Annotated in this window: 47 protein-coding genes (1 of these 47 running past the window's edge); 31 read left to right on the plus strand and 16 right to left on the minus strand. The window is 57.3% G+C overall.

Going from position 1 to position 57,671, the window contains the following annotated elements; genetic code table 11:
• The 10 genes from ACH6CX_RS14310 to ACH6CX_RS14355 all read left to right on the plus strand — a co-directional run.
• Positions 1–280, plus strand: a 280-nt coding sequence (locus tag ACH6CX_RS14310) for a hypothetical protein (protein ID WP_396675614.1), incomplete at its 5' end; no start/stop codon positions are given.
• A gap of 619 nt (positions 281–899) precedes the next feature.
• Positions 900–1,289, plus strand: a complete 390-nt coding sequence (locus ACH6CX_RS14315; RefSeq protein ID WP_232941423.1) for a hypothetical protein — start codon at positions 900–902, stop codon at positions 1,287–1,289.
• A 146-nt stretch (positions 1,290–1,435) separates the two neighbouring features.
• Positions 1,436–1,951, plus strand: a complete 516-nt coding sequence (locus tag ACH6CX_RS14320; protein WP_396675616.1) for a YcxB family protein — start codon at positions 1,436–1,438, stop codon at positions 1,949–1,951.
• 170 nt (positions 1,952–2,121) lie between these two features.
• Entirely contained in the window at positions 2,122–2,925 is an 804-nt protein-coding gene (locus ACH6CX_RS14325; RefSeq protein ID WP_396675618.1) for an NYN domain-containing protein, read from the plus strand.
• Between the two features lie 139 nt (positions 2,926–3,064).
• Positions 3,065–3,682 carry an RDD family protein gene (locus ACH6CX_RS14330; RefSeq protein WP_237063152.1) on the plus strand — a complete coding sequence of 206 codons (618 nt, stop codon included), beginning with the start codon at positions 3,065–3,067 and terminating at the stop codon, positions 3,680–3,682.
• Between the two features lie 217 nt (positions 3,683–3,899).
• Positions 3,900–4,352: a hypothetical protein gene (locus ACH6CX_RS14335; protein ID WP_237063154.1), complete on the plus strand. Its 453-nt coding sequence runs from the start codon at positions 3,900–3,902 to the stop codon at positions 4,350–4,352.
• Positions 4,353–4,432: 80 nt separating this feature from the next.
• Positions 4,433–4,912: a hypothetical protein gene (locus tag ACH6CX_RS14340; RefSeq protein ID WP_237063156.1), complete on the plus strand. Its 480-nt coding sequence runs from the start codon at positions 4,433–4,435 to the stop codon at positions 4,910–4,912.
• A gap of 326 nt (positions 4,913–5,238) precedes the next feature.
• A complete protein-coding gene (locus ACH6CX_RS14345) occupies positions 5,239–6,696 on the plus strand; it encodes an amidohydrolase family protein (RefSeq protein WP_396675621.1) in 1,458 nt (485 codons plus the stop codon).
• A gap of 323 nt (positions 6,697–7,019) precedes the next feature.
• On the plus strand, positions 7,020–7,535 hold the full coding sequence (locus ACH6CX_RS14350) for an ArsI/CadI family heavy metal resistance metalloenzyme (RefSeq protein WP_232941416.1): 516 nt from the start codon (positions 7,020–7,022) through the stop codon (positions 7,533–7,535).
• Positions 7,536–7,549: 14 nt separating this feature from the next.
• A complete protein-coding gene (locus ACH6CX_RS14355; RefSeq protein WP_396675623.1) occupies positions 7,550–8,170 on the plus strand; it encodes a sigma-70 family RNA polymerase sigma factor in 621 nt (206 codons plus the stop codon).
• Between the two features lie 87 nt (positions 8,171–8,257).
• Here the strand turns inward: ACH6CX_RS14355 and ACH6CX_RS14360 are convergent, their stop codons facing one another.
• The 3 genes from ACH6CX_RS14360 to ACH6CX_RS14370 form a co-directional block, all read right to left on the minus strand.
• Positions 8,258–8,824, minus strand: a complete 567-nt coding sequence (locus ACH6CX_RS14360; protein WP_396675625.1) for a hypothetical protein — start codon at positions 8,822–8,824, stop codon at positions 8,258–8,260.
• Between the two features lie 534 nt (positions 8,825–9,358).
• Positions 9,359–13,258 (minus strand): X2-like carbohydrate binding domain-containing protein, encoded by a 3,900-nt coding sequence (locus tag ACH6CX_RS14365; protein ID WP_396675627.1) that lies wholly within the window; start codon positions 13,256–13,258, stop codon positions 9,359–9,361.
• A 540-nt stretch (positions 13,259–13,798) separates the two neighbouring features.
• Positions 13,799–16,702 (minus strand): TonB-dependent receptor, encoded by a 2,904-nt coding sequence (locus ACH6CX_RS14370; RefSeq protein ID WP_396675629.1) that lies wholly within the window; start codon positions 16,700–16,702, stop codon positions 13,799–13,801.
• Positions 16,703–17,039: 337 nt separating this feature from the next.
• Between ACH6CX_RS14370 and pgi the strand changes: the two genes are divergently transcribed.
• Positions 17,040–18,719, plus strand: a complete 1,680-nt coding sequence (gene pgi / locus ACH6CX_RS14375) for a glucose-6-phosphate isomerase (RefSeq protein WP_396675631.1) — start codon at positions 17,040–17,042, stop codon at positions 18,717–18,719.
• 16 nt (positions 18,720–18,735) lie between these two features.
• Positions 18,736–20,058: a cellulase family glycosylhydrolase gene (locus ACH6CX_RS14380; RefSeq protein WP_237063182.1), complete on the plus strand. Its 1,323-nt coding sequence runs from the start codon at positions 18,736–18,738 to the stop codon at positions 20,056–20,058.
• A 181-nt stretch (positions 20,059–20,239) separates the two neighbouring features.
• Here ACH6CX_RS14380 and ACH6CX_RS14385 read toward each other — a convergent pair whose 3' ends face one another.
• From ACH6CX_RS14385 to ACH6CX_RS14400, 4 genes are all read right to left on the minus strand, one after another.
• Complete coding sequence (locus ACH6CX_RS14385; protein ID WP_396675633.1) at positions 20,240–21,883, minus strand: beta-mannanase man5E; 1,644 nt, start codon at positions 21,881–21,883, stop codon at positions 20,240–20,242.
• Positions 21,867–23,207 carry an AGE family epimerase/isomerase gene (locus ACH6CX_RS14390; protein ID WP_396675635.1) on the minus strand — a complete coding sequence of 447 codons (1,341 nt, stop codon included), beginning with the start codon at positions 23,205–23,207 and terminating at the stop codon, positions 21,867–21,869. The genes ACH6CX_RS14385 and ACH6CX_RS14390 overlap by 17 nt, the downstream gene beginning before the upstream one ends.
• Before the next feature lie 3 nt (positions 23,208–23,210).
• Positions 23,211–24,386, minus strand: a complete 1,176-nt coding sequence (locus ACH6CX_RS14395; protein ID WP_237063188.1) for a glycosidase — start codon at positions 24,384–24,386, stop codon at positions 23,211–23,213.
• A gap of 98 nt (positions 24,387–24,484) precedes the next feature.
• The gene (locus tag ACH6CX_RS14400; RefSeq protein WP_396675638.1) at positions 24,485–26,365 is read right to left on the minus strand and encodes a sodium:solute symporter family protein; all 1,881 of its coding nucleotides are present in this window, start codon (positions 26,363–26,365) and stop codon (positions 24,485–24,487) included.
• 249 nt (positions 26,366–26,614) lie between these two features.
• Between ACH6CX_RS14400 and ACH6CX_RS14405 the strand changes: the two genes are divergently transcribed.
• Both ACH6CX_RS14405 and ACH6CX_RS14410 read left to right on the plus strand, forming a co-directional pair.
• Positions 26,615–27,610, plus strand: coding sequence for a LacI family DNA-binding transcriptional regulator (locus ACH6CX_RS14405; protein ID WP_396675640.1), 996 nt, complete (start codon positions 26,615–26,617; stop codon positions 27,608–27,610).
• A 217-nt stretch (positions 27,611–27,827) separates the two neighbouring features.
• A complete protein-coding gene (locus ACH6CX_RS14410; protein WP_396675642.1) occupies positions 27,828–29,015 on the plus strand; it encodes an AGE family epimerase/isomerase in 1,188 nt (395 codons plus the stop codon).
• 502 nt (positions 29,016–29,517) lie between these two features.
• Here the strand turns inward: ACH6CX_RS14410 and ACH6CX_RS14415 are convergent.
• A complete protein-coding gene (locus tag ACH6CX_RS14415) occupies positions 29,518–30,102 on the minus strand; it encodes an NUDIX domain-containing protein (protein WP_237063202.1) in 585 nt (194 codons plus the stop codon).
• A gap of 51 nt (positions 30,103–30,153) precedes the next feature.
• Positions 30,154–30,837: a hypothetical protein gene (locus ACH6CX_RS14420; protein WP_396675644.1), complete on the minus strand. Its 684-nt coding sequence runs from the start codon at positions 30,835–30,837 to the stop codon at positions 30,154–30,156.
• Positions 30,838–30,970: 133 nt separating this feature from the next.
• On the opposite strand from ACH6CX_RS14420, the gene ACH6CX_RS14425 reads away from it, so the two are divergent.
• The 5 genes from ACH6CX_RS14425 to ACH6CX_RS14445 all read left to right on the plus strand — a co-directional run bounded on the left by ACH6CX_RS14425 (position 30,971) and on the right by ACH6CX_RS14445 (position 35,882).
• Entirely contained in the window at positions 30,971–32,122 is a 1,152-nt protein-coding gene (locus tag ACH6CX_RS14425; RefSeq protein WP_396675646.1) for an alpha/beta fold hydrolase, read from the plus strand.
• 11 nt (positions 32,123–32,133) lie between these two features.
• Positions 32,134–32,568 carry a hypothetical protein gene (locus tag ACH6CX_RS14430; RefSeq protein WP_396675648.1) on the plus strand — a complete coding sequence of 145 codons (435 nt, stop codon included), beginning with the start codon at positions 32,134–32,136 and terminating at the stop codon, positions 32,566–32,568.
• A gap of 535 nt (positions 32,569–33,103) precedes the next feature.
• Positions 33,104–33,688 (plus strand): class I SAM-dependent methyltransferase, encoded by a 585-nt coding sequence (locus tag ACH6CX_RS14435; protein WP_334078727.1) that lies wholly within the window; start codon positions 33,104–33,106, stop codon positions 33,686–33,688.
• Positions 33,689–33,917: 229 nt separating this feature from the next.
• A complete protein-coding gene (locus tag ACH6CX_RS14440) occupies positions 33,918–34,874 on the plus strand; it encodes a hypothetical protein (RefSeq protein ID WP_396675650.1) in 957 nt (318 codons plus the stop codon).
• A gap of 108 nt (positions 34,875–34,982) precedes the next feature.
• Positions 34,983–35,882, plus strand: coding sequence for a DMT family transporter (locus ACH6CX_RS14445; protein ID WP_334078728.1), 900 nt, complete (start codon positions 34,983–34,985; stop codon positions 35,880–35,882).
• Between the two features lie 34 nt (positions 35,883–35,916).
• On the opposite strand, the gene ACH6CX_RS14450 is transcribed toward ACH6CX_RS14445, so the two are convergent.
• Entirely contained in the window at positions 35,917–37,785 is a 1,869-nt protein-coding gene (locus ACH6CX_RS14450; RefSeq protein WP_232941408.1) for a sodium:proton antiporter, read from the minus strand.
• A gap of 410 nt (positions 37,786–38,195) precedes the next feature.
• Here ACH6CX_RS14450 and ACH6CX_RS14455 point away from each other — a divergent pair, with 410 nt between their 5' ends.
• The 5 genes from ACH6CX_RS14455 to ACH6CX_RS14475 all read left to right on the plus strand — a co-directional run bounded on the left by ACH6CX_RS14455 (position 38,196) and on the right by ACH6CX_RS14475 (position 43,171).
• Positions 38,196–39,584 carry a glutamine synthetase family protein gene (locus ACH6CX_RS14455; RefSeq protein ID WP_396675653.1) on the plus strand — a complete coding sequence of 463 codons (1,389 nt, stop codon included), beginning with the start codon at positions 38,196–38,198 and terminating at the stop codon, positions 39,582–39,584.
• Positions 39,585–39,791: 207 nt separating this feature from the next.
• Positions 39,792–40,517: a hypothetical protein gene (locus tag ACH6CX_RS14460; protein WP_396675655.1), complete on the plus strand. Its 726-nt coding sequence runs from the start codon at positions 39,792–39,794 to the stop codon at positions 40,515–40,517.
• Positions 40,518–40,619: 102 nt separating this feature from the next.
• A complete protein-coding gene (locus tag ACH6CX_RS14465) occupies positions 40,620–41,030 on the plus strand; it encodes an SRPBCC domain-containing protein (RefSeq protein WP_237063237.1) in 411 nt (136 codons plus the stop codon).
• Positions 41,031–41,156: 126 nt separating this feature from the next.
• On the plus strand, positions 41,157–41,888 hold the full coding sequence (locus ACH6CX_RS14470) for a lysostaphin resistance A-like protein (RefSeq protein WP_396675657.1): 732 nt from the start codon (positions 41,157–41,159) through the stop codon (positions 41,886–41,888).
• A gap of 86 nt (positions 41,889–41,974) precedes the next feature.
• Positions 41,975–43,171 (plus strand): hypothetical protein, encoded by a 1,197-nt coding sequence (locus tag ACH6CX_RS14475; protein ID WP_334078730.1) that lies wholly within the window; start codon positions 41,975–41,977, stop codon positions 43,169–43,171.
• A gap of 38 nt (positions 43,172–43,209) precedes the next feature.
• On the opposite strand, the gene ACH6CX_RS14480 is transcribed toward ACH6CX_RS14475, so the two are convergent.
• Positions 43,210–43,953, minus strand: a complete 744-nt coding sequence (locus ACH6CX_RS14480) for a type 1 glutamine amidotransferase domain-containing protein (protein WP_237063259.1) — start codon at positions 43,951–43,953, stop codon at positions 43,210–43,212.
• A gap of 32 nt (positions 43,954–43,985) precedes the next feature.
• On the minus strand, positions 43,986–44,492 hold the full coding sequence (locus ACH6CX_RS14485; protein ID WP_232941401.1) for a lactoylglutathione lyase family protein: 507 nt from the start codon (positions 44,490–44,492) through the stop codon (positions 43,986–43,988).
• Positions 44,493–44,610: 118 nt separating this feature from the next.
• Between ACH6CX_RS14485 and ACH6CX_RS14490 the strand changes: the two genes are divergently transcribed.
• The 3 genes from ACH6CX_RS14490 (at position 44,611) to ACH6CX_RS14500 (ending at position 47,175) form a co-directional block, all read left to right on the plus strand.
• Positions 44,611–45,510, plus strand: a complete 900-nt coding sequence (locus ACH6CX_RS14490) for a LysR family transcriptional regulator (RefSeq protein ID WP_396675660.1) — start codon at positions 44,611–44,613, stop codon at positions 45,508–45,510.
• Between the two features lie 168 nt (positions 45,511–45,678).
• Positions 45,679–46,341, plus strand: coding sequence for a hypothetical protein (locus ACH6CX_RS14495; protein ID WP_232941399.1), 663 nt, complete (start codon positions 45,679–45,681; stop codon positions 46,339–46,341).
• Positions 46,342–46,662: 321 nt separating this feature from the next.
• The gene (locus ACH6CX_RS14500; RefSeq protein WP_237063261.1) at positions 46,663–47,175 is read left to right on the plus strand and encodes an NlpC/P60 family protein; all 513 of its coding nucleotides are present in this window, start codon (positions 46,663–46,665) and stop codon (positions 47,173–47,175) included.
• 56 nt (positions 47,176–47,231) lie between these two features.
• Here ACH6CX_RS14500 and ACH6CX_RS14505 read toward each other — a convergent pair whose 3' ends face one another.
• Genes ACH6CX_RS14505 through ACH6CX_RS14515 form a run of 3 tightly spaced genes read right to left on the minus strand, consistent with a single transcriptional unit; the run spans position 47,232 to position 50,946 of the window.
• On the minus strand, positions 47,232–49,439 hold the full coding sequence (locus ACH6CX_RS14505) for a xanthine dehydrogenase family protein molybdopterin-binding subunit (protein WP_396675662.1): 2,208 nt from the start codon (positions 49,437–49,439) through the stop codon (positions 47,232–47,234).
• Positions 49,436–50,431 (minus strand): FAD binding domain-containing protein, encoded by a 996-nt coding sequence (locus ACH6CX_RS14510; protein ID WP_396675664.1) that lies wholly within the window; start codon positions 50,429–50,431, stop codon positions 49,436–49,438. The genes ACH6CX_RS14505 and ACH6CX_RS14510 overlap by 4 nt, the downstream gene beginning before the upstream one ends.
• Positions 50,428–50,946 carry a 2Fe-2S iron-sulfur cluster-binding protein gene (locus ACH6CX_RS14515; RefSeq protein WP_396675666.1) on the minus strand — a complete coding sequence of 173 codons (519 nt, stop codon included), beginning with the start codon at positions 50,944–50,946 and terminating at the stop codon, positions 50,428–50,430. Before ACH6CX_RS14515 ends, ACH6CX_RS14510 begins: the two co-directional genes overlap by 4 nt.
• 343 nt (positions 50,947–51,289) lie before the next feature.
• Here ACH6CX_RS14515 and ACH6CX_RS14520 point away from each other — a divergent pair, with 343 nt between their 5' ends.
• The 3 genes from ACH6CX_RS14520 (at position 51,290) to ACH6CX_RS14530 (ending at position 54,706) form a co-directional block, all read left to right on the plus strand.
• Positions 51,290–51,676, plus strand: a complete 387-nt coding sequence (locus tag ACH6CX_RS14520; RefSeq protein WP_232941394.1) for a DUF2750 domain-containing protein — start codon at positions 51,290–51,292, stop codon at positions 51,674–51,676.
• 966 nt (positions 51,677–52,642) lie between these two features.
• Positions 52,643–53,509 (plus strand): hypothetical protein, encoded by an 867-nt coding sequence (locus tag ACH6CX_RS14525; protein WP_232941393.1) that lies wholly within the window; start codon positions 52,643–52,645, stop codon positions 53,507–53,509.
• 9 nt (positions 53,510–53,518) lie between these two features.
• Positions 53,519–54,706, plus strand: a complete 1,188-nt coding sequence (locus tag ACH6CX_RS14530) for a DUF4785 domain-containing protein (protein ID WP_396675669.1) — start codon at positions 53,519–53,521, stop codon at positions 54,704–54,706.
• A 106-nt stretch (positions 54,707–54,812) separates the two neighbouring features.
• Here the strand turns inward: ACH6CX_RS14530 and ACH6CX_RS14535 are convergent, their stop codons facing one another.
• Entirely contained in the window at positions 54,813–57,272 is a 2,460-nt protein-coding gene (locus tag ACH6CX_RS14535) for a DUF305 domain-containing protein (RefSeq protein ID WP_396675671.1), read from the minus strand.
• A gap of 276 nt (positions 57,273–57,548) precedes the next feature.
• Between ACH6CX_RS14535 and ACH6CX_RS14540 the strand changes: the two genes are divergently transcribed.
• On the plus strand, positions 57,549–57,671 hold the 5' end (the start) of the coding sequence (locus tag ACH6CX_RS14540) for an alpha/beta hydrolase (protein ID WP_237063270.1). Its footprint extends 795 nt past the window's final position; 123 of the gene's 918 nt are visible here — the first part of the coding sequence; the start codon lies at positions 57,549–57,551; its stop codon lies off the right edge, out of view.

The raw sequence follows: 57,671 nt of genomic DNA on the forward strand, positions 1-57,671 counted from the left end.
AACTATTACACTTGGGTTACTTTTATCCTTATCCGTAGCTTTGAATATCATACAAGCTCGATCTCAGATGAAAGCGTATGACATTAGCTATGGTGATTTAGCCAAATCGCAAACTCTGAATAACAGGATTCTTTCTCTGTTGGAAAGCGGGGAGATTGAAATGGCAAAAATTGCGCTGGAGAGAAAAATTGGGATGAACGAGAAAATACTCTCCATTTGTATGTCAGAAAACTGTTCATCCAGAGCGAGAGAAATATTGAGTGCCAACCCATCACAATAACAAGCGCAGGAACAATCGGCCACTTCGTGGCCTGGACCTCCAAACCGCTACGCGGTTTTCCGGCCTGTGCTGCGAGCGTTAGGCAAAAGTAGCCATGAATTTATCATCAATAAATCAGAAAAATGAAATACGCCTAGAACTTAAAATGTGTGGTTATGCGGACGACGAGGACTGGTTCAAAGAAGTCCGAGTGTCAGTAGACATGAAAGGCCAACACAATAGCGTGCAATCAGATTTTCTTGCATATTTGCGTGATGGAAAAGACGATGAAGTTACTGATTTTATCAAAGGGCTCCATGAGCTATTTGGGTCTAGGCAGGGAAAAGTTGAATTTCACTTAGAATAATTGGGGTCAGAGTAAAATTTTGACACCCAATCTAACCCGCCAGATTAAAGCCAATAATAATTGGGGTCAGATCAACATTTTGGCACTGGATTACTCAGAATAAGAGCGTGCCTTAAGCCTGATCTGGCCACACTTATGTGACTAGCCCTGGGGCTCTTAAATACATACAAAAGAATCACAGGCAACCAGAATCCGATCCTGAGCCCACCGGTACTGGGCACTGCTCCGTACCGCCGGCCCACCAAGACGTTAGGCAAGAAAAAAGGAACTTCCATGATAATTTTCATCTATACCCTACTGATAGTTGCACTGGGGATTGGCAATAAACTTATCTTAGGACTGTCGGGGGCCTATCAACCAGTTGATTTTATAAAAGATCTTCCTTTAATTGTTCTGACATACTTTGGTCTATATGCGATCTGGGGCCGAGCAAGAGGAAAAAGGTACATATCACAGAGGTTCTGGCAGATCTATTTTGTGTTGCTTGTCATTAGTGTGCTGGCTATGCCGCTTTTAGACAAAGATATTGCATCTGCAGCGCAAGAGGTAAGCGTAGTGCAAGCCCTGGTCGGATATTTGGTGGTATCTGCTCTGATGATTCCCTATTTCTGGGGCTTATATAAGTATGCTTATTCTGCCAGTAGCATCTGGAGATCTTCCTGACGAGGCCAAGCAAGGGCACACCAGCGAGCTGGTGTTGGCGGCGTACTGGGAATGTCGTCCCTCGCGGCTGTGTTCCTCGCCCACCAGGGTTGGAGAAGTCCCAAAACACCTTTCTACAATCCCTGGGGCAAGGTATAACTTCAGACATGACAGGCAACCAAATACAACCCGTGGCTCCCGTGCAACCGTTTAATACCCAATTTACGCTATCCCGCGAATACCTTGCCGAGTGTTTCGACCAGTCTTTGCCCCACGGTAAAGGTGCCAAGCCCAACTACCTGTTCCCGCTATTACTGTTTACTGCCGGTGCAGGCTTACTAACGTTCACTGAGCAGCCCAAGGTCGCCGGTTACATGTTGATCGCTTTAGCGATTCTGGAGCTGCTGCATATTCGATTCCGGCGCGCCTGGTGGTTGACACGGCAGATGTGGGGCAAGGGTGCCGGCGGCGAAGTGAAATTAACTGTAGATGATGACGGTATCCAGACCCAGGCAGCCCATACGCAAACAGCGCTATTGTGGTCTGATATAGAGCGCGTCATAGAAACCGATTTGGGACTGATTCTGGTGGCCAAATCCGGCGGCCGGCAGTACTTGTCCAAATCGCTGTTTCCTGCTGATTTGGTGCCCGAGATCATTGCCAGGGCCAATGGAGAAGCTTGAACCAACTCCAGGCACGGCCAGGAGAATTCGTGCACAGCTCCGCCAAACTCGATACACCCATGGATTCAAAGTAGAAAAATAATTGGGGTCAGAGTTGGATTTTGGCAGGTAAGGAATCATTAACCAACCCTACTGATTGAGCGCCCGGAATAACAGGAGCAAGGAAGGCAATGAAAGACCTCGATGACCACAAGAAAATCGCTGTTTTGATCGATGCGGACAATGCCCAGTATTCCAAGGTCAAGGCGATCCTGGACGAGATTTCCGCACACGGCCATATCGTCATCAAGCGTGCCTATGGCGACTGGTCCAGCGACAACCTGAAGAACTGGAAGAAATCCCTCAACGAGCTGGCCATCCAGCCGGTGCAGCAATTCGCCTACACCACCGGCAAGAACTCCACGGATGCCTCGATGATCATCGATGCCATGGACCTGCTCTACTCCAAGCGCTTTGATGCCTTCGCCCTGGTCTCCAGTGACAGCGACTTCACCAAACTGGCCGCCCGCCTGCGCGAGGACGAGATGTTCGTGTTCGGCGTCGGCGAACGCAAGACGCCTATTTCCTTCCGCAACTCCTGTGATGACTTTATCTTCACCGAAAACCTGGGCGGCGATGACGAGCCCGCAGAGTCGAAGGCAGCGGACAAGCAGAAAGCACCGGCAGCCAGGAAGGGCCAGAGTGATCCGGAAGAGCTGATCCCGCTACTCACCAAGGCCTGGGAGCAGTTCCAGGACGATAGCGGCTGGGCCAACGCCTCTGCGGCAGGGAGCTTCCTGAAGCGCTCGATGCCGGATTTCGACCCGCGCTCCTACGGAGCCGCCAAGTTCTCGCAGCTATTGGAGAATTTGAAAGGAAAGCTGGAAATCACGAAAAAGGACGGCAATGGCAACCAGATCGCCTATCGAGTGAAGCGCACCAAACCCAAAGCCAAGCGCCGAACGAGCACATCCAAGGTAGAAGAACATGCGTGACTTTACAATAGAGTTTGCCGATCCAGGCCAGCATTCTGGCTCTGGGCGATAAGACTATTTATCGGACATGTTTATATACAGCCGATATCAAAACTGTTGTACGATAATGAATAATTAAGAATAAAAAGCTAAACAGGCAATGGAAATGGATAGCTGTCCTGATTTCAAAAAATATAACTTCCAGCAGCTACAGGAAGCCTACTCCGGTGTGAACAAGGATATCTACCCGGAACGGGCCCGGGAGATACTGCACAGGATCGAACAGAGAAAGCGCTCCCACCCGGAAGAAGTGCCGGTCCCGAAAGTAGGCACTGCCGGCCGGACCGAGCGTTTGCTGGCTGCCTTTCTTGACGGACTTGTCATTATGGTCGCCTTCATACCGGTGGCCATCCTTGTTGGCACGAAATACGCGGAGAATAACCCGGTGATGTATCCGCTGTTCCTGCTCACATATGGCTACCTCGCCTTTCTATTGATCAATAGTTCACTGCTGCTAGAAAGGGGACAAACAGTAGGCAAGAAAATACTCGGCATCTCCATTCGAGATATGGAGGGCAAGATCCCCGATTTTGATACGCTCATTTTCTACCGGCCTTTGCTCAAGACGGCTTTTGCGGTCTTCTCCCCTTTAGACGTTATCAACAAATTGTTCATTTTTCGGGCGGACAAGCGCTGCATTCATGACCACATTGTGCAAACCAGAGTAGAGTACTTCCAGGACGGTATGAATGGGCATTACAAAGGTATCCGGAGGTGATAGTCCTCGGCAAAAGATGGTCCATGCACTATAAAATCGTATGCCCAAAACCCCGCATGGCCGAAACGGAAGACATGGCTTAAACATGACTGAAGCAATAATCAGCATGGGAAAAGACGACACAAAATCTTTAGCGTATCGCACCTCTTCTTAAATTTTACCTGACAGGATCTTTAGCGCAGCCGTTATAGACGGCCTGCTCGACCACTGCACCACAATGGACATCAAAGAGAAGTTAAGATCACTTAACCGTGGCGATTACGCGTTTTTAACAATAATCATTGTCCTGATGGTAGCACCTGCATCCTTTGCACTATATGTTTTTTATATAGAACTACTCCAGGCCTCATCACCTTTGGAAATCATTTTAATTAGCCTTGCAGTGAGTATTCCATTCATTTTCTTTAATGGCATCATCGCTCTTACCATCAGACTTACACACAACAAAGAAATTAATGAATTGGCGATTAATTCATCACTAATATACGGTATGACTGTCTCGCTCCTGGTTTTATGCCTTGGCGCAGTATTCGCAGAGATTCTAGAGGGAGAATTAACTTCTGGGATTCAAACCGCTGTGGTTATCAATGTAGTATTTTCACTGTTAACAATACCGTTTTACTATGGCTACTCAAGCGAGCCTGATAACGTAGCAACCAACCCCCCCTGATTAAAAGTGGGGCACCACGCTATCCAATAGTGTTCCCCGTATCATCAGAGTAGAAGCTCCGTCATTAAGGACGAAATGAAATGAATATAAAGGATTTGCTTCAACCGAAAAACGCACGGCTACTTATCCTCTGTGTAGCCCTGATAATACTGGGACGATCGGTCTATTATCTAGTGTTCGACACCCCGCTCGCCTTATTTGATGAAAGTCAAAGCCAGGTGCCAATTGATCGATTATTCGATATACAAGTACCCATGGCGCTGATGACGATATTTTGGCCCGTAGTTTTCGCAATCTGCAACTCCTTGCATAAAAACCTGAGGATAAATAGGGAAGCATTTTTCTTTGTCCTCATCGTCCATGCTACTTCCTGCACTCTAGCGGCATTCATCATACTAGCTCAGCCCCACACGTCGATTCCAGGCGGCCTTTATCCTCAGGGTGAGATACCCAAAATAGGGGTTGTAATTTCTGTCCTGGCATTAACGCTTGTATCGACACTGATTTCTAGCATCTTGTATTTGAGAGGAAGATCACTTTTCGAAGCCGAGGCTAACTAGAGGAAGGCGATATAAAGAACTGTTGAGGCCAGGTTAAGATATTGTCCACCAGTCCCGGTTAGTAGAGTCCTGGGAGCAATAATACCAGGGAGGTCAGTGAAGGATCTGGAGGATCCATAAGTAAATCGTCGAGTCAATGTTACGCCCGGAACCGGATGCCCGGGCTGGGCTTCGCAGTTTTTATGGCCAAGCGCCCAGGTTATCCAGGATAACGGCCTACTTACTGAAGTTAGTAGCACCCACACGCAGCAGCCCAGCACAATCTGATCGTGCCAGATTTCTTCCTGCCACAGGCAGGATGTGAAACACCGAAACGGAGAACCAGTGTGAGAGCCAATTTCTATAGCTTGCTCAGCACTTTCCTGCTGTTCGCGCCCCCGGGGTGTGCGGTTGCAATGCCCGCACCGGTAGTCATCCGCGATGTTACCGTGGTCAATGTTGAAAGAGGTATCGTGGAGCCGGGTAAGGATGTAGTTATTCAGGGTGACAAGATCGCGTCGGTGGAGAAATCCAGCCAAGCCACTCCCCGCGGGGCGCAGATAATAGATGGGAGCGGAAAGTACCTGATCCCCGGGCTGTGGGACATGCACACCCATACAGCCTCGGATACCATCAGCAGAGAGTCGATCCTGCCCGTATTTATCGCCCACGGTGTCACCGGGATTCGCATCATGCTCGGTGACTGCCCCGAACCCTGTGCCCGATACGATGCCCCTATCTCGACCATTCGGCAGTGGCAGGCGGATATTCTGGCCAACCGCCAGGTGGGCCCGCGGCTGTCGGCGGCAAGCTTTACCGTCGGTGCCTCGGCGCCTGACCAGGAAGAGCACGATCCATGGAGGCCCGCCACGGCCGAGGAAGCCCGGTCATTCGTGGCAATGGAGGCCGGGCGCGGTGTGGATATGATCAAGGTCCACAACCTTGTCCCGCGGCCGGTATACTTCGCCCTGGCGGAGGCCGCCCGCGAGCACCAACTGGACCTGGTCGGCCACGTGCCCCGCTCGATCACGGCGTCCGAAGCGGCCCGGGCCGGCCAGAAGTCGATCGAGCACCTCTTTGGCATACTGGAGGAGTGCGCCGGCCAATCGCCGGCAATCCGCGATCGCCTGCGGCAACAGCTGAATGGAGATACCGCTTACAGCGCATTGAAGGAGATGGCCCGGCGCTATGATTCCTCACAGTGCCGTAAGCTCTTCAAAACCTTTGTCGAGCAAGGGACCTGGCATGTGCCGACCCTGGTGCTGTACAGGCATGAGCGGGTCCACTCCTGGCCCGCCAACCCTGATAACCGCTATATCGCCGCTCCCCTCCTGGAGGAATGGAAAGACTGGCAGGCGTGGGAACTGGCTTTCTTCGGTGAATCGCCGGACTCCGCATGGCTCCAGGCGGCACTGGCAAGAGTTACTGACGAGATGCAGGCGGCAGGTGTGGGCATACTGGCCGGGACCGATGCCAACTGGTGGGGGATATACCCCGGGTCCAGCTTGCACGAAGAGCTGGCACTGTTGGCAGATGCGGGACTGTCGCCGGCGGAAGCACTGCGCGCGGCCACCCTCAACCCGGCCGCCTACTTCGGCCGTTCCAGTGAATTGGGTACTGTAGAGGCAGGCAAATACGCAGACCTGGTGCTGCTCGAGGCAAACCCGCTGGAGAGCATTACCAACACCCGCCACATCCATACCGTCCTGTTCAACGGCGAAATTTACGGGTCCTCGGCAATAGGGCAACTGCTCAGCGAGGCGGAGCGCTTCGCCTCCCGTACAAAACAACAACCGGAAATCTGAGCGCGGGGTAAATCACGCTTGCGTTACGCGACTCAATTTGTTCAGCGGCTTGCCGCGCCATCACATGATTGCAGCCAGGGTCGATAACGGTCTGGCTCACACCGCCATGGGGCCAAACGACCGGTGAAATTGCCCGACCCTGCTGGCTGGAGGGCGGGGGCCGGCGTCACCCACGCCATGCAGGAAATTCCGGGATAGGCAGTCCCGCCGGCGCAAATATAGACCCCTCAGCCTGGAATTTTGCGACCTTTTCCAGATCTCCCGTCTATAAGGCTGCATCGAAGAGGATGCATTGCTATCTTCAATTTTGACAGGATCAGGAAATGAAGCGTTTTCACGTGCACATCGCGGTCAATAATCTCGCCGGAAATATTACTTTCTACAGCAAGTTATTTGGACAGGCCCCGGACAAAGAGAAACCGGATTACGCCAAGTGGATGCTGGAGGACCCGCCACTTAGCTTCGCTTTGTCTTCCCGAGGCCATGCCATTGGTATCAACCACTTCGGTATACAGGCCGACTCCACCGAGGAACTGTCGGAACTCAGGGCCCTCGCCGATTCCGCTTCTGGCTTTTCGGCTGTCGATCAGGGCGACACGGCCTGCTGCTATGCACGGAGCGAGAAACATTGGACGTTTGACCCCCAGGGGATTGCCTGGGAGCACTTCTACACCATGGCTGATCTCGAGACTTTTACTGAAAGCACCGCCCCCCAGAAGGAAGCCTGCTGTATCCCGTTAAGCGCCACGGGAGATAGTGCAGACGGCCACGTTGACTGCTGCCTTCCCAATGAGGCGGGCACAGGCGAGGCAGAGTGCTGTAGGCGAGGTTTACCTTGATGCCGCAACAGCCCATGGAAACTGCAGACGTGGCCTCTTCAGGGCTGCGTCACAGCCTGAGTCGCTATCTTCGCCGGCGCCTGCCCGATCATGCGCCGGTGGAGGACCTGCTTCAAGACCTGCTTGTCAAGGCCCTGGCCGCAGACCGGGATGGCAGGGAGATAAACAACCTGGTGGGCTGGCTCTACGCCGCTGCCCGCTCTGCGGTGGCGGATTACTATCGCAGTCGGGGCGAGAACATGCAGGAGCTCAAGGAGGGTTACCCCGACCTGGAACAGGAGGATATCAGCCTGCACGCAGAGCTGTCAGAGTGCCTGATGTCATTCGTTGCCCAGCTCCCCCCCTTATACCGGGAGACTATTCTGGCAAGCGATATAGAAGGTGAGACGATGCCTGCGATCGCCGCAAGAATGCAGGTCTCAGTCTCCGCAATCAAAAGTCGGGCCAGCCGTGCGCGTGGCATGCTCAAGAGAAGACTGTCGGCCTGCTGCCATATAGAAACGACTGGCGGCCTGGTCAGTGACTACCACGCCAAATCAGAAAGTTGCTGCGGGAGTGAGAAGCCTGTATCGAGGATCAATCCAGGGATGGCGACATTACGGAACCCGCATCAACCAACGAAGAATACTGGGTGACCCTGCTATTGGTAGATAAAAGTCCTGACGTTGAAGCAACCAGGCAATCCCACACGAGTATTCTTCAGTTCCATCGCCTCTTGCGTATTACGCGGTCGTTTTCTTTGCCAGAAAAATGGTATGCCGCGCCCCCTTTCCGGGGCGCTCACGCACGGTCTTGACCTCGACCCTGAAGCCGGCCTTCTTCAACCGGTTGACATACATGCTGTCGGGCCCTGCCGAACATACTGCCAGCATGCCGCCCGCAGTCAGGCTCTCGTAGATACAGCTGGTGCCCTCAAGGGAGTACAGCCAGTTGTTGTCGCTCTGGGTCAGCCCCTCGGGGCCGTTGTCCACATCCAGCAACACCGCATCGTATTCACTGTCACCCCTCTCCAGCAGCTCCCGCACATCGCCGATATGCACCCTGGTGCGGCTGTCATCCACGGGCCGGCCGGCACAGTCGCCCAGGGGGCCGCGGTTCCACTCCACCACCTCGGGGATCAGGTCGGCGACGATCACCTCGGCGCTGGGCGGCAGTACCTCCAGGGCGGCGGCCAGGGTGTAGCCCATGCCCATGCCGCCCACCACCACCCGGGCATTCTCGCTGGTCTTCAGGTGGGCGCAGCCCAGCAGCGAAAGCTCCCGCTCACTGTTGAAGCGACGACTGTTCATTAATTCGCCACGGGGACCGGACGGAGAACTCCTGGTCGTCAAAGAGCCAAACCGCAGAGTGCTGTAACAAGTACGACTAACGCCAACAGCACGCCGAAATGGACGAATAGGTATCCGCATGCCAGGATGCTCCGGTCGAGAGCGGCAATGGCTATGAATGGGATACAGTTGCCTCACTGCACGCAGCCTGAGGAGGGCTCCCGGACCAGTAGGGGCGTAACCTGCACCAGCGAAAGAAGTCAGCTACAGAACCATTGGCAACACCCGGCGCCAAAACGAGCTTCAGGTGGTTTCGTGCGGATTAAGTGACCGCGACTGTCTCCATCTGTTTATAGCCCCATTGTTGGTTGCCAACATGTCTATCTCCCAATTTTGACAACCGTATCCGAAGGATACGACCCGGCAGAGGCTATATAGCCTGAAAAGAGCTCCCCCCGTGAAGTACCTGCACCCGCACTGGAAGCCCATAAAAAAAGCCGCAGCGAATCCATCCGCTGCGGCCCCATTTTTGACCGGTTATTCGACCGGGTGTCGTTACTGATTCAGCGACTCGTAGTAAGCAGAGCGATCAATCAGCAAGTCACACACGGGCTTATGCAGGTCAATATGGATAATATTACCCTCCTTGTTCGCACCCGGGGCACCAGTTTCAGTGAGCAGCTGCTCTTCCGGTGTCATTGCACAGTACATCTGGAAGCCGTCGTTATTGGCCGTCCAGCCGCCGGTTGGCTCACCATAGGGACCAGCGCACCACTGACACGCATCCAGCGGCGTCTCGCCATTGCCCCACTCCAGGCCGGAGAGCTGCCAGGCGTGCATACCGCCAATGGAATCCTTGTTTTCCTCGGCCCTCGCATACCAGTCAACAAACTTCTGGTAACGGGTCTGCAAGTCTTCCGCAACGCTCGCCTCAGATGCGACAGGCCAGCTGAACTCGCCGATGTAGGTCGGCTTGTTAAGTACGCGCCCTACTTCCGCAAGCTGGTCGATATTGGCCAGGGTTTCTGCATCTGACATATTCCACCAGGTCGGGTACAGGTGCGCGCTGATCGCATCGATGGTGGGCAAGTCATTGACGTACTGGATAAATTTGAAGTCATCCCCGGTACCATTGTGGCCGAACGAAGACTCCGCGCCGATGGACACCAGGTGATTAGGTGCTAGCGTCTTCAGCAGGCTGGAAACATCACTCGCCCATGCCTTGAAGATCTCGGCATCACAGCCACTGGAACAGCGCGGCTCATTCGCCAGCTCCCACATCATGATCGCAGGATCTTCAGCGTATGTGTAACCAGTGAGCGGGTTGTGATGCTGCAACAGCTCAGTAATAAAGGCCTTGAACTTCTCCACCGATGACGGCGTGGAGTAATGCGGGGCACCATAGGAGTCCAGGTTGCCGAAGTAGTCCCAGTGATCCGCCAGAGAGAGCACCAGCTTGATGTCGTATTGATGCGCCAGAGCGACATAGTTGTCGAACAGCTCAAAACTGCGATCGACGATAGCCTGCTCTTCTGCGGTACGGTTCGCTTTGGTCAGCAGGAACTCACCACCGGATTCCATGTTGATACAAACACCATCATGGGTTTTGGTGTCGTTGCAGAACATCCAGGTCCGCACCGAGGTCATACCCAGGAAGTTGGCGCGCTTGAAAAAGTCCTCCGCCATGGGTTCCGGCTTGTACATCAGGTAGTACTGGTTGGAGCCATTGAAATAGAACGGCTTGTTGCCCAGCACAAACTGTGAACCCAGGGTATCGACATAGAATGGACCGGGCGCTTCACCCACCTGTACTCGCATAGTTTCCGTGAGACTGGTTCCGGCGACACCGAACTTCAGGTCATAAATGCCATCACCCGTGGTGGGAATTACCAGCGGGCTTGCGCCGCTATAGGCTTGGGTGCTGCCACCATTAACTGAATAGGTCAGGTCCCCACTGGCATCCTTGCTAAAGTCCACAACGATATCAGAACCACTGGTCAAGCTATCAAACGACTGCGGGCTTGTAATGTCGAGGCTGCCACGGAAGTTAACACACAGGTTGTGCAGGCTCGCCCAACCCCAGTCGCCGTCGCGGGTGATCATGCCGATACGATGCACGCCAGCGTCCAGGTTGTGGATGAACTCCATATCCTGAGGACTAGTTGGCGAGACATCCGGCCACACCATGTTCGACCTGCCATCATCATTCAACATATAGGAGACGATCTTGTCACCGCCTTCTGTGCTGTACGTGAGCAGAACCTGGTATTCCCCTGCTTTATCCAAGCTGACGGTCCAGTAACCTGCACTACCGACGTTACCGACAATTTTAGCTCGTCCTTGTTCGATCTTGGCGCCACCCTCAAGGGTAATGGTACTGAGATCGAAGCAATCACCGGTGAGCGCGTCCATCGCGGTTACCGAGAATTGGGCACTGGTATCGCCGTGTACACTGCTGGTGAACAGTGCCGAATAGCTAACGGTCTGGCCGCCAGTCAGAGTGGCAACGTAGGGTTCATTCAGGGTAAGTACATCCGCGCTATAGCTGTAGTCGCCGGTTTGCAGCGCGACACCATCTGCTTCAACACCCGCGAACTCAAAAGATCCCGCAGTCAGGTCAAAACTCAATGCGGTGGGCGCAGAAACATTCACAGTCTGGCTGTCAGGAGAAATAGACGGCATCACCATTGGTGGAGTGTCTACCCGCAGCTCGAAGGGTACAGACTCACTGCCCAGATCTGCGTCATTAAAGCCGGCTGTCAACGCATAAGTGCCTACCGCAAGGGTGCTGATGTATCCAGCCTCCAGCGTCAGGGTTGTACCACTCAGGGTGTAATCCGACCCCTGAACCAGAACCGTGCCGCCATTATTCACACTGGAGAAGCTGTAAGAGCCACTATCAATGCTATAGCTGGCGCTGGCACCAGAGCCCGCTTCCACACTGACGCTGGAAGGAGAAACCGATGGCATAACAACCGGAACACTGTCTATGCGCAACTGGACAGACAGGGACTCACTACCCAGCTCGGCATCGTCAAATGCGGCGGTTAGGGTATAGCTGCCCACTGCCAGGGTGCTGACATAGGCCGCGTCAAGAACCAGGCTTGTGGCGGTGACGGAATAATCCGTACCCTGCTGCAATACGGTTCCGCCATTATTCAAGCTGGAGAAACTGTAAGAGCCGGCGTCCATGCTGTAGCTAACACTGTTACCAGAGTCGACCTGAACACTAATGCTCGAGGGAGAAAGCGAAGGCATGACCACCGGCTCGCTTTCTACCAGCAGCTCAGCGGATACCGCGCTAGTGCCAAGCTCGGCGTCTTCAAAGTTGGCTGTGACCGTATAGCTGCCAGCGGCAAGCATACTGACATAGGCTGCTTCCAGAGTCACGTTCGCCGCGCCTACTGTGTAGTCGGTGCCCTGCTGCAGGGTGGCACCATCAACGCTCAGACTCGAGAAACTGTAGGACCCTGAATCCAGGCTATAGCTCACGCTGCTGCCGGAACCCGCCTGTACCGTCTGGCTGGCCGGGCTGATCGTGGGGTCAACCGGGGGGTCGGTTGGATCATCCGGTGTAATTTCTGACGAGTACACCCGGACATTATCGAGAAAGATATACCCCCAGTTACCTTCACTACCGTCTACACCAATCACCTGATCACCGGCGCTCATATTGGCCGTGATGGAAACGGTTTGAATGGTGTCGGTTTGCGGCGTCATCACCGACTGGGTATTGCCACCGACGTAGAAGGTATTGGTTTTTTCACCATAGGGAGCGGTGTAGTCAAACTCGACCACATATTCCCCAGAGACAGGCGCATAATAGAGCCACTGGGCCTCGCCCTTTTTGAGCTCGATCTGGCCATTGGTAAGCACGGAATCATACGTGAGCACCGCATCTTCCGGAGTCAACGTGGTCACTTGATGCGTTACATCCACCACGTCGATGTCGACCATCAACGGCGCAGCAGCGGCGAAATTGAGCTGGAAACTATAGTTGCCTACGCCCAGTGCACTCAGGTAAGTCGCCGCAAAGGTGAGATCGTAGCCATTGAGACTATACGCACTTTGATCAAGCGTGTTCGCCTGTGTGATGTTGTCTACTGACAGGAGTGTGTCGCCATCCGTGTTCAGTGTGAATACAACGTCACTACCACCATTGATATTGAAAGAACGCGATAGCGGCGAAGCTACCGGTATAGGATCAGAGGGCTCCCCGTTGTCACATTCCTCGAGGAACTCCCAAGGTCCCCATTGATCCGTCCGGTCCGGGGGCGTTCCCTTTACCCACCACTTAGACTTGAAGTGGGCACTCTCATAGGTCACAGATTCATGTCCCGTGTACTGGAGTTCCGGATCCCAATCCGGCTCTGTACACGCTGCGGCATGAGCACCAACAGGTGTGGCCAACATCGTCGCAATCAGCAACGAAAGGCCATTTCTTACTTTTATCATTTCACTCACCATCATTTTTATTGGCATTTCAAGAGAGTGAGTTGACTGTTAACTGCGACCACTGTCGATTGAACGCACAACGGCGGCACAAGCGAAAACTGACTGCCCAGCAACTCTGCGACTCGCACAATGCAAATCGCGGATCGCGACGGTGCTACCGTCGCGCAATGTGACGGGGGAACGGTTATTGCCCCACCCGACCATTGTTTTCAGGCATCGGCCACCCGCCCTCTGCACAGGAATGCGCACAAGAAAAGAAATCGGTGACACGAAAATTTATTTGATACGAAATTAAACGCTGCTGTATTACAGGCCCTATTTCTTATTCATAGAACAGAGCGTCAAAGAGGTCCGGCTTCCTAAACCTGAAAACCTATAGCCCTGAAATTATTATTAGAATAATTCTTCAAAAATGCCTCCGGATAACCGGAGGCCAATAACGAGAGTCCAACGACTTCGAAAGGGAGAGACAGGGCCACACCAGGTGTGGCCCTGAGGACTGCCCACGCCGCTCAAACGCAGACAGCCCTAGCACATCGATCAGAACTTGGCGCGAACACCCAGTGTATACCGCGGCTCATAGGCATTTTGCCAAGCCTTCTGATCTTCCCACTGGAGGTAGTATTCCTCCGTTTCTCCTGTGAGATTGGAGCCATTTAGATAAACAGTAACATCGTCATTGATATCGTAACTGACGGAGGCATCCACATAGGCAGTGGGCGCTTGCATCAGTGTCAGGCCTTCAGTACCCCACACCTGATTGAATGCCACCACTCGCTCGCTGCGATAGTTGTATGCCAAGCGAGCTTGCAGACGTTCCCCCTCGTACCAGCCCACGAAGTTAGCCAGTCGCTCGGAATTGTCGGCGAATGGAAGATCTTCACCGTCAATATCCTTATTGCCTGAATCACTCGGCGAGTAGGTGTAGTTCGCATCCACACCAAAGTTACTCCAGACACCGGGCAGGAAGTCGAATGCCTGCTTGAAGGAAAGCTCAAGACCCGAGAGTTCACCACCATCACCCTGCACATTGGTCTGAACATCGGTACTGCGGCGCACTACGCCATCCTGATCGGGAAGGTCCATGGACACAGAGCCACGCTCGATGAAACTCTCAATGTCGACAAGGAATAAACCGGCACTAACCATTCCAGAGCCGATGTAGTACTCGAGCGAAAGGTCGAAGTTATCCGCACGCCACGGATCCAGATCCGGGTTGCCGTTAGAGCTGGCAGAAATAACCTCAAATACACCAGTATCCGAATTGATGGCGTAGGTCGGGGAAAGACCACCGCCCCACTGCTCCAGATTCAACGGGGACATGGTTTTGGCGTAGGCGGCGCGCAGTTTGACATCTTCACGCAGATCGAACGCAAGATTTAGAGAGGGCAATACATCCGTGTAGGAACGACTGGTAACAAACTCACCATCATCCACTTCCGGGGCACCGTAGCCCCGCGAATTGCCCACAATACGCTGACCAACTTCCAAGTCGGTTTCTACTACACGCAGACCAAAGTTACCGGTTACCGGCACGCCTACTTCTGCGGCAAAATTTGCCTGAACATATGCGGAGGTTTCCTGCAGGTTCACAGCGTAGGACTGTCCCGGGATGATGCCACGCTCATTGTTCGGATATAGCGAGTTATGGAAAGCCACTACATTGTCCATGGCTTCCGGACTCAGCGCGTAGACCCCCGGGATACCGGTAGCACCGCCAAAATCGGTCACCCACTGAACATCTCCACCAAAGGAGGAGAGCGGAATCGGCACACCTGCCGTATAGAAAGTACCGTTGTCATCACCGAAGGAGCAGGAACTGTCACTCATTACTACGTCGGTTGCCTTCCAGCGCACCAGGCAGCCATTATCGCCAATCGGCGCCAACAGGTGATATTGCTCGTTTTCGGCATCCCGATCGGAGTAGCGCACACCACCGTCCACTGACTGGAGGAAACCGGCATCATCAAAGTTGAAGGAACCATCAAACCGCGCAACGGTCATTTCCCCATCGCGCTCGTAGTTATTTTCTGAAGACAGGGCGCCTACCGCGTAGCTATCCAGGTTTCTCACCAGATCTGGCACACCGCTCCAGCGCGGTGCGTCGCCGCGGTAATCCACCACAATGCTCTGGAATGGGTCGGAGTAACCGCCTGGGTTACTGGCCTGAGCCCCACCCGGGTAATTCGGGAACTGCACACCCCACTGACTGCCATCCGCCATGTCAATGTCCATGTAGCTATTGAGGTTGCTCTGCTCTGCTCGCCCATGGACCAGTCGGGCGCCGCCGGTAAAGGCACCACCGTTGTCGTAATTGAGTTCAATGTTGATATTGCTAGACTCGGAAACCGTTCCTTTTACCTCGGAGTAGGACTTAAGGCGGCGCCCATCTGCCTGATAAACCTGTGTGGCCTGGATGCCATCGGCACCTTCTCTGGACTCAAGTGGTGCGGCCCAACCCCACTGCTGCCACTTGTCAGAAATGGCAATACCTGCGCGGCGGTCTTTTTCATCCATATCGGTGAAGAAGAAGTCGGCAGCCAGACCAAAACCATTCCCGAGGTCAGCCTGGAAGGAACCGTTAAGACCAAAACGCTCACGCTCGGCAAACTGGTTGTAGGCGGTGTGCCCCTGATAAGCGACAAAGCGATCATCGATGTCGCCGTCGCCATTCACATCAGTACCTTTATAATTCCAGTTGTCCGTTTCACTGCCCGCTTCGGGAGGCATACCGGACCAGCCCGCATCGGAACCGCCACCGGCCATACCGTTGTAGTAGTTCGCCAGGTTTACATTGGCGACGGATGCGGACAACAGCACCCCAACCTGATCGTTATTCCACGCAAACAGCCCTGACATCGAGCTGTCAGTTTCGCTGGAGTCACGGCCAGTCTGCCCTTCGGCAGAAAAAGATGTGGTGGTTCCACTGTCAAAATCCATCGGGCGATGGGTACGCAGATTCACCATACCGGTGATACCACCGGAGAGTTTTGAGGCGGTCGGCGATTTGTACACATCCGCACCGGCAAATAGCGGCGCTGGGACATCATTGAAATTCGGCTGTACCGTGGTTACCGAGCCGGCTCCGAGGTAGGACTCGCCATTCAGCGTGGTCATTACCTGAGGCATGCCACGCACGTTGATCGCCCCACCCTCACCGGCCGAGCGGCGAACCTGAACACCAGTGATACGCTGCAGCGAGTCGGAGATGGTGACATCCGGCAGCTTGCCGATGTCCTCCGCCACGATTGAATCCATGATGGAAGTGGCGTTGCGCTTGGTATTAATCGCAGTTTCCTGAGACAGTCGAATCCCCTCCACCACCACTTCTTCAATTAAACCGGACCCTTCCTGTGCGAACACAAACTGAGCACCCAACAGCCCATAGGCCGCAACGCTTGTAGCCAGAATCGCTTGAGCAAACGGCAGTTCTTTTGCCAGCATTTTGTTTTCCCTCAATTATTATCGTGTAGTGACTGCGCGCCACGGGGGCGCGGCCAGGGCGAACGACCACTTCGCCTCGCCGTCATTGCGACAGGGACAAGCTCGCAATGTAACCGGTTACACAAAAAACGTGACAATTTGATCATCCAGCTCAAGTTGATGTAACCGGTTCCACTTCAAGATATTACAAGCACCACCCGAGTGCAAACTTTTTCCTCCCTTGCGCCAATAAAAGGCAAAAATTGACGCCAAAAGATGTAACCGGTTACACACTGTGGTTGAATAGCATGCTGCCCCCCCTCTGAAGGCATCAGAAGTGCCGGGGAATAAGTTCCAGATGATACAGACCGAGGTAATCGTGAGCATTCCAGAAACAGCCACTCTAATGCAACAGCTGAGTGCAGAAAAAAAGCGACTCTCAGACACAGCGATGACAACCCTGTTCGAGCTCGACCCTGATCGCGGGCGGGCACTGCAAATACAGGCTGCGGGGCTGTATTTGGACTTCTCAAAAAATAGGATCGATCAGGGCGCAATGGCGGCTCTCTTTGCACTTGCCCGAGCCCACGAGCTGGAAGCGCGTAGAGACGCGCTGTTTCGTGGAGACCCGATCAACACCACCGAGCAGCGCCAGGTGCTGCACCCGCTCCTGCGCGGGGCGATACCGGGGCAGGAATCCCTGCGCGCTCAGGTCGACGAGACCCTCGCGCGCATGCAACAGTTTGTCGATGGCGTGCATAGAGGTAGCATTACCGGCGTCACGGAAAAGCCCTTCCGTACCGTGATAAATATCGGCATTGGTGGTTCACACCTGGGCCCTGCCATGGCCTGTCGCTCACTGAAACCCTATGCGAAGCGAGATCTGGAGGTTCAGTTTGTCTCCAATGTGGACGCCAGCGATATTTCGGAAAAACTGCGCAACGCTGACCCTGAAACTACCCTGTTTATCGTCGCCTCCAAAACCTTCACCACCCAAGAGACTCTTGCCAACGCGTACACAGCGCGCGACTGGCTGATGGAGAAGACCGGGCGTCTCGATGCCATCGGACACCACTTTGCCGCCATTAGCACCGCCACCGACAGGATTGCGCAATTTGGCATCCTTTCCACACACACTTTCCCGATGTGGGACTGGGTTGGCGGCCGTTATTCTATCTGGTCAGCCATCGGCCTGCCCCTCGCGCTGGCGGTCGGTTACGAGCAGTTCACCGAGTTTCACCGGGGAGCAGCGGCAATGGACCAGCATTTTCAACAGGCTCCGCTGGAAGAGAACATGCCGGTTATTCTGGCGTTGTTAAGCTTCTGGTATCAGCGTTTCTGGGGCGCGGATACCCAGGCACTACTGCCCTACGATCACTATCTGGGGGACTTTCCCGGTTACGTGCAACAGCTGGATATGGAGAGCAATGGAAAATCTACTTCACTGCAGGGTGAGTTTCTACACCAGCCCACGTCTCCCATCATATGGGGAGCCGAAGGCACCAACGGTCAACATTCATTTCACCAACTTCTACACCAGGGCAATCTGCTGATTCCGGTGGATTTCATACTGCCGTTGTGCTCCCACAACCTCCTCGGCAACCACCAGGATCTGCTGGTGGCCAACTGCCTGGGGCAAAGCCGTGCGCTAATGGTGGGCAAATCACTTGAGCAGGCGATCGCCGAACTACTCGAGGCGGGGATGGAAGAGACCGCCGCGTCAGCACTGGCACCGCACAAAACCATGCCCGGTAACCGCCCCAGCAATACCCTCACCATGGATGCGCTGACACCGGCATCCCTGGGTGCACTGATCGCACTGTATGAGCACAAAGTATTTGTACAGAGCGTTCTCCAGAACATCAACGCATTCGACCAGTGGGGAGTAGAGCTGGGGAAGCAGATATGCGCCGCCCTGGTCCCCCACCTTTCCAACGAGAACGCCTGCGACGCTTTTGATAGCAGTACCAACCGCCTTTTGAACCGCTATCGTAGTACGAGAAACATGTCGGCTGACAACAACCCAAAAAACCGATGAGAGAGTTCCATCCGTAGTGAAAACAATAACGACCATTGCACTAGCCGTGGCGACAGCAGTTACCGGCTGCGACCAGCAACAAGCAAAGGCGACCACAGATACTGCTCATGTGCCAACCAATGCGTTTGTACACGTGCAAGACGGACAATTCCAACTGGACGACCGCCCCTACCGTTTTACCGGTGCGAACTACTGGCATGGCGCCTACTTGGCTGCGACGGATCCCGAACGCCTAACCCGCGAACTGGACCTGATGGCGACCCACGGCATTGACAACCTGCGAGTACTGGCACTTTCCGAGCAAAGCAGTCTGTCGCGCAGCGTTAAGCCCGCAGTTGTTACCGCGCCGGAGCAAATGAATGAAACACTGCTTCAGGGGCTAGACCGCCTGCTGGCGGAAATGGAAGCGCGAGATATGAGAGCGGTCCTGTACCTGACCAACTTCTGGCAGTGGTCCGGTGGTATGTCGCAGTATCTGGTATGGCACCAGGAAGCCACTCTGTACGACCCGGATGTAAGCGGCAAGTGGGATAAATATATCGAGAACACCACTGACTTTTATCGCTGCGCTCCATGCCAGAGACAGTATCTGGATAGCGCCGCCGCTCTGAGTCAAAGAATAAATAGCATAACCGGGACCTTGTACCGGGAAGACCCCACGATCATGGCCTGGCAACTGGCCAATGAGCCGCGCTCAGGGGGGGCATCGTTCGATGCATCCCGGGCCAGGGACTATGTACGTTGGGTCCAACAGAGCGCAGCAATCCTGGACCAGCTCGCGCCGTATCAGCTCGTGAGTAGCGGCAGCGAAGGACTCGCCGGCACCCAACAGCAGGCCCAGGTCTACCTGGAAGCCCACGATACCGATGCCATCGACTATCTCACCGTGCATCTGTGGATCAAGAACTGGGGCTGGTTTGACGCCAGTAATCCGGAAGACACCTACCCGGTTGCTGTCAACAAGGCGACAGACTATTTGAGCCGTCACATCGAGTTTGCACAGCAACAGGAAAAACCCCTGGTACTGGAAGAGTTTGGCGTTGAGCGGGACGGTGGCAGCTTTTCACCAAATGCCGACACCAATTACCGGGATCGCTTCCTGGAATTTATTTATCAGAGAATCGAGAAGAGCAGCAGTACCGGTGGCCCATTGGTAGGATCGAACTTCTGGACGTTCAGCGGCTATGGCCGCACCGACAACCCGGAATATCGGTGGCAGCCAGGCAGTGATTTTCTGGGGGACCCTCCCCAGGAACCCCAGGGCCTGAACTCGGTATTCGATACGGACACCAGCACGCTGGCTATCATCCGCCGCCACTCGGACAACCTAAAGCAGTAAGCTATAACTTGGTCTATAGTGCCGGGCCACACTTCATCATCGGTCACCACTTCCCCTAATCCCTATTCCGAAAATAAAAAAGCCGCTGCGAGTTTCCTCAACAGCGGCAACCAATGAGGTTGACGAGGCAATTTACTATAATGCAATGAGACTTTGCGTAATTTAGTGCAGATACAGTTCATTAGTCGGGCGTACAATAGGACTGTGAATTGGATGGCTCCGATTCGCCGGCCCCATTGACCGCTGTCAGCCGATAGAGTTTGCAGCGCACTTTCGCAGCGGAATCCGCCTTAAGCTCTGAGCTTTCCAGGCTCGCCGTTATGGTGTAAAGATCCATGGTTTCCGGATCCCAGCCATTTTCTGCATCGACCAGCTTGTCTGCGAGTAACGTCCAGTCTTCACCATCGTCTTCCGATACATAAAGCCGATAATAGCGACCGGTGGGAGCACCCATCCAATTGACTTCACCAGTTTCGGAGATAGGGTGTAGCAGTGGTGCCTGGGGTACTGGCCAGGAAGTGGAAAATTTTTTCGCCCGTTCACTGAAAGAGAGCTTCGCCTGTGCCTCACGGATCATTTCGATAACGGCGAGCTCGTTATTGCCATCGTTCACTGTAAATCCTGGCAGGTGATAACTCATATGCCCATCGGACTCGTAGTGCCAGTAAAAACCTCCCGCCTCACGATGTCCGCGATACCCCCACACAAGGGCACCGGCCACAGCGGGCTCATTGACCCAGGCATCCGTAACCGCGCGGATGGTTTCAATAGGCTGTAATCCGTATTCGCCGATAAATAAAGGCTTGTTGAACTTTCGCGCCAGTGCGGCCTGTTTGCGCACCACCTCCGGCGACATATAACCGCCGTAAAAATGGTTGGACTGCAGATCCACGTTAGGGTCGAGTAAGCCGAGAAATTCTCCGCTTTCGATATCCGCAGATCCCGGTGGATGGGTGTAGTCCGCCTGCTGATCGCCATCAACCACCAACTGATTCGGTGCGAGACGCTTGAACAAGGCGGCGGTCTGCGCGAGAAATTCCTTATTGGTGCCGCGTAGTTCATTACCGGTTTCCCAGGCCATAATGGCTTTTTCTTCGCGGTATTCACGCCCGGTGCAGCTATTCTGACGGGTCAGTAGCTCTTCAATAATGGAGGCGTAGGCCGCAAAGGTTTTGCTGTTTACGTCATACAGCGGGCCGTCTTCCTTGGTATCACCATCACCCTCACCAACCATATTGGCCAGTTCATGCTTACCACCCCACCAGCTCCAGTGGTCGATGACGGGCACAATCAGACGCAAGCCGTACTTATCTGCCAAATACACCATGCGGTCATAAACCTGCATTGCGGATTCATCCAGTTCGATAGACCCGGTCTGTGGGTTTTTGACGATATGTGCCGGCATATTTGCACGCACATCCCGTGGCAGTTCGATATCGTCCACCGAGAGGGTGTAGATCCGCGTAATACTGTGGCCGCTGTACACCAGTGCCTTGATCCAGTTGACCTGCTCGCGCGCCGTAGGCCAGCGGAAGTGATCGGACTTGCCGATGGTACTGCCCTTTGAGGCTACATCGTCTTCAATGCGATGCAGTTCGGTGGCGTGCAGGCCGATAAAACGCACCGGCTTGTCGCCATCCAGCAACTGGATTCCATCGCGACGGATAAAATGTTCGAAGCCGGTAAACGCTTCGACCTGTTCGGAACCGCCAGGCAATTCAGGAACCTGACAGTGCTCGGGCAACGGATCGCTGACGGATTTTTCACAGCCACTCACCGTCAAAGCGGTCAGAAGCGTAGCTATGAGACTATGCAACGGTTTCACGAACAGCCTCCTCCTGTATTTTTTCATCGGATTCCTGCTGAACCAAACGTGCGAGGCGCTGACTCACTTCCATCATGGCGCGCCCGTTGTGATAGGGACCTTTCCAGAATCCAAGCTTGTAGCGTTGATCGCCCTTGCTCGCGCGGTACAGCGAGGCGTGGTACAGCCATTCACCATCGTCGTGATCAATCTGGAAGGACTTCACGTACTTCCACACAGCATTAAACGCTCGGGCGTAGTCATCGCTACCGGTAACTTCCCACATGTTCAGGAATCCCACCAGAGCTTCTGCCTGCACCCACCATTCGGAGTCCAACTGGCGTGCGTGGGTTTTGAAATCAAAGTGATCCAGCACCTGGCCTCGCTCGCCAATGCCCTCACGCAAACAGGATTCGCCCAGTGCGCGTACCAGCGGCATGTAACGGGCCTCTAACCCGTGATCACCGAGCACTTCCAGTGCTTCCTCCAGCAGCCAGCTGCCTTCGATATCGTGTCCGTAGGAATAACCACCGGAAACATCTCGCCATTCCATATCCAGAAACAGGCGCAGATGTCCATTTTCTTCGTTGACGATGTATTCACAGAACCACTCGATACTTGCGCGCAGCGCCGTAGCCACCTCTTCTGTGGGTAGCGCGCGATAGAGGCCGGTATAGGCCTCCAGCACGTGCAGGTGGTTGTTCATGGTTTTCGGTGCGTTGAGATCTTTTTCGCTCAGGCGGAAATCGGAAACCGGGCTCCAGTCGTGGGCTACTGCTTCCACATAACCACCGAGCGAGCGATCCACACAGTGGGCTTCGATCTTGCGGAAATACGCCTGCGCCTTGTCCAGTGCCTGCGTATTGCCGGTCAATCGATAAAAGCTGGCAAAACCGTAAATACAAAATGCCTGAGCATAGGTCTGTTTTTTCGCCTCGCGCACTTGGCCGCGATAATCCAGCGACCAGAAGGCACCGCCGTATTCGGCATCATCGAAATACTGAACAAAGTAATCAAAAGCGCGCTGGGCCAGCGCGATTGCTTCCACATCGGATTCACCCTGCGCGCGATGGTGCAAACCCAGTTCGCTGAAGAACCACAGGATGCGCGCATTCAGCACCACACCCTTGTCCGCCTGCGTATGGGGGATGTTGTACACGCTGACTTCGCCGAGAAATCCTCCATGCGCTTCGTCCAGCGAATGGTCCCGCCACCAGCGGGCGATGTCCTTAAGCTGATGGTTGAACTCGGGAATCAGCTTTGTCAGTGCGTCTTGTTGTGTGCGCTGCGCTTCCGGCGCTACTGCTTCCAGGCTTTCCATCCGGGTATCCATCTGGCGTTCCATGATTTACAGATCCCTGAGTACCGCGGCATTGCGTTCGATCAGATCGATACGAGTCTGCACGGAAGTCGCGGAGCGCAATCCGTCTTCCGGGGTATTCACACAGTAATCCACCAGTTGCTCGACAGAACTGGTCGCCACGTGCAGCCGGGTATCGGAGGAGGCGTAGTAGAGGTATACCTTGCCCTGCTCTTCGATCCACCCGTTGCTGAATACCACGTTGGAAACGTCACCAAGGCGCTCACTACCTTCTGGCGCAATCAGGTGGCCGGCGGGACGGTGAGTTACTTCCCACGGGCGGTCGAGGTCGGTCATGAACATGTACAGCACATAGCGCAGACCGGCGGCGGTATTGCGCACACCGTGAGCCAGGTGCAGCCACCCCTTGTCAGTTTTGATCGGCGCCGGGCCCTGACCGTTTTTCACTTCCTTGATGGTGTGATACACCTTGGTGTCCACCAGCGATTCGTTCAGGACCTCGGCATTTTCCATGGACTCGGTAAGACCCCAGCCGATGCCACCGCCGCTGCCGACACTGATGAAGCCATCCTGTGGGCGGGTGTAAAGCGCATACTTGCCACCAACGAATTCTGGATGCAAAACCACGTTGCGCTGCTGACCGCTGTGGGTAATCAGGTCCGGCAGGCGCTGCCAGATTTTCAGATCGCGGGTACGGGCGACACCACATTGGGCAACCGCCGCGCTGGCATCGTTGGGCAGGGAATGATCCTTGCGCTCCGTACAGAAGAGTCCGTAGATCCAGCCATCTTTATGCCGGGTAAGGCGCATATCGTATATATTGGTATCCGGATCTTCGGTTTCCGGCATCACAACCGGCTTTTCCCAAAAACGGAAGTTATCCACGCCATTATCACTTTCCGCCACCGCAAAGAAGGATTTGCGATCCACACCTTCCACACGCACGACGAGCAGGAATTTGTCATCCAGCTTTATGGCACCGGAATTGAGGGTCGCATTCACACCGAGGCGCTCCATCAGGAAAGGATTACTAGCCTCATTCAGGTCATATCGCCAGACAATAGGGGCATGATGTCGGGTGATAATCGGGTTCTGCCAACGCTGATAAATCCCGTTGCCACCTTCCGATGGTAAATTTTTTTTGGTGAGCAGGGCTTCCTGTTGTTCGATCAGCGCACGCACTTTCTCAAGGTGACTAGACATATTTCACTCGGCTAACTCTAATTTTCGGTGATGGTTTGTATTAATAGGTGGCACTTATATGTATGCCATATTTCTTCGAGCCAGCGCATGGAAGCGGATCAACCTGCCGCAGCTACCGGACTCCGCCCTGAGATATGTTCAGGCATCTTAATTTGCTCTCCGAGCTCCGCATCGGGATCATCACGCATCAGTCGGTACCAGTTTCTCCACAGCAGATAACTGGTCAGTGCAATCACGCCCATAGAGATGGAGAACTCGGTCCAGCGCTGTATCACCATGAAAATGGGCGCGGCAGTAAGTGCGGTATGCCAGACAAGACCGACCGCACAGTTGATGAGATCTCGCTTGCACTCGGTATTGCGCTTGAGGTCCGGGTGCTCCACCAGCAGGGCCTGATGCACCGGTTTCCAGAAGCCCCAGGGCCGGGTTCTGAAATAAAATGTCTTCAGGGTTTCGATGTCGTCTGCTTTGGTCAGCAGAGAACCGGCGGTACTCACGGCCAGACACAAAGCAAACAGTCCGGGGAATGCGTAAAGCGGCGAAATATCGGTAAACATCATGGGGATCGCGGCCAGCAGGCCGGCGAGCATGCCGTAGAAGTAGCCGAAACCGTTCATACGCCACCAGTACCACTTGAGGATATTTGCCGCGGTGTATCCGCCGTACAGTGCGCTTACGATCCAGAGGATGATTGAGTTGAGTGACGGTGCGAACAGGCCGATACCGGTACCCAGGACTACAAATGTGACGGACACCAAGTAACTCATACGCACATAGGTTTTCTCATCGGCATTCTTGTTGAAATAGCGTCTGTAAATATCGTTGACCACATAGGCTGGCGCCGAGTTGGTGGTCGCGGCAAATGTCGACATAAAGGTGGCCAACAGTCCGGCCACCACCAACCCGAGTAAACCCGCTGGGACGTAATTGGCAAGTGCGAATGGCAGAATCTGCTCGAAATCGACACTATCTCCCATCGCCTGCAGGTCGCCGACAAAGAAAACCAGGGCGAGAATTGTCAGGCCTGTGATCATCATGTAGCGCGGGAACAACAGCACCAGATTTACCAGCCAGCTCATCTTCGCCGCCTCTACCGGGGTACGGGCGGACAGAATCCTTTGCATGTCGTAGTTGGGAGCCGGCCCGGCCATGCTCTGTAGAATGCCTTTTAGCAACACCAGCATGAAGAACACCGAGAACAGCGACCAGCCGTCATCGACGATGCGCTGGTTGGCGCTGTCGAGAATACCGTTCCAGTCGAGATCAAGTGTGTGCCCGAAGTTCATGCTGAACCAACCTTCAGGCACCGCGGCGCGCAGCATTTCTGGAGAAACCTGATACATGGCAATCAGCCCGATCGCCACACACGCAACGGTCATGATGACAAACTGCATCACCTCGGTAAGGACAACCCCGAACATGCCGCCTTTCACTACGTACACCGCCGTGATTGTCGTGAGGATCAGGCCATAGTAAATCTCGTTATTATGTGGATCGGCCGAGAGCTGCCAGGGCATAAACGCAGCGGCGAACTTGCCAATGCCGACGAAGCCGTAGGCCAGGTAGCCGAGTACCACTAGCAGTGCAAACCCGACGATCACCAGGTGGGAGAGCTCAGCACCGCGTCCTTCGCCAAACCGGAAGCGAATCCAGGCAGCACCGGTCATTACACCCGAGCGGCGTAGCCAGATAGACAGAAAAATCATCAGAAAAACTTGGTTAAAGGCGGGCCACAGCCAGGGTATGTAGATACTTTTCAGGCCATAAATAAACAGCAGGTACACCATCCACATGGTGCCGGAAATATCGAACTGACCCGATGCGTTGGACAGCCCGAGGTAGTACCACGGCAACTTGTTGCCGCCTAGAAAGTAGCTCTGGATATTCTTCGATGCCTTGCGGGACACCCAGAACCCGATAAACAGCGACGCAAGTAGATACAGCCCGATTACCGTGAGGTCTATAGGTGCAAGGCTCATAAGGCAGCTCTTCTCTCTATTATCGCGTGGCGCGGTATTAGTCCGCACTCTTCAGTTTATTGGGGGCGACCAGGGGTAATCCCCTCATAACAGCCCGCCAGAAATATTAATGTAACCGGTTACAATCAAATTTGCTAGAGCTTTCTTGCGTTTTCCGGTAACTTTTCAGGCCTCACAAGCCACAAGTGGCGTTCCTGAGGCGGGCCGTACCTACCGGTATGGCGATCCAGCTACCGATGGTCAGAGAATATGTCGAGTATTAGGGAAGTGTCGCGAGTAGCGGGCGTCTCCATCGCTACCGTCTCCCGGGCGCTCAGCACACCGGAAAAAGTCTCCAAGGAAGCACTGCGCAAGGTCCGCGACGCCGTTGATAAGGTGGGTTACCGCCCCAACATGATGGCGCGCAACTTCCGAGCAGTACGCGCCTACTCAATCGTCGTTCTGGTACCGAACCTCTCTAACCTGTTCTTCGCCACGGTAATTCGCGGTATTGAAGATGCCGCCCAGCAAAAAGGCTACAGCGTTCTACTCGGCGACACCCGCGACTCCAGCACCCGCGAAGAGGAGTACACGCGGCTGGTAGAAACCCGCCAGGCCGATGGCATCCTGCAGCTGCGCCCGCATATTCCTGGCAAATCCCTGCAACCCAAGGCTGACATTCCCATCGTTTCTGCCGCCGGCTGCGAAGACACTCCCTACCCTTCCGTGCGTATCGACAATGCCGGCGCTGCCGAGGAGGTGGTCAATTACCTGATCGCCCAGGGGCACCGGCGCATTGGTGTGCTGGCGGGACTGGCGGAAAACCCCCACTCCCGAGACCGACTACGGGGATATCGGGCGAGTCTGGAGCGCGCAGGCATCCCATTTGAAGAGGACCTGCTGGTAAACGGCGACTTCACCATGGGCTCCGGCCTGATGGCTGCGAACCACTTTGCACGCATGAAGAACCGCCCCTCCGCCATTTTCTCCATGAACGATGAAATGGCCATCGGTTGTATTCAGGGACTGAAAACAGCAGGAATTCGTGTGCCAGAAGAAATGTCTATCACCGGCTTCGACGACATCGAATTTGCCCGCTACAGTGATCCCCCCCTCACAACAGTCGCCCAGCCAGCAGAAGAACTGGGACGAGCCAGCTTCAACACCCTGCTGGAATTGATCGAGGGCCAGGAACTCCAGCAGACGGAAACCGTTCTGTCCTACGACTTCGTTGTGCGCAAGAGTACACCACCTCGCCCCCGCTAGCCCGACACCTCCAGCACAAGCGGGTTTTGATCCCGACCGCTCGTTGGCGCGGGATGCCCTCCCCGCCACAAACTCAGCAACATCGGCCTGACCGGAATCATCGTTGTAACCGGTTACATAAAATCGCATAATGCTCTCTAAGATAGTGAAGACGCTCCATCGCAAGCAATTGTAACCGGTTCCACTTTGAAATGTTTTGCCAGAAAAGGTCAATTTAATGTCTCTGAATATCAATCATTGGACACAAAAGCTGGAGAACTGGATGATCAGCGCCGCCCTCCCCCTTTGGATGGCGCAGGGCTTTGACCGTGCAAGTGGCAGCGCCCATGAGCGCCTCTCCCCCGAAGGGCGCCCCGACAGCGACTGCCCCAAGCGGGTCCGAGTCCAAGCGAGGCAGATGTTCGTGCTGGCGTGCGCAAGCCGACGTGGCTGGGTGGAAGGTGCCGACGGTATTGTGGCGGACTTGGATCGTTTCGTTACCCGCTACGCACAGCACCCCAGCGCGCCGCAGGTGTATGTACACGTACTCAACAGTGAGAATGGCATTCACGACACGCGCCAGGATGTGTATGACCTGGCCTTCTTTCTCCTAGCCTGTGCCTGGCGGTTTCGAGCGTTCAATGACAGCTCTGCATTGCGCAAGGCGGAAGCGTTGATTCAGCACCTGGACGTGTACATCAAAGGCCCTCGTGGCGGCTGGCTGGAAGGGGACTACCACACAAAAACTCGCAGGCAGAACCCGCACATGCACCTTCTGGAGGCATTTATCGCCCTCTATGATGCCACCGGTGATGGCCGCTGGCTGGCCCGGGCAGGCGAAATTTTTGCCCTGTTTGAAAATTGTTTTTACGACAGCCAGAATTGCGTCTTGTTGGAGTATTTCCATCACGACTGGCGCCCTCTCAGCGATGACGAAGGCCAGGAAGTGGAGCCCGGACATATGCTCGAGTGGGTCTGGCTGTTACATCAATACAGCCAGCGCAGTGGTGCACCTGTGCGGCGCTATACCGAAACCCTGTATCAGCGCGCACTGCAGTTGGGAACGGAACCGGAAACCGGACTGCTGTACGACGCCGTCTCCGTCCGGGGCAGGATCCTGAAAGCTAGCAAGCGCTGCTGGCCACTGACGGAAATGATCAAAGCGAGCCTCTGCCAGGCAAGTGCGGGGGACCAGAAAGCGGAAAACCATGCCGCTCTGGGCATTCAGCTGCTCTTCAGGTATTACTTCGACGACAGGATTCCCGGCCTCTATATCGACCAGCTCGATGCAGAAAACCAGATCGCCAACAATCTGGCCCCGGCCAGCACTCTATACCACCTGCTGGTAGCCACCACCGAAGCCGTGGATTACAGCGCTGCGGCCAAACTGAAATTGAGGGCAGGCTATGAAGCAATTTCCAGTTGATGATTTAAGGCCTGAGGCATTCTCGGCCGGGTGCCGAATCAACTCAATAGAACCATGCCCAGGGTATTGGCCTTGATATCAGCCTGGAAAAATGGCGGTTGAATATCCTCCACTTCAATAATGAGCCACAGCTTCGGCTCATCTGGCGGCCGCTGCGTTCGCAACCGGTTTAACTGCCGAATCACGACGGTCAGGGCTAATTAAAGCCTCGGCAACAACAAGCAGAGTCAGCTGGTGGCCAGTGTGAGTCACTTTGCGACTCGGCCTGGGGCACCACCGCGCTTAGTGCTCGCGTGCTCAGCAGCCGCAATGTTAGAAATGTCGGGATTCCCCTCATTACCATGAATGCCTTGTTATAGTTATTTGACTTATTGAGCCCCATTTACCAACTTGGCGTACTCACTTGCTCTCAACATCTGAGTAAGCGACATAAGCATTGTTTTATCAATATAACCCTGAAGACTTGGCTATTTTCGCCCAAAAGAACCGTGTCTGGACATCTTCATGCTTCCAATAACCGCGAAATTTTCAGGTGCTGGAGCAACATGATCGTTTTGGCATCACGAATATCACCACTGCCGATCATGCTGAACGCCTGGTCAAATGGTAACTCCATAACCTCGATATACTCCTGCTCAGCATCCAGCCCCCCTCCCGGGGCAACTTGATCCCCTTCTGAGTACCGGGCGATATAGAAGTAAAGCTTCTCGGTTACCGATCCCGGCGACATATAGACTTCAAATACTTTCTCTACCGCAGAAACCCTGTAACCGGTTTCTTCCCAAGCCTCACGAATAGCACATGCTTCGGGGTCTTCTCCCTCCAGCACGCCCGCACAGGCCTCGACCATCAAGCCGGAGCGATTGCCGTTGACAAAAGTAGGAAGCCTGAATTGCCTGGTAAGCACCACTGACTGCCTCTTCGGGTTGTACAGCAACACCACAGCGCCATCTCCGCGGTCGTACACCTCCCTCTGCTGAGTTTCCCACCGCCCCTCCGGATTCCGGAATTCAAGCGTGTACCTTTCAATTCTTGACCAGTCACTGAACAGCACTTGTCTTTTCAAATTTCTAACAGCATCTGTCATGCTAATCTCCTTACGAACGCCTTTTTACTTCCTTCCCTGCCATCCTTCACCTTACACGGATGCTTTCTTCCCCAGAAAAATCGTATGCCGCGCTCCCTTTCCCGGACGCTCGCGCACGGTCTTGACCTCGACCCTGAAGCCGGCCTTCTTCAACCGGTTGACATACATGCTGTCAGGCCCCGCCGACCATACTGCCAGCATGCCGCCCGCAGTCAGGCTCTCGTAGATACAGCTGGTGCCCTCAAGGGAGTACAGCCAGTTGTTGTCGCTCTGGGTCAGCCCCTCGGGGCCGTTGTCCACATCCAGCAACACCGCATCGTATTCACTGTCACCCCTCTCCAGCAGCTCTCGCACATCGCCGATATGCACCCTGGTGCGGCTGTCATCCAGGGGCCGGCCGGCACAGTCGCCCAGGGGGCCGCGGTTCCACTCCACCACCTCGGGGATCAGGTCGGCGACGATCACCTCGGCGCTGGGCGGCAGTACCTCCAGGGCGGCGGCCAGGGTGTAGCCCATGCCCATGCCCCCCACCACCAGCCGGGCATTCTCGCTGGTCTTCAGGTGGGCGCAGCCCAGCAGCGAAAGCTCCCGCTCACTGTTGAAGCGACGACTGTTCATTAATTCGCCACGGGGGCCGGACAGGGAGATGGAGAACTCCTGATCACGCTGGCGCAGCTTGAGTGTGCCGCCGTTGTTGGGGATCTGGGCGGTGCCGAGTTCGATCCAGGGTTTCATGGAGGTGCTCGCTATGTGGCGGTGGAGGTGGGGCAAGCAATGTATCATAAAGCGCCGCCCCGTTGGGTAGTGAAGCAACTGGGGGGCGACGCCCAACCTCGTTACAGAAGACGATGCAACACCAGGACTGCCAGTGGCTCGGGCAGACCAGTATCTGGTCATTGGCTTGTGCCGGGTAGATATGTCAGGATTTTCTGGCTTGATAACGTTTATTGGTTACTCGCTCAGTCTTGCTTGCTTAACTTCCGGATGCAATATGACACTTCGAATAACTTTGGCCATGATGCTCGCCTTGCTGGTGACGCCAGCGGCTTTCGGCGCCCCTGAATCCAAGCCCGAGACCATCCCCCCCTACAATGCCACCCTGGATGGGTTTGAGTATCCGTTTCCGGTTGATTACTTCACGGTCAAGTCGCAGGGCCAGACATTGAAGATGGCTTACATGGACGTCATGCCAGCCGGGGAACCCCAGGGCGTGGTACTGCTGCTCCATGGAAAGAACTTTTCCGGGTATTACTGGGAACGTGTCGCCAGGGCATTGGTAGGGCAAGGGTATCGCGTCGTTATCCCGGACCAGGTCGGCTTTGGCAAATCCAGCCGCCCGGAATACTACCAGTACTCCCTTGCCGGCCTTGCAAACAATACGCACGCGCTTCTGCAGAACCTGAATATTGACAAGGCTATTGTGGTCGGTCACTCAATGGGCGGTATGCTGGCGACCAAGTTCAGCAAATATTATTCGCCTGCCACTCAAAAACTGATACTGATCAACCCCATCGGCCTGGAAGACTACCTCAAGTATGTGGAGTATCAGGACACCAATGTTTTCCTGGCCGCTGAAATGAACAAGACCCCGGAATCCATCCGTCAATATCAGAAGAAGAACTACTATGACGGCAAGTGGAATGACACTTATGAAGCGCTGATTGCCACCCATATTGGCCAGCTAAAGCATGAGGACTACCCGCTGGTTGCACTGAATAACGCCCTCACCTACAACCCGGTCTTCAGCGAGCCCATTGTCTATGACCTGCCGCAGCTGGAAATGCCGGCGGCACTGATTATCGGCACCAGGGACCGTACCGGCCCGGGCAGGGCCTTTAAGAAAACCGGCGTCACCTATGCACTGGGGCAATACCAGAAGCTGGGTAAAAAGGTGGCCAGCACCTTACAGGATGGCCAGCTGATAGAGCTGGAAGGCCTGGGCCATATGCCACAGTTCGAGGACTGGGAACGGTTTGCCGACGCCTTCATGCCGTTGTTTAAACAAGAAAATGGGAACTGAAGGGGGAAGCCATGAAAAAACTATTACTGACCCTTGCCGTTTTACTTCTCGCAAGCCCGGCCTTCTCCCGCGAGGATTACCTTCCGAGTGACAACCTGAGCCGCTATATCTATGAAAAACTGGATTTATCCACCTTCCGCAACTCCTTCGGCCCCAGGAGATCAGAGACCGACCGCCTGTTTTCCGACCTGGGATTGAAACCTACAGAGATCAAGGACGACGCCTTTACCATTGAGACTGACTCCTGGCGCTACCAGGTTTCCATTGTGAGGGTTAAGGACATAAACCGAGATGGGATCAAGGATGTGGAGATCTGCTTTAAGGAGCAGTCAAAGACCGGCACTTACAATGCGCAGTCGCCCCTGCTCATCACCCAGTTCTCCCAGTCAGGCAACCTGGTTGCCCTCGGCTATAAGGTCTCCGGCTGCGAGAGCTTTGCGCACTGAAATCCACTGGTAGCCACAAGCATCCCCGCCCTCCTCTTATGGTGGAAATACAGTTTCGGCAAGGTGAAAAATCCCCCTAAAGCAACGCTTGTGATCCTGGGGAAGGAACCGGGAAAGTCAGGACCATATTACTAATGGGGCTAGCGACTCATACTTCAGGTAAGTTAACCAGTTCCCGATTACCCGGGTCAGCCCAGGTGGCAACGGCTGTCCTGCCTCTTTCAGGGGCCATGTCCCCGCAAGCCTGGGAATAGCCCTGGCGACGAATTCGGCACCTGCAGTGACTGACGCTCCCGACACCCCAACAGGATGCAAGGGCCTGTTGACATCCATAACCTGACGGAAGTCCCGTGCCCCCTGTACTCCCTTCGCTCTCGCTCGCGTGAGCTCCAGCAAAGAGGTTAAACGTGGTACCGGGCATACAATTGCATATTCGGCGCACTCCCCATATATTCCCCGCTAACACAAATGATGCTTGGCCCTCCTGTTGAGCGACTGTTCAGGGCGAGCACAGACACTGGGGAAACTGCCGGAAATGAGCGCAAACAGCTGGGATGACTATGCCGAGGGATGGGACAGCAACAGTGACGTTGTCACCTATTCAGAGCGTGCATTTCAATCGCTTGCGGACACCATCGACTTCAAGGGTGCCCGCATCCTGGATTTCGGCTGTGGAACCGGGTTACTGACAGAACGGCTGTCTGGACAGGCAGGCAGTATCGTTGCGCTCGATCCGTCGGAGAAGATGATCTCCGTACTGAACGCCAAGCAGCTGGATAATGTCATTACCATCCAGTCCGAGTTAACTGAAGAACTGATCAAGCAGAATAAGCACCTCCAGGCCGGATTCGACCTTATTGTCGCATCTTCTGCCCTGGCCTTTGTTCCCGATTACCTGGAGACGCTGCGGCTGTTGACGCAGCTGCTAAACGAGAACGGCCAGCTGGTCCAGTGGGACTGGCTGAAGGAAGCCGGCGATGCCGGAAGCGGGTTTTCCAGGGATGAGATCGCCCATACCTTCAGGGAAGCCGGCCTGTCTGGGATCAGGGTAAGCGTGCCGTTCTCTATGGACGCGGGCGAAGGCAGTATGGACGTCGTTATGGGTGTCGGCAGCCGCTAAGTTCCCCCTCCACGCCGCCCTGCCCTGGCAGGGCCTTGCCTGACCGTTCCTTCTCCATAAGGCACTCACCATCCCCCGGTCCCCGACCACTGATCCGGCCTGACACCTTGCCGCTGGTGGACAATGGGCTCGCACGCAACTATTGCTACTCATGTCCCCCTCGCAACCAACAGGCTGGTTCCCGATGAATCCTGCGCATATCCGCTGGCTGCCCGTCCTCGGTATCCTTATGGCTCCCCTCTGTAATGCCAATCCGGTCTTTTTTGTCGACACGCCTGCTCTACTGCGGCAGGCGGAAGAGGCCGTCTACGCCGAACATCCAGACATAGCCGAGTCCGGGCTGGTAGTGGCCCGGGACGCCATCAGTTTTTCCTGCATGCCGGGAAGGAAGCGCCTCCGCCAGAATGAGGCCGCCAGCCAGTGCCTCGAACACCCCTATGTTGCAGTGCCATGCAAAGCATCGGTTCGCCTGATGGTCCGCTCAAGCGTTACCCAGCAGGTCTCCGCGCTCAGGAATGGTCGCTGCCGGTTCGACACCACCTATCGCCCGGTTATTGTGGATTTCTTCCAGGATGGTGCCACGGAGGTCCGCCGCCCTGGTTTCGACTTCGATGCCGGCCGGGTCGGCGACTGTGACATTGATGTCAGCCCCGATGAAATCGACGCGTTGGCCCAACACCATGAAGCCATCCTGGCCCGGGAGTTCTCTGAACAGGAAATCGCCCGGGGCGATGGCACTATCACGCATCCACATGGCTACTTCGAGGTGGATGTGGAGAGACTATTCCGGGTGGCACAGGAGTCCACAGAGTGGGCTGCGGAGAAAGGCGATTTGCGACTGCGTGAATCCGATCTCAGCTTCTACTGTGACGCGGATATTGCCTGGGCGGCGACAAACCCTGTAACCCTGCTGATTCCGTCACAGCAGCAGAGCACGTCGCTGTGCCATACCGAGGTGATTTTCACCGGAGGTGAGCGTACTGTCGAAAAGCTGGCTGGGGATAAGGGATGCAGTGCCAGGAACTCCGGCGGCGGCTTCTTGGTACGCGTGTTCAGCGACGGCGGCACCGAGGTGAGCCCCGTGGCGGCCGGTGGCTACCGGCAGGGTTCCTGTAACTCTGTTGCCGATGCACCGTCAGTAGAGGAGGCTATTGCCCGGTATAGGGAGCAGGCCGCAATACAGTAGGCCTCCACAACTGGCCCGCCCTGCCCGGCTCATTTACGGGGGCTCGCTGCCAGTGTCACACTCCTGGCCCAGGGTGCCAGGCAACCGAGGAGGGAGCCGCACATCAGCTTGCTGCCAACAAAAAGCCACCCCGCCGGCACGGGTGCAGTGCTGGTGGCCCTGGCAGCCCTGTGCTGGGGCCTATCCGGCGGCGTTGCCGGCGTCCTTATCGACGGCGGCTGGGAACCTTCTGTCGTTTCCTTCAGCCGGGGCGCAATCGGCTTCCTGTTTGTGTTCGCCTGGCTACTGATGCGGCCCCGCGGCAGTGGCCTGGGCAACGCGCGCCTGTGGTCCTGGTCGGTGCTCGCCGGCCTGGGTGTGGCGGGTAACTTTGCGTTTTATTTTGTCAGCATTGCGCAGGGCAGTGTCGCGGTGGCTGCCACCCTGATGTACAGCGCCCCGGTATTCGTCTACCTCGTCTCATTCGCCTGCAGGCTCGAACGGCCGACCCCACTCAAGCTGGCGGCGATTGTCCTGGCGATGGTCGGTATCATCCTGCTGACACAGGTCTACAAGGCCAGCGCGAGCGGCATCACCCTGCTGGGTGCGGGGGCCGGCCTGTTGGCGGGGGTTTCCTATGCGGTATTCATCTTCGGCTTCAAGTATGCCGCGCCGCACGGCAGCCCACAGGCTGTCCTGTCCGTGGCATTCGCGGTGGTTGCAGTGCTGCTGATCTGGCCTGCCGGTATCGGTCGGGCCACTACCGTCCTGGATACAGCGGATTTACAGCTGTTCGTCACCCTCGGCGTCTTTGGTGCCGGCCTGTCGTTTGCCCTGTATGTGATTGGCCTGCGTCACGTGGCGCCCACCGTGGCCTCGATTGTGGCTATGGTCGAACCGGTCACCGCGGCGCTGTTCGGTGTCGCGGTCCTGGACGAGAGCCTGGCCGGCCCGCAGGTTTTGGGCATGGTACTGATACTGTCCACGGTGACCGCCCTGAGCCTCGGTTCCAGCTTTAAAAGGTCTTGAGCGGGCATCATCACGAGTCAGCTTTACTGCAACCCTACCCCACCGGAGCATCGCCCCCTGGAATACCAGCCGCGCCTGGTGACTTCTCCCCTGGCTTGTCCTCGGACTCCTCCGGGGCGATCAGGCTGACAACCTGCCAGTCAGCCTTGAGGGCAAATTCATGGGAGACCGTATTGATATGCACACGCCCCTGCGGGTCTACCACATAGAGTCGCGTGGCGCGGTTGCCGTAGGTTTCCCCGTAGTCGTCAAGGGTAAAGGACTCCGTCAGCCTGGTGGTCCTGATGGTTGCACCCTTCGCCACCAGGCTGGCAAGGCGGCTGTAGGTTGCGTTCTCCGCAAACAGTTCCAGTTTTTTTGCGTATTCCTCCGATACCCGGTGGCTGGCCCGCCCCTCCTCGGTCCCCTGGCCCAGGCCGAGTACCGAGCCTTTGCCCAGGACATGCTCAAAGTGATAGGTCACCAGTGGGTTGAGCTGCTTGTAGGGGGACAGCACCAGGACCTTGCCCACGGGGGAAAGATCCATGGTGGTGCTGGCGTGCTCCGAGATCGGGTTACCGTAGTAGGTGGGGATATTTTCCATACGTGCCTCGCGTATGGCGTCCCAGTTGGTATCCGCGATAATGACCGGAATTTCCTTTTCCAGCAGGTCTTTGGCCAGTAACCGCGCGAACTTGCCGCCGCCGAACAGCAGGTAACCATTCGGATAGGGGGCGCGAACATCGAGTAATTTCGCAATAGGCTTGGAAGTCAGGCTCTGCAGCACGACCGTGACGATAATCACCAGGAACACCATGGGTACCAGCAGCTCGGATTTTGGCAGCCCCAGCGTATCCAGTTTCAGGGCAAACAGGGCGGAAACCGCGGCGGCAACAATGCCCCGGGGCGCGATCCAGCTAAGCATCGCAAGTTCGCACCAGTTCAGGCCTGAGCCGGGGGAGGACAGGAACACGGATAGCGGCCGGGCGATAAACATGATCGCCACCAATACCAGTACCGCGCCCCAGCCCAACTGCACCACTGCGCTCAATTCCACCCGCGCGGCCAGGAGGATAAACAGCGCCGAGATCAGCAGGACGCTGAGGGTTTCCTTGAACTCGAGGATGTCATCAACATCCAGTCCCTTCATGTTGGCCATCCAGATACCCATCACGGTAACCGTAAGCAGGCCGGATTCGTGGGTCATCAGGTCGGAAGCGGCGTAGGCACCGAGCATCAGGGTGAGTACAGCGGTATTGCGCAGGTAGTGTGGAATCCAGTTCTTCTTAAGCACGGTGCCAAGCAGGTATCCCATCAAAGAGCCAAGCCCGAAGCCGATCGCCACCACTTTCAGGAAGGTGACCAGGGTATGCTCGAACGCACCCTGCGCGGCGACAACGTACTCATACACCAGTACTGCCAGCAGTGCGCCGATGGGATCAATAACAATACCTTCCCAGCGCAGGATATTGGAGATCCGGGCATTGGGCCGCACGGTACGCAACATGGGTACGATGACGGTGGGCCCGGTAACCGTGACAATGGCGCCAAACAGCGCGGCCAGCTGCATGGGCATGCCGAGCACATAGTAGGCGGCGGGTGTGGCGATCAACCAGGTCACCAGGGCACCCAGCGTACACAGGTTGCGCACCATGACACCGTGCCCGGCGAGGTCGGAAAACTTGAGGGTCAGGGCGCCTTCAAACAGGATAATCGCCACTGCCAGTGCAACGAGCGGAAATAACAGGTCGCCAAAGAGGGCATCGGGATCGAGGACACCGGTGAGCGGCCCAAGTGCGATACCGGCCAGCAGCAGGGGCAGGATCGCGGGCAACTTGAGCATAAACGCAAGGTACTGGCACGCAATCGAGACAATTCCCACCATCACCAGCAGCGCCATTGGGTTCGAGGTGATTAGTTCCATAGTGATGACCAGCCGATCGCGAACGGTATTTGGGTGCGAGAATATAATGGCCCGAAATAGATACCCCGGGATATCGACTGGCCGCTCTCCTCCTGGTTACCGGGGTGCTCGATTACACCGATGAACACAGGGAAATTGGAACAGGCCAGTGGGTAACTATCAGTTCCTGGCGTTTATTTGACCATAGCGCCTTATCCGCCATAACCACACCCCGATTCAGGGAATTAACCTATTGAGAGGTAGCACAACAATCCCTGTGGCGCCTCCCCGGCAGGCCTTCCCATTCAGCCTACCATCCAGCCTCCCCACCTTGACACTCCAGCGCGTATTTCCAGCGTGCCTCCTGGCCGCGCCCGTGAACAGCAATTCGGTTACACTGTGCGCACAATTCATTCCGCGCCGGAGTCACCATGAGTCAGTCTGATAGCCCTTCCTGGCTGGACGAATTACCCGCAGCCTTCCAGGCCTATCGCAATGGCCGCAGGCTGGATGAGGTGGAATGCATCATCCCCGACCTGAACGGTATGTCCCGGGGCAAGGCGATGCCCCAGAAGAACTTCTCACCGGACAAGCCGATCTTCCTGCCGATCTCCATTTTTTACCAGACCATTACCGGCCAGGATGTGGAGATGGATATCGCTAACCAGTGGGCCGAGAGCGATATGGTGCTGGTGCCCGACATGTCCACCGCAATGGCGGCCCCCTGGGCGAAGCAGCCCACGCTGCAGATCATCCACGACCTGCAGGACTTCGACGGCAAGCCGATTTTCTGTGCACCGCGCAATGTACTCAAGCACGTCATCGGTTTGTATGAACAACACGGCTGGAAACCGGTCATCGCGCCAGAGCTGGAGTTTTACCTGACCAAGCCGAATGTCGATCCCAACGAGCCGATCCAGCCCCCCGTGGGGCGCAGCGGCCGCTCCGGAACAGCACTGCAGTCCTACTCGATGAGTGCCGTGGATGAGTACGGCCCGGTGATCGATAACATCTATGACTTTGCCGAGGCCGCCGGCCTGCATATCGACTCGGTGATCCAGGAGGACGGCGCCGGCCAGGTGGAGTTCAACCTCACCCATGGCGACCCGCTGCTGCTCGCGGACCAGGTATTCTACTTCAAGCGCATCATCAAGGAGGCGGCGCTGAAAAACGGCATGTTCGCCACCTTTATGGCCAAGCCCATGCGCGACCAACCCGGCAGTGCCATGCATGTGCACCAGAGCGTGGTGGACATCGCCAGCGGGCAGAATATCTTCTCCGATGAGCAGGGCAATGCGACGGACCTGTTCCGCTATTTCGTTGGCGGCACCCAGAAGCACCTGATCGAGGTAATGCCGTTTATTGCCCCGAATGTGAATTCCTACCGGCGATTCGAGTCGGAAGCCAATTCCAGCGCGCCCACCAATACCGCCTGGGGTTATGACAATCGTGCCACAGGACTGCGGGTACCCCATTCCGGCGCGCAGGACCGTCGGCTGGAGAACCGCGTGATCGGGGTGGATACCAATCCATACCTTGCCATTGCCGCGAGCCTGGCCTGCGGTTACCTGGGCATGGTGAACCGGGTCGAACCGAGCGCACCGGCCGAGGGTGAACTGGACGACGAGCAGCAGGCCCAGTCGTATATCCCCACCACCTTCGATGAGGCACTGCGCATCTTCGAAGATGCGGAGGATATTCACGAGACACTGGGCAGGAACTTCTGCCAGCTGTATGCGGAAGTCAAAATGGAGGAGCTGCGCCAGTTCCACCGGGAGATCTCGCCGTGGGAACGGGAGCACCTGTTGCTGAACGTCTAGCAGGCGTTTTCGTAAGTCTCACCGGGGCCGGGCTGGGTAAAGCACCCGGTGCCCGGGAGCCGAGTTTGCTTTGAGCATTATTTATATTTCATAGCATCCTGGGATATATCCATGCATATTTACTGGCCCTCCTGGAGGGTCAGCCCCGGCCCATGGGAAAAATAACAACAGAGAATAGAAACAACCAAGAAATGGGAAGAAAATACAATGGAAACCAACAATTACAATAACGAGGGTTTCACACTCTTTCTGGGCATGGCATTCGCCCTGCTATTGATCAATCTCGTTGGCTTCGGTCCCACATTCTTCTTTACCCCACTCACGGAACCCAACCCGAAGCTGGATACCACACGTATCATCCACGGCTTCACCTTCTCCGCCTGGTACCTGCTGTTCTGCGCACAGGCCATTGCGGCAAAAAGGCTCAGCTTTCGGGCACACCGCACCATGGGTTTTATCGGCCTGTTCCTGGCCATCGCCATTGTCATCAATGGCAGTATCATGACGGCGCATTTTGCCAATGAGTTCACTCCCACGGACGAGGTCGGCCCACTGATCCTCCAGGCTTCAGGCGTCTGGGCCAATTTTCACCTGGTCCTGAGTTTTGCGGCCTTCATTGTCCTGGGCATGGCCTTTCGCAAACAGTTGCAACTGCACAAGCGATTTGTCCTGCTCGCCACCATCGCCATGATGACCGCGGCCACCAGCCGTATCGCCGCTTTCGATGGCCAGCCAATCCATGAGGGCGCGTTTACTTTCCTGTGCCTGCTGGTACTCCTGTTGACGCCAATCTGTTATGAACTGGTGCAGTACCGCAAGGTGCATCCGGTTTACCTGTGGGGCTCGGCGGCCTATTTCGTATCCCTGATTCTCTTTGCCGCCGTAATCCCAATGACCGCTTTCGGGCAATCGGCAGTATTCTGGTTTCAATAGGAATTTGGCACCATTGGAATCAGGTGGTAGTCCATATGTTGCCTGACGCGAAAAACCTCGCGCAGGGCGGTCCAGGGTAAATACATTCAAGGACGAATCAGCATGAAAATAACCGTAGAAACCCAGGTGAATTGCCCGGTTACCCGGGCCTGGAAGGCCTACACAACACCGGCGGACATCACCCAGTGGAATGCCGCCTCCGCCGACTGGCACACGACCCGCGCCACCGTGGACCTGCGCGAGGGCGGCAGCTTCTGCTGGCGCATGGAAGCCAAGGACGGCAGCATCGGGTTCGATTTTGCAGGCACCTATACCCGTCTTGTCGAGAACAGCCTGATCGAATACACATTTGGCGATCGCGAGGCGCAGGTGGAGTTTATCGAGAACGGGGACACCGTCACTGTGCGGGTAACCTTCGACAGCGAGGGCAGCCACTCCATCGAGCAGCAGCGGGAGGGCTGGCAGGCTATCCTGGACAACCTCAAGCGGCATGTGGAGGCGGTAACCGCCTGACACCAGCCATGTTGCGTCCACCTATCCCGACGCGGCCGGCAGCACCCTGCAGGACCGGCCCTGCATGCGGCAATCCCGATACCGGTGCCCGCGAACACCGCGCACCCCAGCCCGAGAGACCATGGAATGGCACAAGCCCGGCTGCTGCAACGACCCACCTCTCCCTGGCGATTTCCCGGTGGCCTGTTGGTCCTGGGCAGCTTCGCCCTGCTCTATACCGCCGCCAGTGCCGCCCATATGCTGCTGGTCAAACACACCATCGGCTTCAACGCCTACCTGGGCGACGGGCCCGGCCTGCCCCAGCACCTCCTGCTGACCATGCAGCTCACCAAGGCCGCCCTGCTGCTGGGGGTACTCTGGCTGGCGTTGCGCACCAGGGGCCTGGGCTGGGCCACCCTCGGCTTCCGCCCCACCACCCGGGGCTGGATACTCCTCGCGGTACTGGTCGCCATTGCCGGGCTACTGTTGCGGCTGGGCCTGGCCCGCTGGATGGCGGTGGCGGTGCCGGACTGGGCAGTGTTTATGGCCAACCCCTATGGCACCCCGGATGGCGGCCTGGTGGTTGGCATTGCGCTGGGCCTCTGCACGGTGGTGCTGACCCCGGTAGCCGAGGAGGCATTCTTCCGCGGCTTCCTGTTTACCTGGATGACAGGGCACCGGCCGGTATGGCTGGCGATGCTGGTCAGCTCACTGATCTTCGGGGCCATGCATATCATCCCACCCCAGGCCATCAGCGCCGCGCTGATGGCACTGGCCCTGTGCGCGCTCTACTGGTTCAGCGGCTCCCTGTGGCCGCCCATCGTGGCGCATATGGTGGGTAACGGGTTGGCCTACGCTGCCATGGCAGGCAGCCAATGAGACTGTGGCCGGGATCAGCGTGCCCGGGTAAGGTGATGGTCGTCATTCGGAAACCAGACAAACACTCGAAGGGGGCCTCGACGGCCATGCCCGTTCCACTTCTGTTGCTACTCGCACTCCTGGCCTTCGCGCCCCTGGCTTATTCCGCAGGCTACATGGCGGGCTTTGCCGAATCAGAAATCACACCGCAGGTAGGCGATACCCTGGGGTTGGTCGGCGGTGGGACCGGGAAGGTCCAGTCCATTGGCGATCCCCTCTATATCCAGGCTGCCGTGCTGTCGGATGGCAGCCACAGGGTCGCACTGGTTTCGGCGGACCTGCTGGCGCTGGGAGAACCGGATTTCCGTGTGCTGAAACAGCAACTGCAGGAGCGGGGATTCGACCATGTGATGATCGCCGCCACCCACACCCACGGCGGCTACCTGGTGGATGAGTCGATGGCCCGGGTGCGCGACAGCATCCTCACCAGCGTTGCACAAGCGGAAGAACAAATGCAGCCGGTTACCATCGGTGCCACCCGGGTTCAGGTCGATGAAGCCTACAACCGCAGGATTATCCGGGAAGACGGGGTGGAAATGTTATGGACCAACCCAGGCAGGATTCCCAATCGCCCGGTCGATGACACGCTGGGGATTGTCCACCTGCGTGACGGGGACGGGCACCCCTTCCTGACAATTTTCAACTACAGCGCCCACCCGGTGGTGACCATGGACCTGCAGCGCGCACTGGTGTCCGCGGACTATCCGGGTTACCTGCGCAGCGCCTTCAAGCGGGAATTTGGTGGCCACTCCATTTTTTTCCTGGGTGCCGCGGGCGATGTAAACCCCTACCACGCGGATACCAAACCCTTTTCCGCAGCCGGGGCGCAGGCCCGGCGGCTGGGCGAGGTCCTGTCGGGCAACGCTGTGCGGGCACTGCGGAACCTGCAGCAGTTCAAGCGCCGGGGCCATTTCCGGTTTGACACCATCCGCATGCGGGACCCCGAGGCCGAACTGGGATTGCTAATGCTCACGCCGGATATTTCGCTGGTGAGTTTCCCCGGTGAATACTTCGACGCACTCGGCAGGCAGTTGAAGAGCGGCAGCCCGGTGGAAACCACACTCTTCGTTGGTATGAGTAACGGTGACTTGCGCTATGTGCCTACCGCTGCCGATGCGGCACTGGGTGGTTACGGTGCAGAGAAACCGTCGTCTGTGGTCGACGCCAGTACCGGTGAAACACATGTCCGCAAGGCGCTCGAGAGACTGGAGGAACTGTCGAAAGGGAGCCCGGACGGGGACTAATATCGCCGGAAGGGGCCTCCGTGCCCCTATCAACCCGATTACTTCAGCAGCTTCACCACTGCCTTGCCAAGGTCGGCGGCGGATTGCGGGTTCTGGCCAGTCACCAGCCGCTCGTCGACAACCACATGGCTGCTAAACGGCTGTTCCTCGCTGAAGGTCGCGCCCTGCTCTTTCAGCTTGTCTTCCAGCAGGAAGGGCACCACTTCTGTCAGTTCGACGGCCGCTTCTTCCTCGTTGGTAAAGCCGGTCACTTTCTTGCCGGCCACCAGGCTGCTGCCATCCGGCAGTTCCAGGTCCACCAGTGCCGCCGGGCCATGGCAGACTGCGGCCACCACGCCGTCATTGGCGTAAATGGAACCGGCTACCCGGCTTATGTCATCGTTGCCCGGGAAATCCCACACCGTGCCGTGGCCACCCACAAAGACGATAGCGTCGTAACCCGCGGGGTCCACCGAGGACAGCTTGCGGGTATTGGCCACCAGCTTCTGGGCCTCGTCGTCTTTATGGAAACGCTGGTTGACCGCATCGCTCTCCTCCAGGCTGCGCGCATCGATCGGTGCCTCGCCACCTTCAATACTCGCCACGTCCACCTGCAGCCCCGCGTCGCGGAATACGTAATAGGGGTGGGTAAACTCCCCCAGCCAGTAACCGGTTTTCTCGCCGGTGTCGCCCATGGCGCTGTGGCTTGTCAGTACCATCAGTACCCGCGACTGTTCTGCCTGGGCGGTGACGGACAGGAACAGGGCTGCGCATAACAGCGCAAATGTCTTGATCAGTTTCATATACAGCGTCCTCTCTTTATTGCTCAGGTGGATTACTGGTACGCGCCACTGCCGTAGGTCAGTTCATAGCTGTGGCTGTAGATTTCCAGGATATTGCCGAAGGGATCTTCCATATAGATCATGCGGTAGGGCTTTTCCCCCGGGTAGTAATAGCGCGGCTCCTTCATACGGCGCCTGCCACCGGCCGCCTCGATCTTCTCTGCCAGCTCTTCCAGGTTCGGGTCCTGTACGCAGAAGTGGAAGATGCCGGTCTTCCAGTACTCGAAATTGTCCTCCGGGTTCTCCTGGCCGCGGAACTGGAACAGCTCAACGCCGATACGGTCACCAGTGGACAGGTGGGCAATCCGGAATTCGCCCCAGCCCGGGCCGAATACATCGGTGCACATCACGCCAACTGCGCTGTCATCCTCAGTAATCGTGGTGGGCGGCATGATCAGGTACCAGCCCAGCACTTCCGTGTAGAAGCGCACTGCCGCCTCGAGATCGGGGACCGAAATGCCAATATGGGAGAAATTCCTGGGATAGGGTGTCTTGCTCACTGCAACTCCTGGGACGGTTACTCAAAGTAGCGCCATGGTAACCGGGATGAGGATGCGCAAAAAATTATGATTTATAATCTCTCACATAACACCAGGTTATACTTTTGGGGACACCGAATTGCTCAACTACCACTGGCTCAGGACCTTCAGCACCCTGGTGGCCACCGGCCAGTTCACCCGCACTGCCGAACAACTACATATGACCCAGCCCGGGGTCAGCCAGCACATCCGCAAGCTGGAAAACCAGCTGGGCCAGAAGCTGCTGGAGCGTAGCGGCAGGAAGTTCGAGCTCACCGAGGCCGGCCGCACCCTGGCGGAATTTGCCGAGCGGGCCGCACGCCAGGAACGGGACCTGCTGGAACATATCGGGCGCGATGATCCCTACAGCGGCCAGTGCCGCATTGCCTGTTCCGGCAGCCTGGCACTATTGCTATATCCCCGCTTCCTGGAGTACCAGCGCCAGCACCCGGGCCTGCAGGTGCTGCTGGAGGCGACACCCAACCGCCGTATCCGCGAATTGATACGCGCCGACCAGATGGATATCGGTATCACCACCATTGCCGACAAGCACTCGGAGCTGAGCCAGGACCCGATCGGCACCCAGCAGCTGTGCCTGACCCTGCCCGCCAGCGCCAGGCTCGACGCACCGGCCCGCCCCCGGCTGGGGGAACTGCAGGCGCTGGGATTTGTGGAGCATCCGGACGGCATCCAGTATGCGCAGAAAGTCCTGGCCGCCGCGTACGGGGAAGAATTCGAGGGGCTGCAAAGTATTCCGCGCAGTGGCTCGATCAACCAGATCCTGGTGGCCGTTGCGGCGGGCACCGGCTTTACGGTGCTTCCGGAATCCGCCGTGCGCAGCTTTCCCGAGCGCGAGAAAATCGTCACCGCACGGCTGGCACACGATACCTATGAAGAACTGTTCCTGGTAAAACGCAGGCGCTATACCCTGCCCTCCCGCTACCGGTGGTTTATCGATTGTATCCAGCAGGAACTCGGGGCGCGCAACTTGAGAAAATAACCCGGGCGCATGACCAACCGCAGCCATACCGAGTGATTTTTACGCCATTTAATCGCCACAACTTACTTTACTGACTGTCTCGCAAAGTTTGTGCAAGGGTGCAATTGACCGTCCAGCCCCCGGATCGCTAATTTAAGTGCTCAAATAAAATCTAGTAGAGAGCACAAGATGATCTGGGAACCATTCGATCCCTTCAGCTATTTCATCCACGTGGTGCTTGGTTCTATCGCTTTTACCGCCGGGATAGTGGCGCTTTCCACCAAAAAGGGGACACCCGTTCATGTCACATCGGGAAAGGTTTTTTCTTACCTGATGATCCTGGTGGCAATATCAACCGCCATTTTCATGGCCTATAAATTCCTGCCCCTGGCACTGGTGATGACCGTTGCGGTGCTGTACTGCATCCCCAGTGCCATCAATTCAATCAATAACGATGGCAGGTTTGCCTTTCTCTGGGACCGGCTACTGGTCATCATTCCCCTGCTCCTGTTCCTGTTCACCTCGATTCAATTTGTCCGGTTCCTGTCGATCGATGGGGCACCCAAGGCTGGCCCCATCCTGCTGGCAACCACCTTTGGTTTTATCCTGTTCCAGGACCTGGCCCTGTGGAAAAACCGGGATCGGGAAAGGCCCTTCTGGATTCGCCGGCATATGGTGCGCATGATCCTGGCATTTACCTTTACCGCAATGGCTGTGGTGAGGCTGGGCATCAATATTGGCCTGAACCTCGAACAGACAGTTGTCTTCCCACTGCTGGCTGCCTGGACCTGCATCGGCTACTGCTACTGGAAATATGCACCGGGAAAACTGGAAGCCGTCCAGGCGGGGTAATCCGTCATGGGTACCGGGTTAAATAAGCAGCCCGGCGCTGGCCCCGGGTATTCGGGCCCGGCTGGGCATGGCCCGGTCTGGCGGGAAGCCGATTAGAGCGGCCTGAAAACGGTTAAAAAACAACCAGAAGGTAAGTGGGGAACATTCTGGCGCTCAGGCTTTCATAAGGTAAATCCAATAAGTAGTACTCTGATACCATGTACACGTACCCCGCCTGTCCGGGGCTGTCGCCGCGCACCACCGCCCTGATACTGCCCACCGGCACTATCCGGATGCTGGCGACCGGCGGGCACAATAATCCGGAATAACCGCGAGCGCCCCATGAGCAAGAAGCTGCTGCTGATATCCGTCCTGTTCCTGGCCATCGTCAATACAGGCTGTAGCCTCTCCCCTTACCGTCACTCCCCGGACCAGCCGGCAGTGTCCAGCGCGCGACAGCAGCCCGCGGGGCAGACCGGAAATGTGAAGGACAAGATTTATTCCCAGCACCGGGAGTGGAAAGGCACCCGCTATGCCCTGGGCGGTATGAGCAAGAGGGGCATCGACTGTTCCGGGCTGGTCTATACCACCTTCCGGGACCAACTCGGCCTGCAGCTGCCACGGACCACCAGTACCCAGGCCCGGATTGGGGTACCTATCCGGCGCAGTGACCTGCGCGCCGGGGACCTGGTGTTCTTCAAGACCGGCCGCAAGAGCCGGCATGTGGGCATCTATATCGAGGATGGCAAGTTCTTCCACGCCTCGACTTCCCACGGCGTGAAGATTTCCAGGCTGAGCGATTACTACTGGCGGGACCGCTACTGGCATGCGCGGCGGCTGGACCTGAACAGCTAGGGCCCCGCCAGCCCGGCACTGGCCCCCTCCCTCTTACCGCCCCGGCCCCGGCCAACTCAGGGCAGCTGCTCCAGCAGCTTGTCCAGGGTGATGGGGAAATCCCGCACGCGCACGCCGGTGGCATGGTAGACGGCATTGGCCACCGCCGCGCCGGCACCGCTGATACTGAGTTCACCGATACCCTTGGAGCCCAGTGGGTTGGAGCGCATGTCCGGCTGTTCGCGGAAGTGGATCTCCACTTCGGGGATGTCACGGTTGACCGCCAGGTGGTATTCCGCGAAATCCCGGTTCATAAAGGCACCGTAGCGCTCATCCAGCATCAATTCCTCCAGCAGGGCGTAAGAAACTCCCCACACCATGCCGCCCAGCAACTGCGACCGGGCCGTCTTGCGGTTCAGGATGCGCCCGGCGGAAAACACCCCCAGCAGACGCTGGACCCGCACCTCGCCGGTGTCCCGGTCGACATGCACCTCGGCAAACTGGGCACCGTAGGAATGCTGGGAGTACTTGCCGCGGTCCTCGCCGGGCGCCACCTTGCCGTCGGCCTCCAGGTAATCGGGCCCGCCCTGGCGGACCAGTTCGGTGAGAGATACTTGCTTGCTTCCAAGTACCAGCTTGCCGCCCTCGAAGAGGGCGCCGTCGAAATCCGCATCCTTAAGGGATTCCTGCTTGCGCGCAATCTCCACCAGTTTTTCCCGCAAGCGCAGGCAGGCGTCGCGCAGGGCCGATCCCGAGCTGCCCGCGCCAAAGGAGCCCCCGGAGCCACAGCTGGCCGGATAGGCGCTGTCCCCCAGTTCGATCTCGATCCTCTCTGCCGGCAGGCCCAGCAGGTCGGCAGCGACCTGGGTGAGGATGGTGTAGGTGCCGGTGCCGATATCGGTCATGTTGGCCCAGGCGGTGAGGGTGCCGTCGGCGGACAGGCGGATCCTGGTTTTCGACTTCACCAGGATATTCATGCGGATGGTGCTGGCCACCCCATAGCCCACCAGCTGGCGACCGCGGACTTCACCCTGTGGCTGGCGTTTGCCCCAGCCAAATCTGGCCGCCCCCTCCCGCAGGCACTCCGCCAGGTCGTGGCTGGAGAAGGGCTCGCCGCTGCCGGGATCTTTCTCCGGCATATTGGCCAGGCGAAACTCCACCGGGTCCTGGCCACAGCGATAGGCCATCTCGTCGATCGCCGATTCGAAAGCCAGGGAACCGATGGCGTGCCCCGGCGCCCGGCAGGAATCGATCAGTGACATATCGACAGTCTTCACCCGGTGCCGGCTCACCAGCGCATCGGTGCGGTAGGTGGTGCGGGCCGGCGCGCCACTGGGCTCGGCAAAGGCGTAACCCCTGGCGGTAGGCATAAAGCTCTCATGGCTGATGGCCTGCAGTCTGCCGTCGCGGCTCGCCCCCAGGCGAATGCGCTGCACTGAGTTACCGCGGTGCGGCGCATTGTGGAAGACCTGGCGCCGGTGCTGGACCACTTTCACCGGTCGCTCCAGGTACATCGCGCCCAGGCAGGCCAGGATGGCCTCATTGTGCAGGCCCAGCTTGGAACCGAAACCGCCGCCGATATAGGGGCTGAGCACGCGGATCCTGTCCGGGTTGAGTTTCAGGGTATTGGCCAGCACCTGCACTGCGGGGCCGATCAGCTGCACCGAGGTATACACCCAGAGCTCATTGCCGTCATACACCGCCATGGTGGCATGGGGCTCCATGGCGGCGGCGGCCTGGTTCGGGGTGCTGTAGGTGACATCCAGGGTGACCTCGGCGCTACTGTAGGCCTGTTCGAAATCACCGCGGGTGATATCCGCCTCCAGGCCTCCGTCGAGTTCGTCGGGTTTCTCGTCCGCCTCCTCCCCGGCGGCGGTCACCGCGTCTGCCGGCTCACAGGTGACTTCCACCAGCCCGGCGGCGTGACGGGCATTCGCCAGTGTGTCGGCGATGACGAGCGCCACGGGGAAACCGTGATAGCGGATATGATCGCTGCCCAGCATGGCGCGGGACTGGGTGAAACGCCCCTCATCATCCGGCTCACCGAAGGGAACCTGGGATGGGCTGTTCCTGTGAGTGAGGACTGCCACCACGCCCGCACTGGCTTCCGCCGCGCTGGTCTCCAGGGCCTTGATACGCCCCGCCGGGATGGTCGCCTCCACGATCCAGCCGACCAGAGGCTGGTGATCGAGCGGGTGCTCTGCCGCATAGGTGGCCGTGCCACTTACCTTGAGGGGACCGTCGACCCGGTCCAATGGCTGGCCGATGGCTGCGGGATTCATCATGCCCTGGCCTCCCCTGTCTTACCCGCGGCGTCCCGCAGGACAGCCACCAGTGTGCGCCGCGCCAGTGGAATCTTGAAGTCGTTGCCGCCGTAGCCTTTCGCATCCGCGAGTTCGGCATTGGCAGCCTTGAGGAACGCCTCCTCCGTGGCCGGCCGTCCCTGCAGTGCTGCCTCGGCCTTGCGCGCGCGCCAGGGCTTGTGGGCCACGCCGCCGAAAGCGATACGCACGCTGGATACCGTGCCGTCCTTCAGCGCCAGAATCACGCCTACCGACACGAGGGCGAAGGCATAGGAACTGCGATCGCGCACCTTGCGGTAGACCTGCCGGCCCGGGGGTGGCGCCGGCAGGTGTACCCCAGCGATCAGCTCACCGGGCACCAGCACGGTGTCACGCTGCGGCTCGTCACCGGGCAACCGGTGCAGCTCTTCCACCGGCAGCTCCCGCTCGCTGCCGTCGGGCGCGCGCAGCCTGACCCCGGCATCCAGCGCGACCATCGCCACCGCCATATCCGACGGGTGGGTGGCGATACACTGCTCGCTGGCGCCGAGGATGGCGTGGATGCGGTTGTGGCCGGAAAAGGCACCGCAACCCTCACCGGGATTGCGTTTGTTGCAGGGGCGGGCGGTGTCGTAAAAGTAATAGCAGCGGGTACGCTGCAGCAGGTTGCCGCCGGTGGTGGCGCGATTGCGCAACTGGGCGGTGGCGCCGGCCAGCAACGCGGCGGAGAGCAGGGGCCAGCGTTGCCGCACGCGGGCATCGCTGGCGAGCGCCGTGTTGGTTACCAGTGTACCCACCTGCAGGCTGCCGTCCTCGCCGTCCTCAATCCGCGCCAGGTCGAGCCGCGAGATATCCAGCAACTGCTCCGGGGTCTCTATCTCATGCTTCATCAGGTCGACCAGGTTGGTGCCCCCGGCCAGGAAGCTGGCGCGATCACTGGCCTGCGCCCCGATCTCTTCCACCGCGCCGATACGCTGGTAATCGAAAGGTCTCATTGGCCCGCCTCCCCGCGCTGCCCCAGTTCCCCGGCACTGTCGAGGATGGCATCGACGATGTTGGCGTAGGCGCCGCAGCGACAGAGATTGCCACTCATGCGCTCGCGGACCTCCGCCGGGCAAAGGCGGACTTCCCCATCGCCGGTAACGTCGCTGGGTTCGCCATTGGCGACTTCCTCCAGCATGGCGTAGGCAGAACAGACCTGGCCCGGCGTGCAGTAACCACACTGGAAACCATCGTGGCGGATAAAGGCCTGCTGCAATGGATGCAGCTGCTCCCCCTGCCCCAACCCCTCGATCGTGGTCACCTCGCAGCCCTCACACTGCACAGCCAGGAGCAGGCAGGCATTCACCCGTCGCCCATCCAGTAACACCGTACAGGCGCCGCACTGGCCGTGGTCGCAGCCTTTCTTGGTACCGGTCAGCCCGGGCTGCTCCCGCAGGGTATCCAGCAGAGTGGTGCGGGGATCCGCATTGAGTGTCACGTCCTGTCCGTTTACCGAAACTGCTGCCATTGCGGTCCCCTCCCTGGGCTGTGGGCTTCAGCTTATGGTAGTGCAAGGGGAAGGGGCCGATGGTCCCGGCCGACACAAACAAGCATTGCTTTCAGCCGCTGCCGGGAAATACCGGAGGCCGGCAGTACTAGGTACCGGAATGAATTTGATGCATCATGAGCGGCATCTGGCGCAGCTGATCGCGATGTCTCAATGGCGGGCCTTGCTGTCCCGGCAATACAGCGGACCGGTTCTGTGCTATTGAACACTGACAGGCCCGCAAGCGGCCGCCTCTGCAGGAACAATTGGCCGGCGCAACCGAAAAGTCGGCGCAGAATTTTTTTAAACGGAATCGATGCAAAGTATGAACAAAGAAGAGCTGGAGGCCATCCTCGGCCTGGAGACCGAAGACCGCTACGACTACTTCCTGGATGTGGTCGGGGAGGAGCGGGAAGTTTGGATCCTGGTGAACAGTGACGAGCACTTCCTGAAGCTGCACGCCGAGGACCAGGGTGGCTTCGAATACCTGCCGGTGTGGCCCAGTGAGGATTTTGCCGCTGCCTACGCCGACGACGACAGCGACCTTACCCCCCGGGGCATCGCCCTGCCCCAGTTCCTCAAGAAATGGCTACCGGGACTGGACAGGGATGGCATCGAGGTGGGTGTATTCCCGGGTCCGGACAAGGATGTGTGGGTCATGGAGGCCACCGACCTGGAAAAGGACCTGCGCGAGGAACTGTCCCGCTTCTAGAAGAAAAAGAATAGGCGCCGGGCCTGGCCGGCGTTTGGCCGCGTACCGGCACAAAGCAGTTCGGGCCCCCTGTGACTGCAGACTGCAGCCAGCGGGGTCAGTGGCTGCGTATCCCGCACACAACACCGGGAAACACTGTCATTCCCCGGAAGTAGCTACCCCCTCTTCCTCCATCTCCAGACTGCTCCCACCTTTATCTTGCGCCAACGTGGTAACGGAAGTCGCCACCATGCCGGCGAGGACAATGGGATAAGTATGTTTGTCTCTGGATCTGCAGCTTGCCCCCTTGGACAAGCGAGCTTCTTTACAGCCGGTACACTCCAACGCAGGTACACCGACTTCATTACAACCGGCGATTCTTCACGACACAACAGGAGCCGGAATCCGGCTCTTGCGCCGACAAGCATTATTAACGCGGCGGTCCAGCACAACCAGCATCACCCTCTTGAATATTTTTTCAAGCTACAGCATCACAGGCTTCTTTTTCCAGCGAGCGACAACAGCCGGTTGGAAAATTTGATGGGAGGATTCTGACCACGGGGCTAAAAAGCGGGGTCGCAACCCGGGCAGGGACGGTGCTCATCCACAATTATGTACCGACCTTTCAGTCACTTTATCAGCGCCTGATTCCAGACTATTCAGTCAAAATGAACAATACGCCACAGCCGTCAGCCCCGCTCTTCGACGGTTCCTCCATATGCAAATATTTTTTGCGCTAGCGCACAAATATCCAACATTTCCTGTGACTGTAACCGGAACAGCCTTTTCGGCAACAGGCGCAGCTGTAGTATGAAATCGGGCTCAGGCGAGATGCCGTGCCCGACTTACCGGGCGGACAGCGGATACCCGAATAATAAAAGCCCGCTGCCGCCGGAATGTGAAAGGAAGCGAACAAGGCAATTCCGTTTCTCCTGCAGCTTCATATTCCACCGCTAAAAATCAATGCAATAAAAAGGTGAATCATCGATGAAGACGAGAAATATTCCATTGCTGGCAGTATTGCTTGCAGTGCTCTGTGCGCCACTTTCTGCGTTCGCAGTGACCGGCGTGGCTCTGGTGCATGGCACCGGCAACCAGTCCGACGCCTATAACGATTACTGGAAATCCGGCATGGTGGAATCGATCCGCCAGGGCCTGCCCAGTAGCGGCAACCTGCTGGTGGTAAACTGTGATTTCGAGGAGTACATGTGGGATGACGCCGCCGCCGGCTGCCTGGCGACGCAACTCCACAATTTTATTACCTCGATGAACATTGACGACCTGGTTGTCATCACCCACTCCAATGGTGGCAACGTGATGCGCTGGATCCTGTCCAACCCCACCTGGGACAGCCGCTACCCGGCCATTATCAACAGTACCCGCTGGGTAAATGTACTGGCAGCCTCCAGTGCCGGCACACCACTGGCCGATGCCGTGATGGCCGGCAATGTATTCGAGGCCTCGGTGGGCTGGCTCCTGGGTTACCAGAACGACGCGGTACGCATGCAGCAGACCAGCTGGATGGATTACTACAACGATACCTGGCTGCTGGGCACCGCCGGTCGACCCTCCCTCCCGGTAGGTTTCTGGAATGTGGTCGGCAGTGATGTGGAGAGCGCCGTGTGGGACCCCGACAGTTACTGTGGCGGCTACACGGAAAATGTCGGGCTGGAGATCACCCAGGAGTGGCTGGACAGCTGCTCCGATGGGTTCCTGAATTGCAGTTCGCAGAATGCCGCGGGCAGCCTGTGGTTTTACGACACCTCCGCCACCGCCGGGGGCGAGCCGCTGAGCCACAACCAGAGCCGTCGCAAGTGCTTCAACCTCGACGTAATCCTGAGAAACGATATTTAAGGTGCCGCCATGAAAAACCTACAGACCAAAGCAATTCCACTGTTCTTTGCCATGGCTGCCACCGCGATGGTAGCGACCATGGCCAGCGCCCAGCAGATTCTCAATGACAGCCGCGAGCGGGTCAGCTTCTCCCAGCTGGTGGAACAGGGTAAGGAACAACAACTGGCCGACAGCGGTGCGCGGGAGCAGAGCCGGGCCTTTTACCGCAAGGTCACCGGTGCCGAACTCAATCGCGGTGCGGAATTTTTTGTCGACGGGAAGCAGGCCGTGATCCAGGTCTCCCCCCTCGACCGTGCCAGCAATGGCAGGCGGGTGGTAGACACCGACATTCCGCGCGGCATGACCCTGTCCAATGGCACCGAGCGCCGCCCGGTGAGCGACGACAGCATCGCCCTGCACCGTAAAAGCGAGGGCCTGCGGCAGGAGTTTCCCGGCTTCTACGGCCGTGCCCATGTAATGAAGGTCCCCGAAGATATGGGACGCGGCCGGTTTACCCTGAAAGCCAACGGCAATGCCAGTGCGAACGCCGAGTACATCCTCTACGTACTGGACAAGCGCAGCGATATCGAGCTGGCAGTAGAGACCCCGAGCAAGCGCTTCAGCCGCTCCGGCACCCTGGCCCTGGAGGCAAAGGCGGCCGGCCAGGCAAGCGCGTCGCTGGAATCGGTCTCCGCCACCCTGATCGCCCCGCGCGGCGACCGCTACGAGCTGGGTGGCGGGCAGCGTACCGGCAACCGCTATACCCTGGACTGGCCGGTAAACGTGGATGCCCCCTCGGTACCCGGTGAGCTGTGGCGGATCGAAGTGCGTTCAACCCTGCGCAATGCCCGCAATGAGCCCGTGGAACGCGTGGCCGTGATCGCAGCAGATATTTTTACCGAGACCGCGAGTGCCACGGTCGGAGGCAGCGATGGGCAAAGCCTGACCCTGTCGGTGGACGTACAGGAGGCGGGGCGCTATGAGGCGCGAGCCCTGGTTTTCGGGGTGGATAGCGATGGCGAGTACCGGCCGGCGATGCTGGCGTACCAGGCCGAGTGGCTGGATGCCGGCGCCCGGGAGATGACCGTACCCATCGACACGGCCCGGCTTGCGGCCTCCGGCCTGCAGGCACCCTACCAGGTCCGCAGTGTCCAGTTCCTGGACCAGGGTCGTATGTCGGTGCTGGGTTATATGCAGGGCAGCTGGGAGCTGAAATAACCCGCTCACGCCTGCGATTTCAATGGGCCTGCTCCAGGCCCTTTTCGGTGCGCCGGCACTTGTGGGATATGCCCCGCCAGTGCCGGCGCATTCACAACCACACTGGTCAGCGCAACTCCCGGGCAATCCCCTCCAGGGACTCCGTCAGCGCGCGGGTTTTCTTCTCCGCGTCCTCATCATCATTATTGACCGATGCCAGCGAGGCCAGCATCACCAGCCGGCCCGCAACCTTGCTGTCCTTGGCCCGCTTCTGCAGCAGTGACTCCGAATTCTCCAGTACCTTCACCAGGTCGGCAGCCATGGTGTCAGGCACAGACTGGCTGCGCTGCAGCTGGTCCAGGTAAGCCCTTGCCACTACCGGCCGGGCCGGCCACTGCACCGGAAACTGCTGCTGGGGATTGAACAGGCCATCCTGGTCGGCCACTGTGGCCGCGCCCACCTCATTGGCGCTCAGGTACTGGCTGGGCAACAGGGAAAACACATCGATGCCGCGGGCGATCTCGGTGCCGTAGATCCTGCCGTTGTACCAGTAGGCGGACCAGTAGCCGCCCAGCACGATATCCTCATCGTCGATGGGGCCACGGTCAAAATAAGCGATCTCCACCGGGTTGGCAGAGTCGGTGAAGTCCATCAGGGAAATACCGCCCTGGTACCAGGCCTGCACGAAGATATCGCGCCCGGGCACCGGCACAATGGAACCGTTGTGGGCCACACAGTTTTCCTGCTCGCTCTGGGGGGCGGGCAGCTTGTAATGACTGCGGTATTCCAGCTTGCCATCCACGATGTCGTAAATGGCGTTTGCGCCCCAGTCCAGTGGGTCGTATGCGCGACAGCGCGGCCGGGAGCCGCCACCCCACTCATCAGTGAAAATTACCTTGGTGCCATCGTTGTTGAAGGTGGCGGAGTGCCAGTAGGCAAACCCCTTGTCGTTCACCGCATCGATCCGCTTCGGCTGCAGCGGGTCGGAGATATCAAACAGGATTCCATTGCCGGAGCAGGCGCCCGCCGCGATCTTGCGCTCAGGGAACACGGTAATATCGTGGCAGTGGTCGGTGCGGTTGGTTTCCTGGGTATCGTCGCCGTGATCGCCACCCCGCCACAGACCCGCCAGCGTATCGGAGCCGGGGTCGGCAAAGACCGCCGGGCTGTCGACTATGCGTGACTTTGACGGGTCGGCCACAGGTATTTCGATGACATCGATGCGGAACAGCGCGGTGCGCTTGTCCCCGGGGGTATCATCAACACAGCCCGGCATCTCGTCCTCTTCTCGTACCGGGGCAATACCCGAGTTATAGACCACGATCCTGCCGTCCTCACCGGGACCGGATACCACGGAATGGGTGTGTGAACCGCGACAGGTCTGCACCGCGCCCACCTGCTTCGGACGCTCAAGGTCACTGATATCAAAGATACGCAGGCCGCGGAAGCGCTCGGGGCTGACATCCTCACTGATCCCCTGCAGGCCGCAATCGAGCCGGCCGCGGTTCTGCTCCACCGACATGATCAGCAGGTCGCCAACCACCGATACATCCCCCTGCCCGCCGGGACACACCACCGAGCTCACCTGTTGCGGCAGGCCGCTCTCCGGCAGCCGGTAGATATTGAAGCCGTGGTAGCTGCCGGCCACCATGATATCGCCGGAGAAAGCGATATCGGTGTTGGCAAAGCTCATAAAGGGCCAGCGCTCTTCCTTGTCCTTGCCGGACTTGGCTTTGTCTTCTTCGTCCCCGGCCTTTTTACCCCCTTCTTTCTCCGGCTTTTCCGGTGGCAGGCCAGCCACGTTGTCCGGGTCGTAGAAACCGGCCGGTTTCGGCAGCCGTCCCTCGTGCTTCAGGTTCAGGATGGCCTCACCGGCATCGGCGTATCCGGCCGCCAGCCCCGCCCGGGGGTCCTCCGACAGGCCGGCCAGCAGCTTGCCCATGCGCTCCACTTCCGCCGACTGGTCATTGACAATATCTGTAGTGAATTCGAACAGTACCGGGTCGTAGGCAGAGCCGGCTTTGTCCTGCAGCTCCTCCACCATGGTCACCGCCCCCTCGTGGTGGGCGATCATCAGTTCCAGGAACAGCCGGTCGAATGCCTTGCTTTTGGAAGCTGCCAGCTCGGCCATCTCTTCGGGCGTGGCCATACCGGCCATCTTGTGGTCGGTTGCCATGGCGTGGTGGTGTTCCGGGTCGGGCACAGTTTCACCCCGTTCCCGCAGCCATTCCTGCATAAAGCTGATTTCGTCCTCCTGCGACACATCGATGCGCCCGGCCAGGTCGACGATTTCCGGGTTATTGGTGCGTTCGGCAACCAGCTCGGCCATCTGCAGCGCCTGGTGATGGTGCGGGATCATGTCCTGCATAAACCGGACGTCGTCGGGGGAATAGGCGGTGACGGCAACCTGGATCGCCTCTTTCGCGCTCAGTTCCCGCACCGCATCACCCGGCGCACCGGGCTGGACAATAGTCACCTTGTCGGCGGCGCTGGCCATGACAGGACTGAACAGGCCGGCACAGGAGAAGCCGGCAACGGCGACGATAGGAAAAAGAAACTGGTGGGTACAACGATGCAGTCTTGTCATTGATGTCACTCCATTTGTAGATGCCCTGCGAATACTGCAGTCCGCCCCAACACAATGGATACAAAATGTGCGCGTCAATTCTGGCAACCGGCGTTGCCCGGGAGGGTTCAAGGCAATTTATGTTTTAATTGGTACCGATAATTTTTATACAGGTACGCCCGGGTACAATCAATCACATACCAATACAATAATGGACCGGCGATCCGCTGTAGCGCCTTTTTTGACACTTAAATATTTTCCGTAATGGGGACCATTAATAACCAGGGGGAACAGGCATTGACCAACCGACTACTGGCCACACTGCTCACGTTAATTCTCACCACAGGCCTGTCTGCCTGCGACAACCACCATTTATCCGGGCCAGCCGGCAAGCAAGACCAGCAGGTTCCCCTGGATTTC

It is taken from the genome of Microbulbifer sp. JSM ZJ756 (assembly GCF_044383805.1).
Classification (GTDB): Bacteria; Pseudomonadota; Gammaproteobacteria; order Pseudomonadales; family Cellvibrionaceae; genus Microbulbifer; species Microbulbifer zhoushanensis.

What these genes read in the sequence shown, in the direction of transcription:
- ACH6CX_RS14315 (WP_232941423.1), top strand. Translation starts at nt 900, where the DNA reads ATGATAATTTTCATCTATACCCTACTGATAGTTGCACTGGGGATTGGC.
- ACH6CX_RS14320 (WP_396675616.1), top strand. Translation starts at nt 1,436, where the DNA reads ATGACAGGCAACCAAATACAACCCGTGGCTCCCGTGCAACCGTTTAAT.
- ACH6CX_RS14325 (WP_396675618.1), top strand. Translation starts at nt 2,122, where the DNA reads ATGAAAGACCTCGATGACCACAAGAAAATCGCTGTTTTGATCGATGCG.
- ACH6CX_RS14330 (WP_237063152.1), top strand. Translation starts at nt 3,065, where the DNA reads ATGGAAATGGATAGCTGTCCTGATTTCAAAAAATATAACTTCCAGCAG.
- ACH6CX_RS14335 (WP_237063154.1), top strand. Translation starts at nt 3,900, where the DNA reads ATGGACATCAAAGAGAAGTTAAGATCACTTAACCGTGGCGATTACGCG.
- ACH6CX_RS14340 (WP_237063156.1), top strand. Translation starts at nt 4,433, where the DNA reads ATGAATATAAAGGATTTGCTTCAACCGAAAAACGCACGGCTACTTATC.
- ACH6CX_RS14350 (WP_232941416.1), top strand. Translation starts at nt 7,020, where the DNA reads ATGAAGCGTTTTCACGTGCACATCGCGGTCAATAATCTCGCCGGAAAT.
- ACH6CX_RS14355 (WP_396675623.1), top strand. Translation starts at nt 7,550, where the DNA reads ATGGAAACTGCAGACGTGGCCTCTTCAGGGCTGCGTCACAGCCTGAGT.
- ACH6CX_RS14360 (WP_396675625.1), bottom strand. Translation starts at nt 8,824, where the DNA reads ATGAACAGTCGTCGCTTCAACAGTGAGCGGGAGCTTTCGCTGCTGGGC.
- ACH6CX_RS14365 (WP_396675627.1), bottom strand. Translation starts at nt 13,258, where the DNA reads ATGATAAAAGTAAGAAATGGCCTTTCGTTGCTGATTGCGACGATGTTG.
- ACH6CX_RS14370 (WP_396675629.1), bottom strand. Translation starts at nt 16,702, where the DNA reads ATGCTGGCAAAAGAACTGCCGTTTGCTCAAGCGATTCTGGCTACAAGC.
- pgi (WP_396675631.1), top strand. Translation starts at nt 17,040, where the DNA reads ATGATACAGACCGAGGTAATCGTGAGCATTCCAGAAACAGCCACTCTA.
- ACH6CX_RS14390 (WP_396675635.1), bottom strand. Translation starts at nt 23,207, where the DNA reads ATGGAACGCCAGATGGATACCCGGATGGAAAGCCTGGAAGCAGTAGCG.
- ACH6CX_RS14395 (WP_237063188.1), bottom strand. Translation starts at nt 24,386, where the DNA reads ATGTCTAGTCACCTTGAGAAAGTGCGTGCGCTGATCGAACAACAGGAA.
- ACH6CX_RS14400 (WP_396675638.1), bottom strand. Translation starts at nt 26,365, where the DNA reads ATGAGCCTTGCACCTATAGACCTCACGGTAATCGGGCTGTATCTACTT.
- ACH6CX_RS14405 (WP_396675640.1), top strand. Translation starts at nt 26,615, where the DNA reads ATGTCGAGTATTAGGGAAGTGTCGCGAGTAGCGGGCGTCTCCATCGCT.
- ACH6CX_RS14410 (WP_396675642.1), top strand. Translation starts at nt 27,828, where the DNA reads ATGTCTCTGAATATCAATCATTGGACACAAAAGCTGGAGAACTGGATG.
- ACH6CX_RS14415 (WP_237063202.1), bottom strand. Translation starts at nt 30,102, where the DNA reads ATGACAGATGCTGTTAGAAATTTGAAAAGACAAGTGCTGTTCAGTGAC.
- ACH6CX_RS14420 (WP_396675644.1), bottom strand. Translation starts at nt 30,837, where the DNA reads ATGAAACCCTGGATCGAACTCGGCACCGCCCAGATCCCCAACAACGGC.
- ACH6CX_RS14430 (WP_396675648.1), top strand. Translation starts at nt 32,134, where the DNA reads ATGAAAAAACTATTACTGACCCTTGCCGTTTTACTTCTCGCAAGCCCG.
- ACH6CX_RS14435 (WP_334078727.1), top strand. Translation starts at nt 33,104, where the DNA reads ATGAGCGCAAACAGCTGGGATGACTATGCCGAGGGATGGGACAGCAAC.
- ACH6CX_RS14440 (WP_396675650.1), top strand. Translation starts at nt 33,918, where the DNA reads ATGGCTCCCCTCTGTAATGCCAATCCGGTCTTTTTTGTCGACACGCCT.
- ACH6CX_RS14450 (WP_232941408.1), bottom strand. Translation starts at nt 37,785, where the DNA reads ATGGAACTAATCACCTCGAACCCAATGGCGCTGCTGGTGATGGTGGGA.
- ACH6CX_RS14455 (WP_396675653.1), top strand. Translation starts at nt 38,196, where the DNA reads ATGAGTCAGTCTGATAGCCCTTCCTGGCTGGACGAATTACCCGCAGCC.
- ACH6CX_RS14460 (WP_396675655.1), top strand. Translation starts at nt 39,792, where the DNA reads ATGGAAACCAACAATTACAATAACGAGGGTTTCACACTCTTTCTGGGC.
- ACH6CX_RS14465 (WP_237063237.1), top strand. Translation starts at nt 40,620, where the DNA reads ATGAAAATAACCGTAGAAACCCAGGTGAATTGCCCGGTTACCCGGGCC.
- ACH6CX_RS14470 (WP_396675657.1), top strand. Translation starts at nt 41,157, where the DNA reads ATGGCACAAGCCCGGCTGCTGCAACGACCCACCTCTCCCTGGCGATTT.
- ACH6CX_RS14475 (WP_334078730.1), top strand. Translation starts at nt 41,975, where the DNA reads ATGCCCGTTCCACTTCTGTTGCTACTCGCACTCCTGGCCTTCGCGCCC.
- ACH6CX_RS14480 (WP_237063259.1), bottom strand. Translation starts at nt 43,953, where the DNA reads ATGAAACTGATCAAGACATTTGCGCTGTTATGCGCAGCCCTGTTCCTG.
- ACH6CX_RS14495 (WP_232941399.1), top strand. Translation starts at nt 45,679, where the DNA reads ATGATCTGGGAACCATTCGATCCCTTCAGCTATTTCATCCACGTGGTG.
- ACH6CX_RS14500 (WP_237063261.1), top strand. Translation starts at nt 46,663, where the DNA reads ATGAGCAAGAAGCTGCTGCTGATATCCGTCCTGTTCCTGGCCATCGTC.
- ACH6CX_RS14505 (WP_396675662.1), bottom strand. Translation starts at nt 49,439, where the DNA reads ATGATGAATCCCGCAGCCATCGGCCAGCCATTGGACCGGGTCGACGGT.
- ACH6CX_RS14510 (WP_396675664.1), bottom strand. Translation starts at nt 50,431, where the DNA reads ATGAGACCTTTCGATTACCAGCGTATCGGCGCGGTGGAAGAGATCGGG.
- ACH6CX_RS14515 (WP_396675666.1), bottom strand. Translation starts at nt 50,946, where the DNA reads ATGGCAGCAGTTTCGGTAAACGGACAGGACGTGACACTCAATGCGGAT.
- ACH6CX_RS14520 (WP_232941394.1), top strand. Translation starts at nt 51,290, where the DNA reads ATGAACAAAGAAGAGCTGGAGGCCATCCTCGGCCTGGAGACCGAAGAC.
- ACH6CX_RS14525 (WP_232941393.1), top strand. Translation starts at nt 52,643, where the DNA reads ATGAAGACGAGAAATATTCCATTGCTGGCAGTATTGCTTGCAGTGCTC.
- ACH6CX_RS14530 (WP_396675669.1), top strand. Translation starts at nt 53,519, where the DNA reads ATGAAAAACCTACAGACCAAAGCAATTCCACTGTTCTTTGCCATGGCT.
- ACH6CX_RS14535 (WP_396675671.1), bottom strand. Translation starts at nt 57,272, where the DNA reads ATGACAAGACTGCATCGTTGTACCCACCAGTTTCTTTTTCCTATCGTC.